55 protein-coding genes (3 of these 55 cut by a window edge) are annotated in these 56902 nt (G+C 52.8%); 25 read left to right on the top strand and 30 right to left on the bottom strand.

The window, feature by feature from the left end; all coding sequences use genetic code 11:
- Positions 1-2, top strand: a 2-nt sliver of a protein-coding gene (locus BLQ17_RS04655) for a type II secretion system protein N (RefSeq protein ID WP_176761087.1). Its footprint begins 661 nt before the window's first position; a 2-nt sliver of its 663-nt coding sequence is all that appears in the window; its start codon lies beyond the left edge, outside the window; only part of the stop codon is in view: it crosses the left edge, with 2 bases visible at positions 1-2.
- A protein-coding gene (gene gspD, locus BLQ17_RS04650) for a type II secretion system secretin GspD (protein ID WP_092220284.1) crosses the window boundary here: on the top strand, positions 1-2293 show its 3' portion. Its footprint begins 2 nt before the window's first position; the window shows 2293 of its 2295 coding nt (coding positions 3-2295); its start codon straddles the left edge of the window (only 1 of its three bases is visible, at position 1); its stop codon occupies positions 2291-2293. Before BLQ17_RS04655 ends, gspD begins: the two co-directional genes overlap by 4 nt.
- A 37-nt stretch (positions 2294-2330) precedes the next feature.
- Complete coding sequence (gene gspE, locus BLQ17_RS04645; protein ID WP_092220281.1) at positions 2331-4013, top strand: type II secretion system ATPase GspE; 1683 nt, start codon at positions 2331-2333, stop codon at positions 4011-4013.
- A 67-nt stretch (positions 4014-4080) separates the two neighbouring features.
- On the opposite strand, the gene BLQ17_RS04640 is transcribed toward gspE, so the two are convergent.
- The gene (locus BLQ17_RS04640) at positions 4081-5280 is read right to left on the bottom strand and encodes a M48 family metallopeptidase (protein WP_092220279.1); all 1200 of its coding nucleotides are present in this window, start codon (positions 5278-5280) and stop codon (positions 4081-4083) included.
- 408 nt (positions 5281-5688) lie between these two features.
- The gene (locus BLQ17_RS04630; RefSeq protein ID WP_092220275.1) at positions 5689-7104 is read right to left on the bottom strand and encodes a pyridoxal phosphate-dependent decarboxylase family protein; all 1416 of its coding nucleotides are present in this window, start codon (positions 7102-7104) and stop codon (positions 5689-5691) included.
- Positions 7105-7627: 523 nt separating this feature from the next.
- Between BLQ17_RS04630 and BLQ17_RS04625 the strand changes: the two genes are divergently transcribed.
- Complete coding sequence (locus BLQ17_RS04625; RefSeq protein WP_092220273.1) at positions 7628-7978, top strand: DsrE family protein; 351 nt, start codon at positions 7628-7630, stop codon at positions 7976-7978.
- 78 nt (positions 7979-8056) lie between these two features.
- Here BLQ17_RS04625 and BLQ17_RS04620 read toward each other — a convergent pair whose 3' ends face one another.
- The 13 genes from BLQ17_RS04620 to BLQ17_RS04555 form a co-directional block, all read right to left on the bottom strand.
- Positions 8057-8530, bottom strand: a complete 474-nt coding sequence (locus BLQ17_RS04620) for an iron-sulfur cluster assembly scaffold protein (RefSeq protein WP_092220270.1) — start codon at positions 8528-8530, stop codon at positions 8057-8059.
- Positions 8531-8577: 47 nt separating this feature from the next.
- A complete protein-coding gene (locus BLQ17_RS04615) occupies positions 8578-8937 on the bottom strand; it encodes a NifB/NifX family molybdenum-iron cluster-binding protein (protein ID WP_092220268.1) in 360 nt (119 codons plus the stop codon).
- A gap of 27 nt (positions 8938-8964) precedes the next feature.
- Positions 8965-9348: a NifB/NifX family molybdenum-iron cluster-binding protein gene (locus BLQ17_RS04610; RefSeq protein ID WP_092220266.1), complete on the bottom strand. Its 384-nt coding sequence runs from the start codon at positions 9346-9348 to the stop codon at positions 8965-8967.
- 22 nt (positions 9349-9370) lie between these two features.
- Positions 9371-10276, bottom strand: coding sequence for an ATP-binding protein (locus BLQ17_RS04605; RefSeq protein WP_092220264.1), 906 nt, complete (start codon positions 10274-10276; stop codon positions 9371-9373).
- Between the two features lies 1 nt (position 10277).
- Positions 10278-11135, bottom strand: coding sequence for a P-loop NTPase (locus BLQ17_RS04600; RefSeq protein ID WP_092220262.1), 858 nt, complete (start codon positions 11133-11135; stop codon positions 10278-10280).
- A gap of 18 nt (positions 11136-11153) precedes the next feature.
- A complete protein-coding gene (locus tag BLQ17_RS04595; protein WP_143005435.1) occupies positions 11154-11534 on the bottom strand; it encodes a response regulator in 381 nt (126 codons plus the stop codon).
- Between the two features lie 82 nt (positions 11535-11616).
- Entirely contained in the window at positions 11617-11940 is a 324-nt protein-coding gene (locus tag BLQ17_RS04590) for a hypothetical protein (protein ID WP_092220258.1), read from the bottom strand.
- A gap of 111 nt (positions 11941-12051) precedes the next feature.
- Positions 12052-12432, bottom strand: coding sequence for a NifB/NifX family molybdenum-iron cluster-binding protein (locus tag BLQ17_RS04585; protein ID WP_092220256.1), 381 nt, complete (start codon positions 12430-12432; stop codon positions 12052-12054).
- Between the two features lie 228 nt (positions 12433-12660).
- On the bottom strand, positions 12661-14046 hold the full coding sequence (locus tag BLQ17_RS04580) for a sigma-54 interaction domain-containing protein (protein ID WP_092220254.1): 1386 nt from the start codon (positions 14044-14046) through the stop codon (positions 12661-12663).
- Entirely contained in the window at positions 14036-14728 is a 693-nt protein-coding gene (locus BLQ17_RS04575; protein ID WP_092220252.1) for an arylesterase, read from the bottom strand. The genes BLQ17_RS04580 and BLQ17_RS04575 overlap by 11 nt, the downstream gene beginning before the upstream one ends.
- A 24-nt stretch (positions 14729-14752) precedes the next feature.
- Complete coding sequence (locus BLQ17_RS04570) at positions 14753-17269, bottom strand: ABC transporter permease (RefSeq protein WP_092220250.1); 2517 nt, start codon at positions 17267-17269, stop codon at positions 14753-14755.
- The gene (locus BLQ17_RS04565; RefSeq protein WP_092220248.1) at positions 17269-17952 is read right to left on the bottom strand and encodes an ABC transporter ATP-binding protein; all 684 of its coding nucleotides are present in this window, start codon (positions 17950-17952) and stop codon (positions 17269-17271) included. The genes BLQ17_RS04570 and BLQ17_RS04565 overlap by 1 nt, the downstream gene beginning before the upstream one ends.
- A gap of 450 nt (positions 17953-18402) precedes the next feature.
- Entirely contained in the window at positions 18403-18801 is a 399-nt protein-coding gene (locus BLQ17_RS04555) for an H-NS histone family protein (RefSeq protein ID WP_092220244.1), read from the bottom strand.
- A 449-nt stretch (positions 18802-19250) separates the two neighbouring features.
- Here BLQ17_RS04555 and BLQ17_RS04550 point away from each other — a divergent pair, with 449 nt between their 5' ends.
- Positions 19251-21062: an ABC transporter ATP-binding protein gene (locus BLQ17_RS04550; protein WP_245694992.1), complete on the top strand. Its 1812-nt coding sequence runs from the start codon at positions 19251-19253 to the stop codon at positions 21060-21062.
- Complete coding sequence (locus BLQ17_RS04545; protein WP_092220241.1) at positions 21059-22891, top strand: ABC transporter ATP-binding protein; 1833 nt, start codon at positions 21059-21061, stop codon at positions 22889-22891. Before BLQ17_RS04550 ends, BLQ17_RS04545 begins: the two co-directional genes overlap by 4 nt.
- A 14-nt stretch (positions 22892-22905) precedes the next feature.
- On the opposite strand, the gene BLQ17_RS04540 is transcribed toward BLQ17_RS04545, so the two are convergent.
- The gene (locus tag BLQ17_RS04540) at positions 22906-23376 is read right to left on the bottom strand and encodes an HAD family hydrolase (protein ID WP_092220239.1); all 471 of its coding nucleotides are present in this window, start codon (positions 23374-23376) and stop codon (positions 22906-22908) included.
- Positions 23377-23414: 38 nt separating this feature from the next.
- Positions 23415-24443: a methyltransferase gene (locus BLQ17_RS04535; protein WP_218121717.1), complete on the bottom strand. Its 1029-nt coding sequence runs from the start codon at positions 24441-24443 to the stop codon at positions 23415-23417.
- Positions 24444-24587: 144 nt separating this feature from the next.
- Between BLQ17_RS04535 and BLQ17_RS04530 the strand changes: the two genes are divergently transcribed.
- From BLQ17_RS04530 to BLQ17_RS04510, 5 genes are all read left to right on the top strand, one after another.
- Positions 24588-24992 carry a HEAT repeat domain-containing protein gene (locus BLQ17_RS04530; RefSeq protein WP_092220237.1) on the top strand — a complete coding sequence of 135 codons (405 nt, stop codon included), beginning with the start codon at positions 24588-24590 and terminating at the stop codon, positions 24990-24992.
- Positions 24989-25300, top strand: a complete 312-nt coding sequence (locus BLQ17_RS04525; RefSeq protein ID WP_092220235.1) for a hypothetical protein — start codon at positions 24989-24991, stop codon at positions 25298-25300. The genes BLQ17_RS04530 and BLQ17_RS04525 overlap by 4 nt, the downstream gene beginning before the upstream one ends.
- A 216-nt stretch (positions 25301-25516) precedes the next feature.
- Entirely contained in the window at positions 25517-25981 is a 465-nt protein-coding gene (locus BLQ17_RS04520) for an Lrp/AsnC family transcriptional regulator (RefSeq protein WP_092220233.1), read from the top strand.
- A gap of 253 nt (positions 25982-26234) precedes the next feature.
- The gene (locus BLQ17_RS04515; RefSeq protein ID WP_092220231.1) at positions 26235-26906 is read left to right on the top strand and encodes a hypothetical protein; all 672 of its coding nucleotides are present in this window, start codon (positions 26235-26237) and stop codon (positions 26904-26906) included.
- A gap of 63 nt (positions 26907-26969) precedes the next feature.
- Positions 26970-27809 carry a 50S ribosomal protein L11 methyltransferase gene (locus BLQ17_RS04510; RefSeq protein WP_092220229.1) on the top strand — a complete coding sequence of 280 codons (840 nt, stop codon included), beginning with the start codon at positions 26970-26972 and terminating at the stop codon, positions 27807-27809.
- 67 nt (positions 27810-27876) lie between these two features.
- Here the strand turns inward: BLQ17_RS04510 and htpX are convergent, their stop codons facing one another.
- Both htpX and BLQ17_RS04500 read right to left on the bottom strand, forming a co-directional pair.
- Positions 27877-28737: a protease HtpX gene (htpX, locus tag BLQ17_RS04505; RefSeq protein WP_092220227.1), complete on the bottom strand. Its 861-nt coding sequence runs from the start codon at positions 28735-28737 to the stop codon at positions 27877-27879.
- A gap of 152 nt (positions 28738-28889) precedes the next feature.
- Entirely contained in the window at positions 28890-29288 is a 399-nt protein-coding gene (locus BLQ17_RS04500) for a GatB/YqeY domain-containing protein (protein WP_092220225.1), read from the bottom strand.
- A 198-nt stretch (positions 29289-29486) separates the two neighbouring features.
- On the opposite strand from BLQ17_RS04500, the gene BLQ17_RS04495 reads away from it, so the two are divergent.
- The 5 genes from BLQ17_RS04495 to BLQ17_RS04475 all read left to right on the top strand — a co-directional run bounded on the left by BLQ17_RS04495 (position 29487) and on the right by BLQ17_RS04475 (position 33785).
- Positions 29487-29885, top strand: coding sequence for a (deoxy)nucleoside triphosphate pyrophosphohydrolase (locus BLQ17_RS04495; RefSeq protein WP_092220223.1), 399 nt, complete (start codon positions 29487-29489; stop codon positions 29883-29885).
- Positions 29886-30079: 194 nt separating this feature from the next.
- Positions 30080-31873 carry a KamA family radical SAM protein gene (locus BLQ17_RS04490; protein WP_092220221.1) on the top strand — a complete coding sequence of 598 codons (1794 nt, stop codon included), beginning with the start codon at positions 30080-30082 and terminating at the stop codon, positions 31871-31873.
- A 20-nt stretch (positions 31874-31893) separates the two neighbouring features.
- Complete coding sequence (locus BLQ17_RS04485; RefSeq protein ID WP_092220219.1) at positions 31894-32556, top strand: alpha/beta hydrolase; 663 nt, start codon at positions 31894-31896, stop codon at positions 32554-32556.
- Between the two features lie 20 nt (positions 32557-32576).
- Positions 32577-32966, top strand: a complete 390-nt coding sequence (locus BLQ17_RS04480; RefSeq protein WP_176761086.1) for a DnaJ family domain-containing protein — start codon at positions 32577-32579, stop codon at positions 32964-32966.
- A 33-nt stretch (positions 32967-32999) separates the two neighbouring features.
- Positions 33000-33785 carry an SIR2 family NAD-dependent protein deacylase gene (locus BLQ17_RS04475; RefSeq protein WP_092220216.1) on the top strand — a complete coding sequence of 262 codons (786 nt, stop codon included), beginning with the start codon at positions 33000-33002 and terminating at the stop codon, positions 33783-33785.
- A gap of 4 nt (positions 33786-33789) precedes the next feature.
- On the opposite strand, the gene BLQ17_RS04470 is transcribed toward BLQ17_RS04475, so the two are convergent.
- Positions 33790-34524, bottom strand: coding sequence for a hypothetical protein (locus BLQ17_RS04470; protein ID WP_092220214.1), 735 nt, complete (start codon positions 34522-34524; stop codon positions 33790-33792).
- 267 nt (positions 34525-34791) lie between these two features.
- Between BLQ17_RS04470 and BLQ17_RS04465 the strand changes: the two genes are divergently transcribed.
- Positions 34792-36402 (top strand): protein adenylyltransferase SelO, encoded by a 1611-nt coding sequence (locus tag BLQ17_RS04465; protein WP_092220212.1) that lies wholly within the window; start codon positions 34792-34794, stop codon positions 36400-36402.
- A gap of 138 nt (positions 36403-36540) precedes the next feature.
- Here the strand turns inward: BLQ17_RS04465 and BLQ17_RS22485 are convergent, their stop codons facing one another.
- Together BLQ17_RS22485 and BLQ17_RS04460 are read right to left on the bottom strand one after the other, a co-directional pair.
- Entirely contained in the window at positions 36541-36699 is a 159-nt protein-coding gene (locus BLQ17_RS22485) for a hypothetical protein (protein ID WP_176761085.1), read from the bottom strand.
- Positions 36700-37086: 387 nt separating this feature from the next.
- Positions 37087-38010: an AEC family transporter gene (locus tag BLQ17_RS04460; protein WP_245694991.1), complete on the bottom strand. Its 924-nt coding sequence runs from the start codon at positions 38008-38010 to the stop codon at positions 37087-37089.
- Between the two features lie 185 nt (positions 38011-38195).
- On the opposite strand from BLQ17_RS04460, the gene BLQ17_RS04455 reads away from it, so the two are divergent.
- A complete protein-coding gene (locus BLQ17_RS04455; protein ID WP_092220210.1) occupies positions 38196-38405 on the top strand; it encodes a SlyX family protein in 210 nt (69 codons plus the stop codon).
- 162 nt (positions 38406-38567) lie between these two features.
- Complete coding sequence (locus BLQ17_RS04450) at positions 38568-39401, top strand: aminotransferase class IV (RefSeq protein WP_092220208.1); 834 nt, start codon at positions 38568-38570, stop codon at positions 39399-39401.
- Positions 39402-39471: 70 nt separating this feature from the next.
- Here BLQ17_RS04450 and BLQ17_RS04445 read toward each other — a convergent pair whose 3' ends face one another.
- The 5 genes from BLQ17_RS04445 to BLQ17_RS04425 all read right to left on the bottom strand — a co-directional run bounded on the left by BLQ17_RS04445 (position 39472) and on the right by BLQ17_RS04425 (position 48090).
- Positions 39472-41778 carry an ATP-dependent helicase gene (locus BLQ17_RS04445; protein WP_092220206.1) on the bottom strand — a complete coding sequence of 769 codons (2307 nt, stop codon included), beginning with the start codon at positions 41776-41778 and terminating at the stop codon, positions 39472-39474.
- 122 nt (positions 41779-41900) lie between these two features.
- Positions 41901-43313, bottom strand: a complete 1413-nt coding sequence (gene lpdA, locus BLQ17_RS04440; RefSeq protein WP_092220204.1) for a dihydrolipoyl dehydrogenase — start codon at positions 43311-43313, stop codon at positions 41901-41903.
- 71 nt (positions 43314-43384) lie between these two features.
- A complete protein-coding gene (locus tag BLQ17_RS04435; RefSeq protein ID WP_176761084.1) occupies positions 43385-44695 on the bottom strand; it encodes a 2-oxo acid dehydrogenase subunit E2 in 1311 nt (436 codons plus the stop codon).
- 151 nt (positions 44696-44846) lie between these two features.
- The gene (aceE, locus tag BLQ17_RS04430; RefSeq protein WP_092220200.1) at positions 44847-47504 is read right to left on the bottom strand and encodes a pyruvate dehydrogenase (acetyl-transferring), homodimeric type; all 2658 of its coding nucleotides are present in this window, start codon (positions 47502-47504) and stop codon (positions 44847-44849) included.
- Between the two features lie 49 nt (positions 47505-47553).
- Positions 47554-48090, bottom strand: coding sequence for a nitroreductase family protein (locus tag BLQ17_RS04425; RefSeq protein ID WP_092220198.1), 537 nt, complete (start codon positions 48088-48090; stop codon positions 47554-47556).
- Between the two features lie 171 nt (positions 48091-48261).
- Between BLQ17_RS04425 and BLQ17_RS04420 the strand changes: the two genes are divergently transcribed.
- The 3 genes from BLQ17_RS04420 (at position 48262) to BLQ17_RS04410 (ending at position 50770) form a co-directional block, all read left to right on the top strand.
- Positions 48262-48900, top strand: a complete 639-nt coding sequence (locus tag BLQ17_RS04420) for a LysE family translocator (protein WP_245694990.1) — start codon at positions 48262-48264, stop codon at positions 48898-48900.
- A 6-nt stretch (positions 48901-48906) separates the two neighbouring features.
- Positions 48907-49842, top strand: coding sequence for a ribosome small subunit-dependent GTPase A (rsgA, locus tag BLQ17_RS04415; RefSeq protein ID WP_092220196.1), 936 nt, complete (start codon positions 48907-48909; stop codon positions 49840-49842).
- Between the two features lie 196 nt (positions 49843-50038).
- Entirely contained in the window at positions 50039-50770 is a 732-nt protein-coding gene (locus BLQ17_RS04410) for a dienelactone hydrolase family protein (RefSeq protein WP_092220194.1), read from the top strand.
- Positions 50771-50859: 89 nt separating this feature from the next.
- Here BLQ17_RS04410 and BLQ17_RS04405 read toward each other — a convergent pair whose 3' ends face one another.
- Together BLQ17_RS04405 and BLQ17_RS04400 are read right to left on the bottom strand one after the other, a co-directional pair.
- Positions 50860-51918, bottom strand: coding sequence for a hypothetical protein (locus BLQ17_RS04405; RefSeq protein WP_092220192.1), 1059 nt, complete (start codon positions 51916-51918; stop codon positions 50860-50862).
- Positions 51918-53696 (bottom strand): c-type cytochrome, encoded by a 1779-nt coding sequence (locus tag BLQ17_RS04400; RefSeq protein ID WP_176761083.1) that lies wholly within the window; start codon positions 53694-53696, stop codon positions 51918-51920. Before BLQ17_RS04400 ends, BLQ17_RS04405 begins: the two co-directional genes overlap by 1 nt.
- Before the next feature lie 224 nt (positions 53697-53920).
- On the opposite strand from BLQ17_RS04400, the gene aroE reads away from it, so the two are divergent.
- Positions 53921-54787, top strand: coding sequence for a shikimate dehydrogenase (gene aroE, locus BLQ17_RS04395; protein ID WP_176761082.1), 867 nt, complete (start codon positions 53921-53923; stop codon positions 54785-54787).
- A gap of 22 nt (positions 54788-54809) precedes the next feature.
- Here aroE and pspF read toward each other — a convergent pair whose 3' ends face one another.
- Positions 54810-55817 (bottom strand): phage shock protein operon transcriptional activator, encoded by a 1008-nt coding sequence (gene pspF, locus BLQ17_RS04390; protein ID WP_245694989.1) that lies wholly within the window; start codon positions 55815-55817, stop codon positions 54810-54812.
- Positions 55818-56018: 201 nt separating this feature from the next.
- On the opposite strand from pspF, the gene pspA reads away from it, so the two are divergent.
- Together pspA and BLQ17_RS04380 are read left to right on the top strand one after the other, a co-directional pair.
- Positions 56019-56696 carry a phage shock protein PspA gene (gene pspA, locus BLQ17_RS04385; RefSeq protein WP_092220186.1) on the top strand — a complete coding sequence of 226 codons (678 nt, stop codon included), beginning with the start codon at positions 56019-56021 and terminating at the stop codon, positions 56694-56696.
- A 30-nt stretch (positions 56697-56726) separates the two neighbouring features.
- A protein-coding gene (locus tag BLQ17_RS04380) for a hypothetical protein (RefSeq protein ID WP_092220183.1) crosses the window boundary here: on the top strand, positions 56727-56902 show its 5' portion. 76 nt of this gene lie beyond the right edge of the window; 176 of the gene's 252 nt are visible here — the first part of the coding sequence; the start codon lies at positions 56727-56729; the stop codon falls past the right edge of the window.

Raw genomic sequence — 56902 nt, 5'->3', positions numbered from 1 at the left:
GACCCCTTTGTCTGACAGGAAGCTCATGTTCAAGCTTATCAGTTTTTTTACCGGACTAGTGCTGTTGACAGGCGCAGCTCTTCTTCCCTCGCCCCTCTGGTCCCAGGAACCCTCTTCGTCCTCAGTTTCAGACAAAAAGGAGGGAAAAGGCGGGAAATACATCACCATCGACTTCGACAATGTCGACATCCACCTTTTTATCAAATACATAAGTGAGTTGACCGGAAAAAACTTTGTCATAGACAAAGCGGTACAAGGCAATGTTTCCATTATTTCACCAACGAAAATAACCGAGGAACAAGCCTACAAGGTTTTTGAATCGGTGCTGGAGGTACACGGTTTCACCACCGTCACCGCCGGCCCCGTGATCAAGATTCTGCCATCGGCGCGGGCACGATCGCAAAACCTCGAGATGGTACAGGGGAAAACGACGCAGGACCCTGACGATAAAGTCGTAACCCAGCTGGTACCACTGAAATACAGTTCCCCTGAGGATCTGAAGAAGATACTCACCCCCCTTGTCTCCCAGACATCGGTTATTATCGCCCATACCCCGTCCGGAATGCTCATCATCACGGAGACCCAGGCAAATATTCACAAACTTCTGGGGATCATTAAAGTCCTTGATGTCGAGTCCCGCGAAGACGAGATCGCGGTCATCCCCCTGCACAACGCTTCCACCGACGCTCTTGCCAAAATATTGAACACCGTATACCAGAGGTCTGCAGCCTCCCAGCGGGCAGCCGCCGGCGGCCAGGACAGTGAAACAGCGAAGATTGTCCCCTACGATAGGGTAAACGCCCTGGTTGTACTGGCCAGTACCGGTGAAATGAGCCGTATCCGCAGCCTGGTGAAGCTGCTTGACACTGAAGTTGCACGTCCCGAGGGCAATATTCACGTCTACTATCTGCAACACGCCACCGCCGTTGAAATGGCAAAAGTACTCAACGCCCTGCCCGAGCAGCAGCCCCAGAAAGGTACCCAGGAAAAACCCAAGACCGCGGCCATATCAACAGATGTGCAGATCATGGCTGACGAGGAGACCAACGCCCTTCTGATAACAGCTTCAAGGGACGAGTATGCGGTTCTGGAATCGGTCATCAAGCAGCTCGATATCCCCAGGCGCATGGTCTACCTCGAAGCACTTATAATGGAGGTCGACGCCGACAAAACCTTCGATGTAGGAGTCCAGTGGGCGGGGGCCGGAGCGTTTGACGACACCACAGGTCAGCTGGTCACTGGGTTCAGCGGCAGCGAGGGCTTCAACCTGCTGGAAGGCATTTCGGTGGAAAACCCCGCGTTGCCGGCGGGATTTTCCATTGGCGTCCTCAAACAGGGGATCCAGATAGGTGATGTCGTCTTTCCCAATATCGCGGCAATCCTGAAAGCATACAAGACCGATTCGGATGTAAACATAATCACCACGCCCCAGGTGCTGACGATGGACAACAAGAAAGCCGAGATTTCCGTCGGCCAGAACGTTCCCTACATTACCAGCCAGAATACCAGCGTTAACAATCAGGACTATACCCAGTACGAATACCGAGACGTTGCGACCAAACTCTCTATCATGCCGCACATCAACCGCGCCGACGCCCTGAGGCTGGAAATAGAAACGGAAGTGACCAGGATTAAAGGCACGGCGGAATCGGGTACCCCAACGACCTTCAAGCGCACCGCCAGCACCACGGTGGTCCTAAACAACAACGATACCGTGGTCATCGGCGGCATTATCGGCAGCGACTATGACGACACCGAGTGGAAAATCCCGCTGCTCGGCGATATCCCGGTGTTGGGGTGGCTGTTTAAAACACACAACATGAACAGCAGGAAGACCAATATGTTTATCTTCATAACCCCGCGGATCATAAAAAATCCCGCCGATTTGATCGCGGCGACCATGGAAAAAGAGGACACCATGGAAGCGCTGCAGCCCGGGGTGAAACAGCATACAAATAAAAAGCCAAATCCAGAGCACACCCTGAACCTTCTTGACCGCGGGTATTACAAGCTGCAGGAAAACAGGATCGACGAGGCGATGGACTATTTTCAGGCTGCCCTTAAGATCGATCCGCACAACCCCTATGCCCTGTTCAATATCGGGGCGGTCTATGAAATAAAGAGCGACCCTGCCAACGCACTGAAAACATATGAACGGATCATCGCGGACGGCGGCAGCGGGAAACAGCCGGGTTTTACACCACAACAGCATGCACCGCTGATCAACCAGGCGCAGGCGGGTGTTAAGCGTGTTTCCGGCATCATGGAACAACAACACAACCAAAGCGAATAGATTCATCTTCGATATACCGGGACGCCCTTTGACGACCATGAAAAAGATTGGAGAAATTTTAGCAGAAGAGACCGGACTGTCGCAGGAGAAGATAGAATCCGCCCTCGCCGAACAACAAGAGACGGGGCAGCTCCTTGGTGAAATCCTGCTCAGAAGAGGTGAAATTGCCGAACAGGACATTTTAAGCGCCCTCGGCAGACAGCTGCAGATGGAAGTCATCCAGGTATTACCGGCAAATTCCCAGGTAACTTTTGCCGACGTAATCCCGATCGGTTTTCTTAAAAAGTTCAAGCTGGTGCCGATCCTCACCGACGAAGATCAGTATATCGCCGTGAACAATCCCCTTGATTTCCAGCCGCTGGACACCCTGCGTTCGACGTTGCAGCTGGAACAAGTCCGCGCGGTCATCGCCCCGGCCCAGCAAATCCTCAACGTCATCAACTACGCCTACGATATGACCCAGACCTCGGCAAGCGAGGTCATGCAGGATATAGACAATGAAGATCCCGAACGGCTCTTCTCTGAGATAGAGGAGGTCGGAGACCTTCTTGACGACACCTCCGACTCCCCGGTGGTCAGGCTGGTGAACCTGATGTTTTCCCAGGCGGCAAGAGACAACGCCTCCGATATTCATATCGAGCCTTACCAGAACAGCCTGAAGATCCGTCAACGGCTGGACGGGATCCTGTACGACATGCTGAGCCCGCCCAAGCACGTGCAGTCCGCCCTTGTCTCGCGGATAAAGATTATGGCCAAACTCAACATCGCCGAAAAGAGACTGCCCCAGGACGGGAGGATCGAACTCAAGGTAGCTAACAACGAGATCGATGTGCGGGTCTCCACCCTGCCGACCGCCTTCGGCGAACGTGTCGTCCTCCGTCTTCTCAAAAAAACCGCTGCCATGATCTCCTTGGGCGAACTCGGAATGTCAAGAGAGAGGCTTGCGCAGTTTACCAAGGAGATTCGTTCGCCAAACGGTATAGTCCTGGTCACCGGCCCCACCGGTTCCGGCAAAACCACAACCCTGTATGCTGCCCTTACGGCTATCAACTCCACCGACATCAACATCATCACCGTCGAAGACCCGATCGAATATCGTATCAGCGGAATCGGCCAGGTACAGGTCAACCCGAAAATTAACCTCACCTTTGCCTCGGGGCTGCGCTCCATTGTACGACAGGACCCGGATGTTATCCTGGTTGGTGAGATACGGGACTCGGAGACCGCCGAAATTGCGATACAGTCGGCTCTGACCGGACACCTGGTCTTTTCAACCCTGCACACCACCGACTCAGCCGGAGCCGTCACCAGGCTGTCGGACATGGGCATCGAGTCTTTTCTGATTGCATCGTCGGTCAACGCTATTGTCGCCCAGAGACTGGTTCGGATAATATGCAGGGACTGCAGGGAAGAGTACGAGCCTGCCGTTGAGTTCCTGGAAAACATAGGCATGGCAGCGCAATTTTCAGGGAAAAAAGTGTTCCGGGGCAAGGGATGTGTCAGGTGTCAGCATACCGGCTACAAGGGCAGGGTGGGAATTTTCGAAACCCTCATAATGGACGATGACCTGAAAAAACTGGTCCTGAAGACGTCAGACGCCAACCAGATAAAGGCTGCAGCGGTGGCAAACGGCATGATCACCCTAAAAGAAGACGGAGTGGCCAAAGTTTTGGACGGCACAACCACCATCGAAGAACTCTACCGGGTGTCAAAAGCGTAGCCGCCACCAGCAACCGTCGCCTGAATGGCCCGGCTGCTGGAAACTGTTCCTGCCAATTTTCGCAGTGTCAGTCCGGGATCACCCGCAATGCCAGGAACTGATCGATAAAATCGGTGGGTATTGCAATGAGTCCTGCGATTTTCTCCAGTATTCCGCGCTCGGCCGCCGAGACAGTTCCGCTTGCTTTGGCGACAAGACACAAATCGCGCAGGACCTGCATGCGCTGGGGGATTGAAGAATAGTTCCTGGCGTTTGCCGCACGTTCATCCAAGGTCTGCTTTACCCGCTCTATATCAAGATTTTTCGAGAACTCGCCAACCCCGAAAAATTTTTCGAATATTGCTATTTCATCACTGCCGATACCGTCACTTGCGTCGGCGACCGCTATGGCACCGGCCCAGAGCAGGCGACGCATATGGATGGACGCTTCAGTCCGCCCCTCTATATAGTTGGGCTCCATCAGTTCCATCAGATCCTGGACCGACACCTCAAGCTCATCCCGGCTCATGCCGTTTTCCCGCACATAGAGGGAGTCGTGGTACAGCTGCAGCGCCTTGACCCGAAGCGGACTGAAAGGATGGGTGGCGAACCAGTCCTCCTTTGGTCCGTATCTGCCCGGCTCACTGTCTTCGAGTTGCATATCCTCGACCTGTTTGAGGAAATCATCCAGGTCGAACCGGATCATTTTGCCGCTCAGCCCGGATGCAAGCTTGAACAGGGCCATGGCAACAGTGTCAAAATCACCGGCACAAAGAGCGCCGGCTCGGTCTGCTGAAATTTCCGCGTAACGGGACCAGGCGAACAGTTCAAGGACCAACCGCGGCTCAGGGGCGGTGCCGCCCTGGAGCAGGTGACCGATGGGAATGTCGTGGTGGCGATAGATATGATGCCCCAGTTCGTGGCCCATGACGAATCGCAGTTCATCCATTGAAAACGACTCGAGAAGGCTCGACGAAAACATGATAAACAGCCGGCCGTCTTCAGGCTTGAAACACATGGCGTTGAACTGCGGGCTGGGAAAAACATAAAGCTCAAGGGGAGTTTTCCCTTCGAGTAGACCAATACATTCATCCGCCACTTTGTGGACTTCCCAGGCCATCTCCCGGCTCAACCGGACCGAGGAAGAAAGCAGCCTGCGCCTGACCCCGGTATAGTTCCCGTCTTCCCGGCTCTCAAGAAACTCGTTGACCCTTCTTACATCGGGATGGTGAAGCAGCCTGTTGAATATTTCCAGATCATTCTGGCAGCGTACGGTCTGTGCATTCATTTTTACTCCGGTACGTTGCGGCAGGACAGCGAAGATTGCCTGCGCTATTTTCACCCTGCTATGGGCAATTAATTTTCTGAGAAAAATCGGTAACCTTCACCCTTTGACCTGCCTGAAAAGGGGCAAAGTTCTGCCGTCATCAATGACCTGATCAAGCCGCCATTGCGCCGGAATATAAACATTGCGATCAAATTTCGAGAAGATATTTCTGTCTTTATTTAAATAAAAGCTGTTGAGTTGCAAAAAATTCCATAACCGGGGTTCGGCGCTCCAAAGTACCCGGACAAGCCGGAATGCCAGAAGCGCCCGTACCATAATCTGGCGGTTGTAACACCCCACAACCATCATAGTTATCCCGGGCGGGAAAATTGCGGCCCCGGCGCTAGTACAAAGGGCGGCGGCCATAGGTTATCCACCGATCTGCCGCTGCAGCTCATCACCTGTTCTGAGCAGCTCGCTAAAGAAAGCGTCAACATCTTCTTTGACCGCCAGCGGATTGGTGATCAGAAGACGCAGCACCAGTTTTCCGTCAATATAGGCAATGCCGACGAGGCTCTTCCCCTGTTTGTAGAGTCTGCTTCTCAGTTCATAGTTGAAGTCATTGTTCCTGGACGCGGCCACCCTGTAGCGAAAGCAAATATTAAAAGAGGTCCGGGGCACCACAAGCTCAAGCCGGGGGTCATCGTGGACCACGGATTCAGCATACCTGCACAGCTCAAGATATTTTTCCACCCGATCCCCCAGCCCCCTGCGACCAAAGAACTTCCAGTCGAGAAACCATTTCAGGCTGTCCACCCGTCTTCCGCACTGCAGGGAGGTGACTCCGAGATCCTCAACCATATTCTCATCCTCGTCCCGGAAGAGGTAACTGCCGTCTCCGGCGCTCAGGGCGGTGCCAAACGCATTGTTCTTGTTATTGATCAGCAGGATATTACACATCAGGGCGGCCCCGAGCATTTTGTGAAAATCGCAGGTAAAAGAATCAGCCTGCTCAAGTCCGGCCAGAAATTTTTTCTTCAGCAAGGGACTCAACACCGCCGCACCGCCCCAGGCACCGTCAACGTGAAGCCAGAATCCATACTTGGAGCGAAGCTGTAGAACAGGCTCGATCGAATCGTATGCCCCCCGAACGGTCGTTCCGGCGGTTGCCGCCACAAAAAACGCCCGGTCTCCGGAAGAATGCACCTTTTCAAGCAATTGTTCCAGCTCTCGCAACTCCATCTCACCGCGGTCATTAAGCGGAACCTTTATCAGCTGGTCTGTTCCCAACCCCAGGATATTAGCCGCCTTGTCCATCGAGTAGTGCGCGTCGGAACCGACAAACCCGAAGATCTTCCGCTGTCCGAACAACCCTTCTCTTTTCACATCCCGCAGCGCATGGTTGCGAGCCACCATCATGGCGATCATATTGGCATTTGACGAGCCGGTGGTCATCTGTCCTTCGGCCCGTTCAAATCCTACAACCTCCGCCATCTGGTTAAACATATACTTTTCAAGCAGGGTCGATACCGGTGCCGATTCATAAGTGCAGGCGGAGGTATTGGTCACGGCGGCAACTATCTCCCCGACAACAGAAGGCAGGTTGGCACCGGTCCACATCCGGTTGACAAAGCCGGGGTGGCTGGTTTTCACCGAATAATCGAGGTATTTGCCGACCCAGTTGAAAATCTCGTCCCAATCCCCCTCCCGACCTGGTCCGTCAAGCTGCAAAATTTCCTTGAGTTCGGCAGGCTCATGGTATTCGACAAATTTACCCTTCCGATACCCCTGCCGATACCGCTCAATCATCTGTAAAAGATTTTCAAAGACACTTTCTTCGTTCATTGATCCTTCACTTTTTTCCCGCAAAAATTAACAATTATCGTTCCGGCGTCCGGCAGCCGAAAACCTGCTGCCCCCCTCCAGGCCGGGCCAGAACGGTTCATTCCGAAAAATTAATATGCCCAACATGTTCGGCCCAGACAGAAAACAGTATAGCCCAAGAGTCATATACTGCCTGAAATTTGATCCACCCTGCCAGGTGTCTTCTGTGCACCGCAGGCGTTGCTGAAAAGTCAGGAAAACCGAGCAAAAAACAGGGGTCAATAATACCACAACAAATCAGTTTGAGATATTAGAACTTTGATGTTGCCCAAAGCGATCGAGTGAAAAGGTAATATCGAAACGGCAACGGGATGGTAGGCAGAGTAGCGCCGGAGTCCTGCAATGTGGTACAAGTAGTTGTATTTTAACTATTTTTCTGTTAAAAGCCTTTATCATCTCCCACTTTTGCAGTAGAATGATTGTTGTCGTGAAACAGTAAAAAATACCTTTCATTCCAGATCACTCAACCGACAGTGAGGCAAATATGGCAAATTTTCTTTTTGTACTGCGATCCAACGATTTTGAAAAAGCAACCCGCTGTTTTCAATTTGCCAAGATTGCCCATTCCAAGGGCCACAGTGTCAACATTTTTCTCATCGACAGCGGCGTGGATTGGGCGATAAAAGGCAAGGACGGTTCCCACAAGACCACCACGGGCGATTGTGTCGCTGACTATCTTCCCTATCTCATCGAAAATGAAGTCCCCACAGGGGTGTGCACCCCTTGCGCAAAAAACAGGAACCTGGATGAGGCGGATTTCAACTCCAACATGGTGCTCGACGGCGGCCCTCATCTCATCGACATGGCCGCAGAGTCGAAAATATTCAATTTTTAGCTACATTAAACAAAAAAATCCGGGAGTATTGAACAATACTCCCGGATTCAAGGGCCGGACATCTGTACCAGCTGCTGTCTACACTTTTTTCAGTTCCCCCTTTTGCTCCCGAACCGCTCTGGCCTGAGCGACAAGGTATCCATTTAAAGCTTCCTGGAGGGTTCTCACCGCGAGATGAGCGCAATGCTCCTCTTGTTCAGGGAAATGACCGATATACGCCAGAACGTCACTTCCCTTCATATCCAATATTTCCCCAAAATCCTTCCCGGTTGCCAGTTCGGCAGCAAAGGAGCCGGCAATGGAACTGGAGCTGCAGCCGTCTGTTACATAACTGACGTCAACCACCCGTTCCCCTGCTATTTTGAGGTACATCTCCATAGTATCACCGCACTCACCCTTGAGTCTTGCATACCCATCGGCTTGTGCCATCGGACCGCAGAATCTTGGATTTCGCCAGCGGTCGAACCCTTTTTTTCCCAAAACGTTGCGAGCCTCCTGAAAAACCTCTCCCTGGATCCTTGAGACCAGGGCGTCAAGCTCATTTTCCTTCATTCCGCCTTCTCCTTGAAACAATCACCAACTGTTACCCTGATAAGACCTTACCAGTGTCCCTCGACATTAGCCCCCTGGCTGTACTGCACCTTGCCCTGCAGAAACTCTTGAACCGCCTGTTCAACCGTTCCCTGAATATCGCTGACGACCTTTATACCTGCCGCCTCAAGGGTTCTGAACGCGTTGGGGCCGCAATACCCGGTCAGCAGCACCTGGACCCCGGCATCGGCAATCATGGTGGCGGCCTGTATTCCAGCGCCTTTAAACGCACGGATATTGGCACTGTTGTCAAGGAGTTCACAGGACATCGTCTCGGTGTCCACCACCAGGATATGCGCTGCCCTGCCGAACCGAGGATCTATCGGTGAAGAGAGCTCGGTTCCTGTCGATGTAACTGCAACTTTCATGATTATTCCCCCTTGATCTGGTTAACACTATCCCTGGTGTGAACCGCCGCACACCTGGTCGTCGGCTATGACCGGCAGAAGTCCCGCTATCATATCTTCCACCACCGGTTTGATATCCCTTCGCTGTCCGTCATAATAGACGTCTATTCCCACCTGCCTGAATCCCATCAGTGGACGCATCCCTATTCCCCCGACAACAAGACTTCTGACATTGTTGTCGGCAAGCAACTTTACCGGCACCATGCAGCCGCCCTGGACGTGTTCCTTGTTCGGCAGTATCGAAACATCAACTATCTTTCCGTCTTCCACGTCGACCAGAGTAAAGACATCGCAATGGCCAAAATGTCCTGCCCGGAATCCTTCAAGTCCTCCGGCTCCTTCTGAAGGAATCGCTATACGTACCGTTGTCATATTTTTCTCCTTTTCTGTGTTATTATTGAATTACTTGTTTCAAATCCCTTATCCCGAGACTGTTCATTACCTGGGAGTCCATGATATTGCACCACACCGACCTAAGGGCTCCGGCAGCTTCTGATTCCGGTGAATGCTCAAAAATGTTCTTGCCTTCAATCATGGCCGCAACAAAAAGGGAATCAAAGGGAACCCGCCCCAATATCTGCATGTTTCTCGACCTTGCGTACCGCTCTATTTTTACGGTCATCGCTTCATTGAGGTCATACTTGTTGATACACACCATCCCGGGCACCTTGAAATGCGCGGCCAGATCCGCAACCCGCTCCATGTCATGAAGCCCGGACACCGTTGGCTCGACAATGATCACCACCGCAGTGGCTCCGCCGAGAGAGGCAATAACGGAGCAGCCAATACCCGGCGGGCCGTCGGTCAGGATCAAGTTACATCCTTTCTCTATTGCCAGCTGCCGCGCTTGCCTGCGGACAAGACTCACCAATTTACCCGAATTTTCCTCGGCAATCCCCAACCTGGCGTGAACCATCGGCCCGAACCTGGTATCGGAAACAAACCACTCTCCGCACTGCTGAACTGGAAACTCTATGGCCTGTTCCGGACACAAATCGACACAGACCCCGCAGCCTTCACATGCAAACCGGTCAATCTCATAGCTTTCACTTATTGCATCAAATCTGCACAATTCCCGGCATCGGCCGCATTCACAGCACATCTCTGGCCGAATTATGGCCAGGCTGCCACCCATAAACGGTGAACTCTGCTCCACCCGGGGGTTAAGCAGCAGATGAAGATCTGCGGCGTCGACATCGGCGTCACAGAACATACATTCCGGGGCAAGAGAAGCGAACGCACCAGTAATACTGGTTTTACCGGTTCCACCCTTGCCGCTCAAAATAACCAGTTCTCTCATATCAGCCGTGCTCCTTGTGCATAACAATCCGCATAATATCGCGATAAAGACCCTTGAACTTGTCCGCCCAGTCCGGATACCGCTCCACGATCGTCCGCCCCTGCGAATAGGACTGAGCAATTTCCCGGTCAAAAGGAATCTGCAGGAGTATTGGAATTTTTTTGTCCTCGGCGTACCGCCTCACCCGGTCATCGCCTATGTCCGCCCTGTTGACCACCAGCCCGGCATCAATGCCAAGCATCCCGACCGCCTCGACAGCCAATCGCAGATCATGGAGACCAAAAGGAGTGGGTTCGGTTACCATCAACACAAAATCACTGTTTTTCATGGCACTGATAACCGGACAGGAGGTACCCGGAGGGGCATCGATTATAGTGATTTCCGACTGATTTTCCCATTTCCGGACCTGCCTTATCAGCGGCGGAGCCATTGCCTCGCCAATCCTCAGACGGCCACTGTGAAAGTGCATTTTTCCGATCCTGCCGCTCTCTATAACCCCAAGGGATCGTGATCCAGCAGAGATTGCATTTTCCGGGCACACTTCCAGACACCCCTCGCAACCGTGACACAGTTCGGGAAAAACAAGCAGCTTCTTTCCAGCAGCCGCAAGTGCACTGAAACGGCAGATATCGGCACACTTTCGGCACAGCGAACAGCGTTCCTCATTAATTTCAGGAACAAACGTAGTTACAGGCTGCTCACCGGTCAGGGCCGGATTTAAAAACAGATGGGCATTCGGCTCCTCTACGTCACAATCGAGAAACGTCACGTCAACGTCAGGAGCAAGGGCAAGGGCAAGACTGGTGGCAACAGTAGTCTTGCCCGTGCCTCCTTTGCCACTTGCAACGCTTATTATCATTTACCATCTCCTCCATTTTCACATTGTCATCAGAACTTCTATCGATTCAAGCAACTCCAGAAGTTTTGCGGCATCCTGCGCGCCCGGCGCAAGCGGCAACTGCATCAGGACCCCCAGTCCTTCTGTCTGGTCATGGAATTTTTCGGCAGAATAACCGCTTACCATAACACAGGCGACCTGCGGATACCGGGCAACAAGGGATTTGACAAAACTCAAGCCGTCTGTGTCACCGAGCTGTTGAGCCACTGCCACGACCGCCACCTCTTTATTTTTTATCAGGTCAAAAAATTCCTTAGCTGCTGCGCAAAACAGCACGCGAACATCTCTATGACGCTCCAATTCTTCTCTAAAATCACCAAACAGCTCCGGTTCCCCGGCTGCCAGCACAACATTTTTCATCTCATCTCCCACAACTCTGCCGTTTAAGCTGAAATTAACCTGGCCGGCCGTACTCAATAAGACTACTGCCACGACCAGCCTGTCATTTCCCGCCTTCCAGATAAGCTATTCGCTCACCAAGGGCTTCAAGCCTTGCTTGTGTATCTTGATACAGCCTCTTCAGCTCTTCCAGATCTTCGGGACCATCTTTATCTTCTCTTTGGAAAATACGCGCCCGCTCCCGGACCATCCTTTTTTGTTGATTGCGGTTTTCACCATAATCTTCGTCTCGGTTTTGTCTCGATTTTTGACCACCCTTCATCCGGCCTGAACCAACCCCTTTTATCGGTAATTCCCCGGTTCTCCGGCACATTCCTCGCATCCTGCCCGACCCTTTTTGAGGATTATTTCTGTTAAAAATAGCCATTATAATTCCTCCTTAGAATTTAGTATTACCGGTAAAACCATGATCATTCGTATCTCAAAACAGCCAACCTGTTTTTCTGCTTACCGGTACAAAAGCAAGATCTTGTTCCGTTCAACTCTCACTGCCGCGGTCCCCCCTTAATTTGCCGCAACATCTTCCTGTTTCGCATCCCGGCATGATAAATCCGTCCAACTCCCCGCCTAAGGCCAACTGGATCAGCAAAGGCTCCACCTCTCCGGCAACAAAAGAGACCACCTCAATCCCGAGCGTTTCAATGCGCTTGAGCCACCGTCTGCAGATTGCCCCGCACACCAACACGTCAACGTTAACCTGACTCGACATCTCCAGGAACCAGTCGACGGGAGAACCCTGGACAATCTGCAGGCTTTCTTCGCGCACCACCCCTTCAGACAATTCAATAACCAGAAGACACCTTGAAGCATCAAACACCGGAGAGATCCTGCTTCCCCACACCGTAATTGCGACATTCATTGCCAGCCTCCCGTTGCACTTTCATTCTAGTGGAAGCAAAGGGTGTGCCAATGGGACGCAGACAAGTGAGCTTATAAATTTATAATTATTTTCAACGAATTAGAGACAAAGACAATTGATTTCCAAACAAGACAGTGTCGCATACAGTAGCGCCATTGCGACACTAAAAGACAGTAACAGGCGCATTCGTGCGCCCCTATATCAGGCCAAAAAACGAATAGAGACAGATCAGAGACGACGGCTGCGTCCATCGGTTGCGGGCAGGCTTATCTTGTATTTTTTTATTTTCCTAAAAAGCGTCGATTTGTGTATGCCCAGCTCTCTTGCAGCCGCCAGCCGGTTAAAATTATTCCTCTTTAAGGCAGCAAAGATGGCCTCTTTTTCCCCTTCGACCAAGGAGGCCTCCATGGTGGTGGCTACAAGAGCGGGCGTTGGGAAAGACACAGTCGGCTTCGACCCCAGTGACGCTGGAAGATGGGCCACATCTATTTCCGGTCCGCGGCAGAGTACAAAGCCGTGTTCAATTATATTTTCAAGCTCCCGGATATTACCCGGATAATCATGGTTGAGCAGCAGCGACATCGCAGCGGGGGTGACTCCTTCCACAGAGCGGTCATGCAACTGATTCATTTTGGCGATAAAACGTTCGGTCAACAATGGAATATCCTCTTTTCTTTCCCGGAGGGGCGGAAGTATAAACCGTATGACATTTATCCGGTAAAAGAGATCTTTGCGAAACGTTCCCTGCTCCACCATCCGTTCCAGGTCACTGTTAGTGGCGGCTATGATCCTGGCATCGGTGTTGAATTTTTCAACACTGCCCAGCGGCTGGTACTCTTTTTCCTCCAGCAACCTCAAAAGCCGTACCTGAAAGGCGCTGCTGGTATCGCCGATCTCATCAAGCAAAATGGTGCCGGATGTCGCCGCAGAAAAAAGCCCCTGCTTGTCTTTATCCGCTCCGGTAAAAGCACCCGCCTTGTAGCCGAACAGTTCCGATTCCAGGAGGGTGTCCGGCAACGCCCCGCAGTTTATGGCCATAAACGGGCCTTTTTTTCTCTTTGACAGACGATGCAGGGCCAGCGACATAAATTCCTTGCCGGTTCCGGTTTCCCCTTCCAACAGCACGGTACTGTCACTTTCGGCAACCTGGGGAAGAATTGCAAAAAGTTTTTTCATGATCGGGCTGCGGCTCACCATCCGGGAAATCTCAAAACTGCCGCTCAATTCCCGGCGCAGTTCTTCCACCAGGGTACGATCCCTAAACGTTTCGACACCCCCCAGGATTTCGCCGCTCTGATCTTTTAACACGGACGTGGACACGCCGATGGGAACTTTTTGCTGCTTGCTGTTTATAATATAGGTTGAACTGGAGACAAAAGACTTTCCTTCCTTCATCGTCCGCTTCAGGGCACAGTCGCCTTCACACATATTTGACCGGAAAACTTCCCAGCAGAAGCGCCCTATGGCTTTTTTCCGCGGAGTTCCCGTAATTTCTTCAGCCGCCCTGTTGAAACTGGTGATCCGCCAATTATGGTCGACGGTAAAAACACCATCTGAAATGGACTCAAGGATGATTTCATTAACCTCATCCGGCAACATCTTTTTATCGCTCATTCGATTTGCTCTTCGCTATTGCCTCAACCACGTAGGGATAAATATTTTCGGTTATTTTCGTATATCCCATGTTGTTTGGATGGATTCCGTCAGCAATGTTCAACTCGGGGTTCATGGCCACCCCCTGAAGGAAAAATGGCATAAAAACCAGGCCGAAATCGTTGGCAATCCTGGGATAGATGGCGTCGAACTCTGAAACATAGCTGCTCCCCAGATTGGTCACCATTTTCATTCCAGCAAGCAGGACAACAACATCGTTGCGGTGCAGGATCTCAATTATCTGGCGGATATTCCCTTCGACAAGCTCTGTTTTTATCCCCCTGAACCCGTCGTTGGCCCCGGTCTCCAGGATGACAATGTCGGGGGCAAGCGACATGATAACCCACTTGATCCGAGCCAGGGTGCCGCTACTGGTTTCACCGCTGACCCCGGCGTTGATGACCCGGCAGTCAAAGCCGGCCCGGTGCAGTCTTTGCTCCAGCAGATAGGGATAGCTATCGGCCTCGGCCACCCCGTACCCCGCAGTCAAACTGTCGCCTAATGCCACAATTCGCGTTATGGCTCCGGACGCCTCCGACTTTTCCGCCAGCAGCACTTTAACAAACCCGCCCTGCTGTTGTGCACCACCCACCTGTACCATGCCGACCATTATAAGCATAATCACATTAAAAATTCTCACCATAACATACCCGCAGAAAAAATCTCATCAGAATGAATTGCGCAGAAAACGCGCCGGCTTTTCCCGTATCACCGACCTTAATGTTGCGGTTCCCACACCCAATACCAGGAGCACAAGAAAGAGCAGCGCGACTGCCGACCGTTCCCAGCAGCTGCTGTAACTGATATCGAGCATGAAATAACAGATCGAAAAACTCGCCGCCTGAGCCACCAGGATTCCACAGCAGCCGCTGCCAAGGGCCAGGATCAGGTTTTCAAGGATAAAGACCTTGCTGACAAACAGAGAATCGCCGCCCAAGACCTTATAATAAACCGCTTCCCGTACCCTTGCCATCCTGGTCGCCAGATAGGAACTGACCAGGATAAGGCTGCCGGCCCCGATCGAGAAAATAGCGAAGAAATCGATAATCCGGACCATTTTTTCTATAATATTGCCAAGTTCAGACGCGGTCTCGCTGACATTCACGGTGATAACATTGGGCAGAGCGTTGACGATGCGGTTCTCAACCTGTCCGATGGTGTCAACCGGCAGGGAAAGCGCCGCAAAAAATGTCTGGGGTGCCTCCTCAAGCTGTTTTTTCTCAAAGACAAAATAGAAAAAAGGATAAAGCATCGATGCGTTGCGGCTCCGTATGGAACTGATCTTTGCCTTGAGCCGAACGCCCTGGACATTAAAGGTCAGGACGTCTCCGGTTTTCATATTCCCCATTGTCGCCACCCTATCGAGTACAGAGACCTGGGCAAGGGGCGAAGAATCCGGCGCTGTCGCTTTATAAAACAACGTTTTTCCTGAAACAAGGATCTCGTCTTGCAGTAGTTTTTCTCTGTAGGTCAGGTTGAATTCGCGCGACAACCTGTCTCCTTTTCTCTTGCGCTCCTCAGACAAATCCACCTCAACACCGTTTATCGCCAGCAGACGGGCGCGGACAACGGGAAAAAGTTCCACCCTTGCACCGATAAGCTCACGAAATTGGCTGCGCTGGTTTTTCTGGATATCGAGACAGAAAAGATTTGGCGAACCGGGAGGATACGAGCTGATATAGGTGTCGTGCATATTTCGCTCGACCAGTTCGATGGTCAACAGCACCGCCAGCGACGCGCCGAAAGCTACCATGATCGTTCTGGTGGAACCGCCGGGCCGGTTCAGGCTTCTGACTGCCTGGCGGTAGGACAGCGGCAGCCGGTGCCCCGCCGGCAGCAGCTTCATCACGATGGTCACCAGAAGCGACATTACGATGATAAGGCATGCCGCTCCAGTCAGGAAATAGAGCCCGGTCTTGAAATCATCCAGCTGCCGCACAAGCGATCCCAGAACCACAGCCGCCCCGCACAGCAGCACCAGAAACGTCTTGTATTTGTTTATAGGGACTCTGCGCTCATGCCTGAAAAGAGTAGCTGGGCGAACGTCAACAACAGCGCGCAGCGGCCCGTAGGTAAACAGTGCCGCCACCAGAAGTCCCAACCAGACGCCCTCGACAATATCCGACAGTGCCATCCGCATACTCAGATTATCCGGCAGCAATCCGGAAAACATGACCGGCAGAACCTGTTTGACCGACAGGGCCAGAACAATTCCGAGCAGGCAGCCGGCAACTGTTAAAAACAGCGTGAACACGAGATAGTGACCGACAACAAATCCGGTGGACGCCCCCATGGAGCGGATCATGGCAAAGGTGTTTTTCTTGCGGCTGAAAAGTGCATTAAGCCCTCTTTCCACACCTATACCGGCAAGCAGCAGGGTAAAGACGGATATAAGCGAGAGAAAAAACAGCAGGTTATCGAGAAACCGTTTCATCCTGGACTGCGCAGTCAGGTAGGTGTCCACTTGTTCCCCACCCTGCTTCGCAGCTTTTTCAAGACTTGTGACCAGCTGTTCGAACCTGCCCTTATCCTGCAGCCGACCGCCGGACAGTTTCAGCAACATCTGATGGTGAACGCGGCTTCCCAGGCCGACCAGTCCCAACCGTTCAAGTTCCGTGGCGGAAACGAAGATACGGGGGGCGAAATTAAAAAACGAAAGCGGTCTCGCCGATTCCCTCTCCACCAGATCGACGACACCAAAGTCACCATTGCCCACGAGAACCCGATCCCCAACCTGTCCCCCCAGCCGCTTGAGAAGACTCTCCTGGACAACCGCGCTGCCGGGTTTCAACCGGGAGCCCATCGGTTTTCTTGAGATAAGCTTCACCTCGCCGTAGAGAGGGTAGTTGGGCTCTACCGCCATCAGGCTGGCAAGAACGGAGGCTCCGCCGTCGGCCCGGCGAACCACGGTGTTAAGTTCCCAGCTCCTGGTTGCCTCGATCCCCGGCTCTTTTGCCAGCTGCGCCAGCTGTTTTGTCAGCTCCGGAGAAAAAGAACGGTGGGACCGGACCCTGATATCACCGCCGAGCAGATTTTTTGCATCACTGAGTAGCGAAGTGTCGATATCACGCCTGAAACTGTCAATCGCAACAATGGTTACCAGGGAGAGAGCTACACAAAGGATATATACTGCCGCCTGACCGCGGCTGTTGATAATTTCGCGATAGATATACCGCAAATGCATCACCGCCCCCCCCCGTCGACAATCCGGCCGTCGTGCAGCCGGATAACCCTGCCGGCTTTATCCGCTAGGGAGTGGCTGTGGGTCGCCACCACCAGGGTAGTCTTCCTGTCACGGTGCAGCTCATCAAGCAGTTTGATCACAGCAGCAGAGTTATCCGAGTCGAGATTTCCGGTCGGTTCATCGGCGTAGATTATTGCCGGATTATTTATCAGCGCCCGGCAGATCGCCACCCGCTGCTGCTCCCCCCCCGACAGCTGGAAGGGAAAATTGACAGCCCGTTGAGAGAGTCCCACCCGCTCAAGCAGTTTCATCGCTTTATCACGGGCGTTGCCATCTTTTTTCAACTCTGCCGGGAACATGATATTTTCCAGGGCGTTTAAAGACGGTATAAGATGAAAAGCCTGAAAGACGAATCCGATTTTCCGGTTGCGGATGGGGGCGAGCTGATCCTCGGACAGGATGCCGATATTTTGTCCCTGAAAAACGACAGAGCCCCCGGTTGGCTGTTCCAGGCCTGAAAGGATAGACAAAAGTGTCGATTTCCCACTACCGCTTTTTCCGGCGATAACGACAAACTCTCCTGACAAGACGCTGAGGTTCAGGTTTTTCAGCACCTGAACTTTCCGGTCTGCCTGGACAAACTCTTTGGAAAGATTTTCTACCCGAAGGATATAATCGTCCATGGCTTCTCATTTATTGCAGGTGACGGATAGCTGGACCTGAACTTTCCAACAATTCAGGTAAGGACACTCCTCTATAGTAACCACTCCCTGGAAAAGATCGACACCTGTTTTCCAGGGCCCAATCCATTATACGATCTTGTCCCATGTCCGCAGCAAAACCGAGAAAAAATATACTGCAGATGAAATATATTGCTTTTCAGGCGAAAAATAATGAATTGCGGGCAAGGTCGCAAAGGATAAAAAGTATGAGGTGTTGTCAATAATGGAAAGTAAAAACAGTACCGCCGGCATTAACAGCTGCCGGCGGTTCATTAAACCGACACTTGAGTGTAACATCGACCAGTACCGATTTAAATCAAACGCACCGGAACCAACAGCACGATTGTGGTATCGACATTTACTCTTCAGGAGTTGGATCAGTTCCGGTCCTTTATTTGAATAGACAGAGAACTAATCTTCTATAAGGAAGGTATCCATAGATTCGCCTTCCTCCAGGCGAGCTTTAAATATGTTAGGCATACGCCCTTGACCGGTCCATGTTATTCTCTCCCCGGATTCATTCCAGATCTCATACTTGGGCTTTCGCGGGGTACGCTTTCTGATATTGCCCGCTTCCGCCTCCTGCAGCTCGCTCAGACCGATCCCGTCAGCCTCCAGCATTTCTTTATATTTATTGATTTTGGCAATTCTTTCGGCGTTTTTCTTTTCTTCTTCCGCCTCCTCTTCAAGACGGTCCTCCATTATTTTATCAAGCTTATTTTTAATCTCTTCAAGCTGCTCAATACCTAAATCTTTCACGGCACTTTTAAACCGACGAGCATGGGTGATTATTCTTATAAATTCACTCATTATAATTTGCTCCCTTTCTTTTAAGTGTTAATAAAATAACAGTCATTACTTTTATATTAGTCAAAAAATTCCGGATGTCTATATTTTTTTTGTTTAAAAAATTTACCAAAAATTGACTTGTCCCTTTCTACGCCTAAAAACTCTGATCAAAATGGTGCAAAAAAATAAATGACACTTTATTTTACAACTTGTTGGCAGTTGAAAATTGATTTTATCCAGGTATAAAAAACGAAAAAAATAATCCAGACACCTAGGCTTGATAGTCACTTTAAAGATCTTCCCCGACCACAATCATGGAATATAGCGAGGGGCGGACAACAAAATATCTCCCTTAAGAAGTACGGCCCTATCTCCGTGTCCGGCTAATCACCACTGTTTTTTCCAGTGACATTCTCAGCACCGCAAATTACTATCTTGTCTATAAAGACTTAAAATGCAGGGAAGATACTTTGAAGAACAGACCTTCTATTAAAATACCGTTTACTCAACCCCACCGGATAACGTTCAGCGAGATAAAGGCACTGCTCTTTCCGACCTTCAGGAAACACCGCCGGCGCCTGGTGATCGGCTTCACTGCGCTCATCGTGGTCGATTTCTTCCAACTGACCATACCCCGGATCATCAAGCACGGAGTCGACGGCCTTGCAACCGGGACTGTTTCCTCGGCCGGTCTGCTGCGCCTGGGCGTGTTCATCCTTTTCATTGCTGCCTGTGTCGTGGGTTTGCGGTTCTTGTGGCGCTATCTCATTATCGGTTTTTCCAGGATGCTTGAAAGGGCCGTGAGAAACCGTATCTTCTCCCATATCACCGGAATGGATGCGCCTTTTTTCGAACAGCGCACCACTGGTGAACTGATGGCCCACCAGAGCAATGACTTGGCTGCGGTACAGATGGCGTGCGGAATGGGAATGGTTGCTGCAGTCGACGCCCTGGTCATGTCGATTACGGCAATAGGATTCATGATCGCCATAAATCCGCTGCTGACCTTTTTCGCTCTGCTGCCCATGCCGGCGCTGGCGCTGGCCACCAGGATTCTCTCCGGCAAGCTGCATGGGCGTTTTGCAACCGTGCAGCAACAATTTTCCGAACTCACCGAATTTTCCCGCTCTACCCTGATTTCCATTGGCTTGATTAAAGCGTACACCATGGAGAATTTCCAGACGTCGGTGTTTGGCACCCTGGGCCGTAAATATGTCAAAAGCAACCTCAGGGTGGCGCGAATACAGGGATTAATATCTCCGCTGGCGACTCTGGTCGGCAGTATCGGGATGCTTGCCGTACTCTATTTCGGGGGCCGGCTGGTGGTGCAAGAGGTCATCAGCATCGGGGAGTTTGTCGCTTTTATCTCATACCTTTACATGCTTATCTGGCCGATGATGGCCATAGGGTGGGTAGCCAACCTGGTGCAGCGGGGCCTCACTTCTCTGAGCCGGATCAACAACCTGATCACCAGCAGGCCGACCCTTCCCGATCCGGAACTCCCCGAGGGAATCGAGCCTTTTTCCCGGCCCGGTTTTGCCATGAAGAATCTGCATTTTTCCTACTCTCTGGCCACCGCTCCGGCTCTTTCCGGAGTAACTCTCACGCTTTCTCCGGGAATCCACGGGGTCACCGGACGGACCGGATCGGGCAAATCGACTCTTTGTAAGATTCTCACCCGCCTCTATCCGGTGGAGAACAACACCCTCTTTTTTGGCGGCAGCGATGTCAACGGGCTGCCCCTGGAATTCATGCGGTCACATATCGCCTACGTGAGCCAGGAACCGATACTTTTCTCCGACACCATAGCCGGCAACCTGGCCTTTGGCCGTCCGGAAGCGTCCAGAAAGGAGATAGAAAGAGCGGCCGAGAGCGCGGCGGTACACAAAGATATCATGCAACTGCCCCATGGCTACGAAACCGTTATCGGAGAGCGCGGGGTTAAACTGTCAGGAGGGCAGAAGCAGAGGCTGGCACTTGCCAGGGCACTGCTGTGCGACCGGCCGGTCCTGATACTCGATGATGGTCTGTCGGCGGTCGACGTTGCCACGGAACACAAGATTTTCCAAAACCTCAAACGTCATTTTTCCGGCAAGACCGTGATCATCGTATCCAACCGCATCAAACTGCTGTCAATGACTGACAGGATTATAATTCTTGCCGAGGGAAAAATAGAAACAGAAGGAGACCATGAAAAACTCCTCGATACCAACACCCTGTACCAGTCCATGTATGTCAAGCAGATGAAGGGGGAAGAGCTTCGCGGGGGTGATGACGCATGAGGAATTACGGATACAGCGAGGAAGGAGACCAGAGTTCGATAGGTGACTGGCATCTCTGGCAGAAAGTGCTGCGATTCACGGCCGCCTACAAATTCACCCTGGCCCTGGCAATACTCATATCGCTGGTTATCACCGCCGGAACCCTGACCCTGCCCTATCTTGTTCAGGTCGCAATCGACACCTGCATCGTTGCCCCGGACGTTGCTTCCCAGGTGCGCTTTTCCGGCCTGACCAAAATCTCCATCCTCTACGGTATACTCATTATCGGTGTCTTTTTTTCCCACTTTTTCCAGGTGCAACTACTGGAATGGATCGGTCAGTCGGTTATGCACAATGTCCGCCAGCGGCTGTTTAGCCACCTGCTCCATCTCGATCTCGCATTCTTCAACACCAACGCGACCGGCAGACTGGTCACCCGCCTCACCAACGACATCCAGAACATGAACGAAATGTTCACCTCGGTTATAATTACCCTGTTCAACGATCTTCTGCGCATCGTCGGTATTCTGGTCCTGCTGTTCTGGATGAACAGCAGCCTGGCCCTGCTCATGTCCATCTTCATCCCCCTGGCACTGATCATTACCGTGCTGTTTGCGCGGCTGGCCCGGGAAAAATTTCGGGCCATACGCAGTCAGCTGGCAAAGATTAACAGTTTCCTTGCCGAAATGCTGTCTGGAATGGCAATTTTGCAGCTGTTCGGCCAACAGCAAAGAGCTGAGACGAATTTTTTCGACCTCAGTCGGGAATATCTCAACAGAACCCTTGCCCAGATAAAACTGTTCGGCATCTTTATGCCGTTATCCGAACTCATGAGTTCGACGGCTATAGCGTTTATTCTGTGGTACGGAGGAAATGAGATTCTCAGGGACCGCCTTACCCTTGGAGAGCTGGTGGCGTTCATCTCCTATATGAGGCTTTTCTTTCAGCCGCTACGGGAACTTTCCCAGAAATACTCCGTGGTCCAGTCGGCGATGGCTTCAGCCGAACGGATCTTCCAGCTGCTCGAGATAAAAAGCACGATCGTTGAGCCACCCTCCCCGGTTATTCTCCCAAAAAAGACAAGCGCGGGCCTCACCTTCACCAACATACGGTTCAGTTACAATCACGACGATATCGTTTTAGACGACGTATCGCTTACCCTCTGTCCGGGACAGACGGTTGCCCTTGTCGGCACAACGGGGTCGGGTAAAACCACCCTGGTCAACCTGCTGCTGAGATTTTACGAGCCGCAACAGGGGAAAATAGAGATCGACGGAATAGACATCCGTAACATTGCCCTGCAAAATCTCCGCTCAATCGTCGGCGTCATCCTCCAGGATGTGCTGATCCTCCAGGATACGCTTCTGGCCAATATTGTGATGGAAACAGACGTCGGCCGCGACAAGGTCGAGCGGATACTGATGCAGACGGGAATGGACCGGTTTGTCAACAAGCTCCCCGCAGGGCTCGACACCCAGATAGGAGAAGGAGGAGTGGAGCTGTCGACCGGTGAAAAGCAGCTCCTCGCTTTTGCCCGGGTCCTGTGCCGGGACCCGGCCATACTCGTTCTCGATGAAGCCACGGCCGCCATCGACACCGAATCGGAAAACATTCTAGAACAGGCAATCGGTGACAGTTTCAGGAACAGGACATCCCTGGTGATCGCCCACCGGCTGTCGACCATCAGAAGAGCCGACCATATCGTTGTCATGTCCCGGGGGAAAATAGTGGAACAGGGAAGTCACGACGAACTGCTGGCAAGAGATGGATACTACGCATCGCTGATCGCCATGGACCACCAGCAGGCCATCGACACCGGCGACAGCAGGCCGTACCCGGCGACCCGCTGACGGCAGAGCGACGACTATTTTCTCAGGGTAGCCCGGAGCCTGTCCGGTTTAATGACCAGGTCAAAAACGTCCAGGATATCGGTGCACACAATATCTGCCGAGAAAACTGACGAACAGCAGGCCCCTTCCCTCTGAACAAGGGCGACCCCAAGTTCTGCTGTTTCAAGCATCAGCCTGTCGTTGCTGCCATTGCCCACGGCCATAACCGTCTGCTGACCGAGCTCCTGAACATAATGCTGTTTCTGGCGTTCCTGGTCTTTTTCGCCGATGATATGAAGAGTCACGTCATTGTTGGCCAAAGCGGCGGCAACGGTGCCATGGGTATCCGCCGTTACCACGTGCACCTGAAGACGTTCGGCCAGGATGGCAAGTTTTTCCTCCACACCGTCGAGCAGTAGTCCATCCTCGGCCATGGTGCCGTTGTAGTCGAGCACAAGATGGGCCAGGCGGATGACGCCTACCCCAGGAACAGTAATCTGTATCATGATTTTTCCCCAAAAACCGCATAATCAACGCGGTATAGTTATTTCTTTATGGCCGTGATAACCGATGACTCGTTTGGCACATCGATCCTGTGTTGTTTGACCTGGCTGAATCCGCAACGGTGCAAAAGCGATGTGACCTCGGCACTGGAATAGGAGCGCCCCCCGTCGGTACCGACCAGCATGTTCAAGGCAAAGAGTGCCGGGAATTCAGGTCCGTCTTTTTCTGCGTTGAGAAAAAAATCATGGACCATCAGCAAACCGCCTGGGTCGAGCAGCTGCGCTGCCTTTATAATAAATTTTTCACATTGCTCAAGAGTGTTGGAGTGAAGGATATGAGACATCCATACCGCATCGTAAGAGTCGTCCCCCAGGGGATCGACGGTAAAATCCCCGCCGACAAACCGGATTCGTTCCCCCAGCTGATACCGGTCAACGGTTTTCCGGGCAAAAGGTTCCGTGGTCGGCCGGTCGAAAATGACCGCTTTCAGGCCAGGATTTTTCAGGCAGAACTGAATTGCATAAGTCCCTGGACCGCCCCCCAGGTCAAGGAGATGTTTTCTGTCTTTCAGCGGAAATTTTTCGGCAATCTTCGGTGCCAGGTTAGAGGCGAGGTTGAACATGCCCAGCAGGAAACTCTCCCGCTCCGCCTGCTCTCCATAGCTTCTGCGCGCAACCTTTTTGCCGGTCGTCACAGCCTTGTCAAGCTGTACCCAGCCGTCCATTATATGGTGGTGATGTTTTATAATATGCCCCTGGTACGAGGGGCTCTCTCTCACCAGAAACGTTTTTGAAAATTCACTGTTGCAATACCTTCCCCCGACTTTGTCGATCAGCTTGAGGGCGGCGAGTGCGTCCAGAAGCAAAGAGGTGGCCCGGGGGTCCGTCCCCGCGTTGCAGGCAACTTCATCGGCGGTGCTGTCGGTATCGCCAAGGCAGGAGAACAGGTCCAGCCTCACGGCGGCCTGCACCACACACCCTTTCCAGTAGCCGCTTGATATATCGAGCAATTTACCAACACTCCACCCTGTTTCCATGACGATCCTCCCCCGCATTTGTTGCCAGAACATGAAAAAACGCACCTGCCGGCATCGATTTTACCGGTACATTATCCTTATTTTTCTTGCCTTTAAACGAAAATAGCAGCACTTTGATGTGGTGTCAGTATAAAGCGAACCCCATTCTGTTTACCAGAACAAACAATTGCCAATAAAATGAAACCTGACAGAGCCGAAGTAAGTGATAAAGAGTTAAAAAGAGTCATTGCCGACTTTCTCGACATGGGGCACGTTGAGAACATCGTGGCGATGTTTCTCCGCGAACCCCGCTACTATGCCTGGACCGGCGAAATCCTTCATGACGAACGGCTCAGCGTCCGCCTTGGGGTGATGGTTCTCTTTGAAGAACTGCAGCTGGTTGACCCGGAAAACCTGCACCTGGCCATCGCCTCGCTGGCTGAAGTTGTCCGCCACGGTCAACCCCTTTACCGGGGAGAGGCCGTATCCCTGTTAGGGGTGATCAACACATGCGATGCCCGGTATATTATCGAGCGGGCACTGGACGACGAAGATGTCCACGTAAGAGAGATGGCAAAACTCACCCTTGCGGATATGATATGAGCAGCAACAGAAGCGAAAAAGGCAGGGGACGGCTGAAATGGCCATGGTGGCTCAGTGTTGTCGCCGCCGCAATCAGCTATGCCGGCCTTAAGTATGGTGTGCAAAAACTTCATCGGGGCCACCCGGATCTCGACGGTCTTGTCACAATTTTTCCCGAACTTGCTCCTATTGTTGCTATTTTATTTCTGCTCCTCGGAGCCAAGCAGCTCTACGACGACGCTCCCCCGCCTGGCGCCGGAAGTGGCGGGGAAAATGGCGAGACCGGTCCCGAATCCTGCAGGGAGGATAACAACGAAAAACCTGAATAAACCTGGAGTTGGTGTAATCTTTCTGATCACAAATCCAGCTATCGTCCGGGTGCTCTGCAGCACCGCGGCCTACACCGGATACGGGAAAAAGTCTGGTGAAAGGAATTTAGGAGTAATCCTCTTTTATTTTTACCAGAAATTAGCTATTATTGACCGGTTGACCTGCGTCCGGAAATCCGGCTGCGCATCTCGGTTCAACCTGATAACAACGCAACCATGCTTGACGATACTGATAAAAAAATTCTTTCGATCCTCCAACGCGACGGGCGAATTACCAACTCTCGCCTGGCCCAGCAGATCGGGCTGTCGCCGCCGGCGGTCCTGGAGAGAGTCCGGCGTCTTGAGGCATCGGGGGTGATAGAGAGGTACATCGCACTCCTTAACCGGGAAAAAGCCGGATACAACGTCCAGACCATTGTCATGGTTTGCCTGAGCCATCACCAGATATCTTCTTTGCAGAAGGTGAAGGAGAGGCTGACGCAGATGGAAGAGGTGCTCGAGTGCCACCAGCTGACCGGGGACGTCGACTTTCTGCTGAAAGTGGCGGTAAAGGATATGGCCGGCTATACCGATTTTGTCAATAACAAGCTTTCCGGCATTCCCGGTATCCAGAATGTGAAGACGTCGTTTATCCTTGATACCCTTAAAAACAGCACCTCACTCAAACTGCTTGATGACTGATCGCTGAATTTTACGTGTCCCTGTGGGATGTGTCACATGCAAACCAGCACAGGGACATGCAGCGGCGATCTGTCACAGCCTGAAAACATAATACAATCCGATCCAGGACTTGCTTGTCATCTCTTACCTGAGCTTGTAGCGACGGAACATGGCGACATTTCCGGGTGATAATTTATCCGTTTCGGAGTATATCGACACTTTTTTCTTTTTGCGTACCATCAACGGTTCAAAACTCAAAGCGGACTGAACAGATATGAAAACCAGAGAAGATCTAGTAACACAGGCGCTGGCACTTGTCGCTTCCGGCAACAGGACGCTTGATACCCAGTCAGCATCCACTCATTCGAGCCCGGTTGTAAAGGAGGAGCTATTCCATGAATTCAGGATAGGTTCTCTCTCCTACCTCAGCCGTGTTTTCGGAGCCAACAGCACCTACTACCAGAGCTTTAAATCGGAGGTAACCCACGCCACCGCAAGTCGTACCAGGAGGGGTGTCGGCATCCTTTCAGCCGCCCGGAAAGAACTGGAAGGCAACTGGCTGGAGACGACCAGGGGGGCGATAAGCAAAGACATTCTGACCTCCATCCTCAAACTCGCCAGAACCCACTTCGACCAGGGGTGTCTCCACGCCGCGGTCATTTTGGCCGGCGGGGTCATCAACGAGCTGTTGCAGCAGCTGTGTCTTGCCCAGAATATCAGGCTGTACAATGAAATCCAGGGTAAAGCAGTTGCCAAAAAGCCGCTGCAGCTCTGTGGTGAAGCGTACAAGAAAAAAATTATCGACCGGCAGCAGAACAAGCAGCTGATCTCCTGGATCGAGCTCTGCAACAGCGTCGCAGGCAACCCAGGCGAACCGGCAGCAGAAGGACAAGTCAAGCAGATGCTCAGCGGAACCCAGAGTTTTTTGGCACAGTCCACCCTGTAGCGGTGTAGCGGACCACCTGAACCAATTCATGGCAAAACACTTGCTCAGCCCTTAGTGCAACCAATGACCACAGAGCTTCCCCTACTCAGACCGGACACCCAGCTCTATATCTACTATATAGAAGGTGTAATCCCAGCCAATTACCCGATAGTTACTGACAATTTTGCTGGAAACTGGGTCGAGGACAATTTCAGTTTTCTCTTTTTTACCCAACCATCGCCGGACCAGGTTGCCCAAATAGTGGACGACTGCGGGGGGCTGAAACTTATCGACGAATATGAGATGAGCTATGCCGAATGGCAGGGTGGTACCGTCGAACCGGTTAAAATCGGGCGGTTCATTATCAACCCCACATGGATCAAGGCGTCCCCCGCAGAAAACGAGATTTCCCTCACCCTTGACTCGGGGGTCGTGTTCGGCAACGGCAACCACGCCACGACCCAGACGTGTCTTGAAGCCATCGATATCGCATGTTCCGGAAAAAAAGTGACAAGCATGCTCGATCTGGGGACAGGCACCGGAATCCTCGCTGTTGCGGCTGCCAATCTCGGCTGCCAACATATAGTCGCTGTTGACTTCAACTATCTCGCGGCCCAGACGGCGCTAAGAAACGTCAGGCTCAACGGCCTGGAAGATCGCGTAATCGTCGTCAACGGCCGGGCGGAAGAACATATCGCCGGCCCCACCGACCTGCTGGTCGCCAACATCCATTACGACGTGATGAAAAAAATCGTTGCAAGCGACGGTTTTCTCAAGCAAAAATGGTTCGTTCTTTCCGGATTGCTGACAACCCAGGCGGAAAAGATCGTCGACCAACTTCGCAACCTACCGGTGCTGATCCTCAAAAGATGGAATCAGGATCAGGTGTGGCACACCATCCTGGGCATCACCCGGAACGGTTGACCAAACGGGCGGCAGATGTGTCAATAGACCTGGTCTGCCGCCGAAGATTGAGTGTACAACAAGCCGTTTAGAGTTCTTCCAGGGCTCTGATTCTCGCTTCAAGGGGCGGATGGCTTCTCAACAACTCGGCAATCCCCCCTTTTTTAGACCTGATACCGAATGCCGCGACCTGATCGGGCAGACGTGACGGTTCATGGTGGGCCTGCAGACGCCTCAGGGCACCGATCATTTTCGTTTTGGAGGTAAGAAAAGCGGCCCCTTTATCCGCGGTAAATTCCCTTTTTCTTGAAAACCACATCACGATAAAGGACGCCAGCAGGCCAAAGGTCATTTCAAGGACGATAACCACGGCCATGTAGCCGAAAAATCCAAGTCCTTCCCCCTCCTCGTCGCTGAGGAAATTATTTATGATACCCGCAGCGATTCTCGACAAGAAGATGACAAAGGTGTTGAGCACTCCCTGAATAAGAGACAGGGTCACCATATCGCCGCATGCAACGTGCGTCATTTCATGGGCCAGCACCGCTTCAACCTCGTCTTTCGACATGTTCTCAAGCAACCCGGTCGACACGGCTACCAAAGCGTCGTGCTTCTTCATGCCGGTGGCAAACGCGTTCATATCCGGCGAGTGATAGACTGCAACTTCAGGCATACCTATCTCCGCCTCCTTGGCCATCCTTTCAACAGTGCTGTACAGCCACTGTTCGGTGCTGTTTGCAGGCTGTTCTATAACCCTTGCCCCGGTCGATTTCTTGGCTATCCATTTCGACATGGCAAGTGAAATAAAGGAGCCTCCCATGCCAAACAGAGCGGCCATCACCAGCAATCCCGACGTGGAGCGGCTGTCCACACCGAGAACAGACATCACCACCCCGAGAAGAACAAGTATTGCCAGGTTGGTCGCGACAAACAAAACTATCCGTAACACTTAAGCCTCCATCATTTTTAATGACGTTATAACAGTGCGTCCCGCCTATCGGAGCCACACGTCCTTTTCACCTGAATTGTAGTATAACCATCCTTTTTTACAGCGCAAATCGGACGATTACATCTTTATGCGATTATCCTCGCAACCGTATGTCAGTCAAACTCCTGCAGCACTTTTTTGACGACATTGCCGTCAGCGGCGGCTCCGAAATGATTCATGATGGGCTTCATCGCCTGCATACGATTGGCCAACGCGCTGAAATCGATATTTTCCTTAATCCAGCTGCGAATTTCCTCTTCACTCGCCTGGCTGGGCAGGTACTGTTCCATTATCTGCAGAAAGGAGGAATCCTCCTCGCCTTTGGCATTGAGAAGCTCTCTTTCCGACTTGATCAGTTTTTTTATAATCGCGATCACCTGGTCATCACTGAGCTCTTTTTCTACCTGCCGCCCGAATTCTCCCATGAGGATCCTTATCGCCCCGGTCCGGTCACTGTCCTTGGCCTTCATCGCGTTTTTCAAATCGACGCGCAGCTGTTCCTGTAGTGTCATCTTTTCTCCAGATTATGTTATTGGATAAGTAGCGTTACCAGCAAAAATCGTATTACTATATACCCAGACAAGATACCATTTCCGGCTGACCCAACACAATATTTTCCGGCAGGTATCCGGTAAAATTCATTTTTCACGTCAGCGGCGTTTATGCCACCTGCAGTGTAATAACAGCGGAGCAGCAACCTGATTCCCCAGATGATTACGGTTACAGCAGCAATTATACAGAATAACGGCAAAGTCCTTGCGGCCAGACGAGGACCGGGCAGACATATGGCAGGCTACTGGGAATTTCCCGGAGGAAAGCTTGAGCAAAACGAACTTCCAAGAGAATGTCTCAAAAGAGAACTGCGGGAAGAGCTCGGCATCTCGTGCAGAATTGACAATTTTTTCTGCGAATCGATATACCAGTACGACCAGGTCGTAATCAGGCTGCTTGCTTTTCTCGTCACCAGCAACACCAGGGTTTGTTCACTCAACGATCACGACAAGCTGCTCTGGCTGTTGCCACACCAGCTCAAGCGGCTCCGCTGGGCTCCGGCTGACATCCCGATAATGGAAAAGCTGTTGAGGATGCATGGGGAGCCCCCCCTTTAAAATCGCTGGGGAAATCCGCTCAGAACATTGTTTCTTCAATAGGTATGAAAAAAACACGAATTGTGTTATACTTATTCTGCACGTAAGGTCCAGGGTCATCTTCGGAGGCTTATTCGCCTCCATCTTCCCTCTTTATAGTTTCTTAGCACTGAGTATTCCAAAAGTGTTATTTCATTTTAAACAGGTGATTACCAATGCAGAAAAATCGCTTACAAAAGCTACGTCAGATTATTGCCCTTTCACCGGAGATCGAGGAAATTTTTCTCTCTCCCCTTTTGCTCGACGAAAAGAGAATGCAGCTGCGCGTCTATCTTTCAAACATGCTGCTGGCCGTTTTCAGCGAGACGGACAAAATCCCCCCGCTCGAATGGATAGTCTGCCGCGACGCCACCTGGGTGATGCGTAATATTCTCACCGCGCGCAGTGAGGAATTGTCCGGTTTTTCTGTGTTGAAATATGTAGACGCCCTGCTCAACAACAGCTCCGAAAAGCAGCCGCCGCTCACCGCCGATTTTCTCGCCGAACTCGAGCACCTGCTCAAAGGAATCCAGGGAATCTCCAACATATACAAGGAAAAAGCACCTGCTTTTCTGCGCCACAGTGGTCGAAAAGCTGCCAAGATGCGTTCCACTGACCTCTCCAGGATGGCGAGACAAACACAAAAATATCTCAACAGATACCCGACCGGAATCGATGACGATCTGGTGCGCATTCACAGCAACAACAAACAAAGACTGTTCGAGTACTTCAATATTTCCGAACTCGAGTGGCACGACTGGCACTGGCACACCAAAAACATTATCAGGGATGCGGCCACCATGTCAGAGCTCGTCGAACTCAGCGACGAGGAGAAACGAGCCATAGAGAGAGCCAGATACAACAAGATACCTTTTGGTATTACGCCGTATTACCTCTCGCTCATGTCCCATGAAAAAGGAAGCGAGTGGGACGCTGCCATAAGGGCACAGGTTATTCCGCCGATCGATTATGTCGACCAGATGATCCAGCATAAATCAAACTCGTCCTGCTCCATGGACTTCATGATCGAGCACGACACCTCACCCATAGACGGCATTACCAGGCGCTATCCCAACATCGTCATCCTGAAGCCGATTCTCACCTGTCCGCAGATCTGTGTCTACTGTCAACGCAACTGGGAGATAGAGGATGTCTATTCGCAAAACGCGGCGCTCAGCCGGGACAAGCTGGAAAAAGCGCTCCAGTGGATCGAAGACACCCCGGAAATCAACGAAGTGCTGATCACCGGAGGAGACCCGATGCTGCTCCCGGACGACAGGATCGAAGAAATACTGAGCCGGCTGGCCGGTATTGATCATGTCATCAGAATCCGTATCGGTACCCGGACTTTCGTGACCCTTCCGCAAAGGATAACCGACTCCCTGGTCCGTACCATCACCCGCTTCCACGTTCCGGGAAGACGGGAGATCGTCATGGTAACCCATTTTGAGCATCCGACTGAGATAACGCCCGACGCGATGACCGCGGTGCAGAAATTCAGGCTATTCGGAGTGGAAGTGCTTAACCAGCTGGTCTACACTTTTTACAACTCTCGAAAATTCGAAGCTGCCGCACTTCGCCAGAAGCTGCGGTTGATAGGGGTAACGCCATATTACACTTTCAACACCAAGGGCAAGGAAGAAACCGACCGCTACAGGGTTCCCATAGCCAGATTGCTGCAGGAACAGCAGGAGGAGGCGAGACTGCTCCCGGGTACGGTCCGCACCGACGAAATTGTTTTCAACGTACCCCGGCTTGGGAAAAATTATCTCAGAGGGGCGGAAAACAGAGATGTAATCGCTATTTTACCCGACGGCAGAAGGGTTTATGAATTCCACCCATGGGAAAAAAAGCTTGCCCTGGTCGACACCTATGTTTATACCGATGTGTCGATATACCAGTACCTGAAGCGGTTGAGGCAAGCCGGTGAACAGGTCAAGGATTACGAAACCATCTGGTACTACTATTAATTCTACACCAGGAAAAAAACATGGCCTTCCTTCCGGCTGTCGAAACCACGACTACAACCGAGCCAGACAGCGCAGTTATCTGGCTCCACGGCCTGGGAGCCGACGGTAATGATTTCGCCCCCATAGTGCCTGAATTAAGACTGCCTTCCGGGCTCGGGGTGCGATTTATTTTTCCCCATGCCCCATCGATACCGGTCACCATAAACGGCGGTTTTGTGATGCCGGCCTGGTATGACATTGTGGAAATGGATATCGACAGGAAAATCGATCTGGACGGACTGCTCGCATCAGCAGCCCTGGTCAGAGCTTTTGTCGACAGGGAACAGGACAGGGGGATCGATACCCGGCGTATCATCGTCGCCGGCTTCTCCCAGGGGGGAGCGGTCGCCTATCAGGTGGCTCTGAGCTATCCCAAACCACTTGGCGGACTGCTTGCCATGTCCACCTATTTTGCCACCGGCAGCACCGTTACTCCTACCAGCTGCAACCAAGATATACCGGTTATGGTACACCACGGCAGTTACGACAGCGTGGTTCCGGAACAACTGGGACAACAGGCAGCAAGCAGTTTAAAATCCCGCGGATATACAGTACACTATCGGACATATCCCATGGAGCACGGTGTATGTCCGGAACAGATCGGGGACATATCCCACTGGCTGCAGCAACTGCTAAACAACTGATACGTGTTACAGGTGTCCCTATGGAATCCATAGCCTTTATCGCCGAACAAAAAATCGTCCAGGCAATGAAAGAGAGAGATCTTACCGCGTCAAAGTGGAAGAACAAGCCGCTGCCGCTCGATGATGACCGCCTTGTTCCCGACGACCTGAAAATGGCATACAAGCTGCTGAAAAACTCCGGCTACCTGCCTCCTGAAATCGAAGAGCGAAAAGAGGTGCAGAAACTGGAAGACCTTATCGCCGCAACAGAAGACGAACATGAAAGGGTGAGGCAGATGAAGAAACTGAACGTGCTGCTGATGAAAGTCGAGGCACGGCGTTCATTCACCTCGAATATAGCAAGCCAGCAGGACTATTACCAAAAGGTTGTCGAACGCATCAGCGTCAAGTCAAAAGTCCCCGGGAAGTGATCCGGAAGTCCTGAAAAACTCGCGGTCAATATTATGCGCACAATTATCTCCGGCAAAGACGGTGAATATCTGGCCAGGGCGGTTACCCTGCTGCAACAGGCATCCTGTCCCCTGGCTCTAACCGGAGCGGGTATTTCGGTCAACAGCGATATCGCCGACTTCCGCAGCCCAGGCGGGGTCTGGACCCGCTTTTCTCCCGATGAATACGCTACCCTTGAGGTATTTCGGCAAAATCCGCAAAAAGCGTGGCGGCTCTATCGGGAAATGGGAAGGGGGCTGATCGGCAAAAAACCGAACAAGGCGCACCGCACCCTGGCCCGGCTGGAACGGGCAAACCTCATAAAAGCAGTCATTACCCAGAACGTCGACAATCTTCATCAGGTGGCCGGCAGCTCCAGGGTGTTCGAGATCCACGGCGACCACCAGCACCTGCAATGTCTGCAATGCGGCGATATTGTCGAGGTTGAACAGCAACACTACCAGGCGGACACCGTCCCCCATTGCCCCCACTGCAATTTTCCCTATAAGCCAAATGTAGTGCTGTTTGGCGAGGATGTTCGTCACCTGAACACCATCACCAACATCATCCATCAATGCGACCTTCTGCTGGTCATCGGTACCTCGGCCCGGGTTTATCCCGCCGCCGCCCTGCCGGAGACGGTGAAACAGCGCGGCGGCAAAATCTTTGAATTCAACCTTGAACAGACACTGGGCTCTGACAGCAGAGGGGCAGGAAGAAGTATTACCGACTTTTTCTTCAAGGGGGATCTCGCAACGACCCTGCCAACATTTGGCGAAGCCGCGCTCAACCAGAGGTAACGCTCTAAAACCGGTCGATTTTTCCACCAGGCTCGGGTTGTTTTGCATCCAGGGTGGTCTTTAACAGAAAACAACCGACCGGGATATAGGAAGCGAGCGCCAGACCGGCGATATTGGGAAAGATCACCTCGGTTTCCGGCGAATATATGAGCAGATAAGCCACCAGCAGCGGCAGTTTATCGAACTGGAAAAAGGTAAAAAAAGCGAGCACGAAACGCCTCATAAGATCCGGTTTGTCCTCCGTGCCACCCCTTGAGGCGAGATAGAACAAAACGCAGGAAGCCGTAACCCCGGCCAGATAGAAACAGGTCCCCCCCAGTACTTCCGCCGTAAGGGCCGAAGCGGCCATTTCGATCCTTTTTTCATCACTGGGAAACCAGTAGACGGACGAGAGGAAAAGAGTCGCCAGATAACAGCCTATCCCCCACAGGAAATACTTGAAGTGGCAAGCCGAAACAGCCTGCCTGTCGGGTTTTCTCCCCTTGTAGAAAAACAGTATCACGACCATCGCCAGGAGTATCGCCGCAACTGTGAAATAGGGCCAGGCCTCAACTCTTTCATAGACCGGGAATATGCGACGGTCGGATTCGACAGGCAGCGCAAACAGCAGCCCCAGAAAAAAGGAACTGAAGGCGCCGAATCCTATCAGCAGGCCGGTCATCAGACTGGCCAGGCCGGTCAGGTAGCTCATCCCCGCAACCAGCGAGGCAAATCCACCAATGAATATTCGAATAATCATCCAGACTCAGTGATAATAGTGGGTATGCGGCAACGTCTGCTGTTCTTGGTTACACTAGAAGTATTAACCCATATTTCATGAAGTTACACCACCTTTGTTGAGCAAATTCCAGGAACGTCCACAACCGTCCTTCCCTTTTTCCATTAACCAACTGACAATTCAACAGATTTTCAACACAGAGAAGGTTTCAACCCCACTCTTGCCACCACATTGTGGCATGATTAAAGTGGTGAGCAGGAGAATACCGACAATTTTTCAAGAGATAATATGAGTACGACAACAGCTAACACTCCCCTGACATCGCTGAATTTTGACAACAGCTTCACAGCCAGGTTGCCGGCAGACCCGGAACTTGACAATTACCCCAGGCAGGTATACCACGCATGCTACTCACGGGTTAAACCGGCGCCTGCGGATAAGCCCAGGCTGGTTGCCTACAGCAGCGAGGTGGCCAAGTTGATAGGGCTTGATCCGGACGAGTGTTGCTCCGCCCTTTTCAGAGACGTGTTCGTCGGCAACACTGTTCTTGACGCAATGGAGCCTTTTGCAATGTGCTACGGTGGACACCAGTTCGGCAACTGGGCGGGACAGCTGGGTGACGGCAGAGCGATCAATCTTGGTGAGGTAGTCACCGGCGACGGCACCAGATGGATGCTGCAGCTCAAAGGTGCCGGCCTCACTCCCTACAGCAGGCGGGCGGACGGCCTGGCCGTGCTGCGCTCGTCCATCAGGGAATTTCTCTGTAGTGAGGCGATGCATCACCTGAAGATACCGACCACCAGGGGACTGAGCCTGATTACCACCGGAGAGTTGGTGACCAGAGATATGTTCTACGACGGACACCCCAGGAAGGAACAGGGTGCGGTGGTGTGCCGGGTCTCCCCTTCGTTTACAAGATTCGGCAATTTTGAGATACACACCGCCAGAAACGATATAGCGTTGCTCAAGCAGCTGGTCGACTACACGATAGAGACCGATTTTCCCCACCTCGGCCCTCCTTCGGTGGACACATACCTTGCGTGGTTTGCAGAAATCTGCGAAACCACCGCCGCCATGATCGTTGACTGGATGCGGGTCGGTTTTGTTCACGGGGTGATGAACACCGACAACATGTCGATCCTCGGGCTGACAATCGATTACGGTCCCTACGGCTGGCTCGAAGGATATGAGCCCGACTGGACACCCAACACCACCGACAGTTACGGCCGCAGGTACAGCTATAAGAACCAGCCACATATCGGGCAATGGAACCTGGCCCAGCTGGCCAACGCCATCTATCCGCTGATAGGCGAAGTGAAACCGCTTGAGGATATCCTGGCCATCTACAGCAAACGTTTTCTGGCCGGATGGAATTCGATGATGGCTGCCAAACTTGGGCTGTCCGGCTTCGTATACCGGACTGACGACCAGTTGCTGAGCGAGCTGCTGGACATCCTGCAGCGGGTCGAAACCGATATGACAATTTTTTTCAGGAATCTTGCGAAAATCCCTGAACATTTTTCCGGCAACAGCGGGACGGACCCACTTGCCCCTCTCATGGACGCATACTATTTTCCCGATCGGCTCGACATGGATTACAGGGCACTGATCACTGCATGGCTTGAAAAATACGTAGGCAGACTGGACCGGGACAGCCTTGACCCGGTCGCGCGCAAAGCGAAGATGAACAGCGTCAACCCCAAGTACGTCCTGCGAAACTATCTGGCGCAGATGGCAATCGACAGGGCTGAAGTAGACGATCCGTCGATGATAGAAGAGTTGCTTGAGCTTTTAAAGCATCCCTATGAGGAGCAGCCGTCAAAGGAAAAATATGCGGTCAAAAGACCGGAATGGGCTCGACATAAGCCCGGATGCTCCATGCTTTCATGCAGTTCATAAAAAAAAGTGGCCCTGCTGTTTGATACTCCCTGTCGACCCCACAGAGTGAGACCTGACCATAAGGGGCAGAAAAAAAAGGTCGCCGTAAAATATTCTACGGCGACCGTTTATCTCTGAGCTTATGTGCAGCGGACAGCGCTAGTTCCAGATCACATTTTTGTCAAGATACTCACGCTGCTGTTTGAGGGTAAACGCCTGAGCTTGAGGCCTGGTCCAGTTCCTTCTGTTCAAAGCGCAGACAAACTGCCTTCCGTCTCTTACCTTCACAAGGATAAAAGCTTCGTATGTGCCTCTCATGGTGTACTCCTCCTTGTTGTCTGTAACTCTTTTTAGCCTTCTTACGGTTTCCGTCCGTTTGTCGACAGTCCCCGAAGACCGATTAAAAATCACGCTAACACCGGAGTAACGTCCGTTTCTTCCCCATCTTTTTTTACTTCTGTCGAAAAACCGAGAGCTCAGGTTTTTCATTTTCCTATTATACGCATTCCTACGCGGTAGGACCAGCATAAAGCGCAAAGTAATCGACAACATCGCCCGTTTTGTCGACCGGGAATTGGTTTTTCCCTCGGTTCTTTTCCACCGCTGTCATGAGCCATGGCCGCCCCCCTGCGGATTTCACCGGTCCGGTCCTCACCGTTAGCACCATAACGGGAGAGCAGGTCTTTTACATGATGGCCCGCATGGTCACATCAACAGGACCAGCGACAAAGAGGCGAAAGAGAACAGCGTGGAAACAACGATTGCCGCCGAGGCGAGTTCGGTATCGGAACACATCTGAGAAGAAAGTACATAGATTGCTGTTGAGGTCGGCAGGGCGAAAAATATCATCCCCACTTTAAAAGGCAGGCCGACTACCCCGAGCAGGATAAACATAAGGTACCCAGTTGCCGGGAGGATCACCAGCTTACAAGCTGAGGCCACCAGCGACAGCTTCAGATGCGCGCGGCTTCCGGAAAAAGTCAAGCTGCCGCCGATGGAGATAAGAGCCAGCGGCAGGGCGGGCATGCCGATAAGAGCAAAGGCGTTATCCAGGAAAACCGGAAAATTCCCCACCAGGCTTGCGTATGTCAGGCCGGCACAACAGGCCAGGATCAATGGATTGGAGACGATAGCCCTGATGGTCATAGTCCACCGTTTGCCCGGTTCATATTCCTTTTCCGAAAACCAGAGCAGCAGCGAGACGGCAAAGAAGTTAACAACCGGAATGGAAAAACTTATGGCAAGTCCGAAATACCGCAGCCCTTCCACCCCCAGGCTGTTGAGCACCACCGCCACGCCAATATAGGTGTTGAACCGGTAACAGCTCTGGGAAAACGATCCGGCCTGGAACGGCGAAATACGTAAAGCCCAGATTGCCAGGGTTGAAAGAACAAATATGGTGACAACCGTCAAAAGACACGCCAGGCAAAATGCCCAGTCGATACCCGCATCAAACGATGTTCCGCCTATCTTCCAGAACAGCATCACCGGGAAAAAGAAATAATAGATGAGCCGGTCAACGGTCTGCAGAAAAAACTCGTTGGTGAGGCCGCGAAGTCTCAATAATTTTCCGACGACCAGCAGGATAAATACCGGAAAAAGGGACTCAAGTACTATCAAAACATTCACCTGAACCAAAGGAAAAACCGCACCCGGCAGACCATTCCCCGGTGCTGGTTGATAATATACCCGGCGGGAATTTGCCGCTTGCTTTAACAAGAATTCCTTGACTATACTTAAATATGAACAAGGGCACGATAAAAAAACAAGGTCTTCCACGAACACCAAGAAAATAGAGACAAAAGGGGGAAGATATGGACACTGAAATAGGCAGACGACTACAGATTCTTGAGGAAAAGTTTGAATACCAGGACCAGACCATCGAGGCCCTGAACAATGTCATCATTGACCACCAGCAGCAGATCACAAAACTTGAAGAGAAGATAGTTCAACTGCAGACATTGCTGCAGAGGTTCCAGGCCGAAAACGAATACCCAAACGACAAGAAACCTCAACGTTACTGAACCGTTCTGCAACAACCGACCGGTTCATCACGGCACCATCTCCCCCCGGTAAAAAGGGATACAAAATCTCTTCGCTCTGGTCTTGTGGGCCAGACTATCAGCACAGAACGTCTCAGCCGGATATAATTTCTTCTGTCGAAGGTGTTACTCTATGGAGACCAGATGGATATTTTTTTTATAAACAACAAATTCGTCAGCAAGGAGGATGCTGTTATTTCGGTAAACGACCTCTCGCTGCTGCGCGGCTACGGAGTTTTCGATTTTCTGCGGACCTACAACGGCTGCCCGTTCTACCTCAAGGAACATCTCAAAAGATTTGCAACATCAGCAAGGCTTATCGGTCTTTTCCTGCCGCTGCCCGAAGATAGAATAGGAGATTTTGTCAGGGAGGCGATCGACAGGAGCGACCATCCGGAGAAAAACGTCCGGCTCCTTCTCACCGGAGGGGTGAGCGACAACGGCATCACCCCCGGAGATAATCCGCAACTGATCATTCTCGTGACAGCGGTTGAAACTCCCCCCGGCCATTGGCTCGACAAGGGGGTCAAGGTGATTACCAGCCATGTTGAGAGGTTCATGCCGCCCGCCAAGACCATCAATTACATTCCGGCAATCATCAGCCTCAACAGCGCCGCCCGGCAGGGTGCCATCGAAGCGATATACGTTGATAAAGACGGCTATATGCTGGAGGGAACCACGTCAAATTTCTTTGCGTTTAAAAACAATACCCTCATCACTCCCCCCGGCGACCGTATCCTTGCCGGAATAACCAGAAACGTTGTCCTGGAGTTGGCGAAAAGCCGGTTTGAACTGGTTGAGCGCAGGGTGCACAAAGACGAAATCGCCCTCTTTGACGAATCCTTCATCACCTCCTCGACCAAGGAAGTCGTGCCGGTAACAACAATAGATGAGGTGACTCTCGGCGATTCGCCAGGGCCCCGCACAACAAGGGTGCTCTCTTTGTTCCATGAATTCACCTCATCATATGGCAAATAGCGCCCATATTTCAAGAGGCTATCCAGGTCCTGGCCAACCTGCACGAGATGTTGCTGTCCAGGACGATCCCTCACCCCCGGAGCCTGGCGTACGATGCAAGAAGAATCATCTCGCCGTGGTTGTCAAAGTCTACCAGAAGACGCCCCTGCCGCCTGTCCCGCACCGCAACAACCCTGCCGCAGCCAAACTTCGGGTGAACAACACTCATACCCTCGTGAATCTGCTCTGTTCGCAGGATCTCCATCTCCTTTAGCTCCCCCCGCTCACCGGCACTACCTTCCCTCTGCTTGTCTGCAGACTCCACCAGCCGGATCGATGAACCGACAGCGGCAAGATATGTTCTTGCAATACCGATATCAGTTGCGGCGACGGTCCTGGTGTCGCTTTCCCGTTGCTGCTCCAGGTACCTGCCGAGAAGAACGGACAGTCCCGGATTCGCCTCAAACAGAAACCTGCTGGCCCGGCTCGGCTCGCGAACCAATGCGCCATGGGCAGCGATGCTTTTTTTCAGTGAAACATCTGCGGGGTGAATAAGAACCAGCCTCTCGACAGCCCGGGTCATGCCAACGTAAAACAGCCTCCTCTCGTCCTCCATGTCTGTTGCAGCATCCTTTTCTCGAAAAAATGGAAAGACTCCCTCCTCCAGCCCGGGAAGGATGACAAGCGGCCACTCAAGCCCCTTGGCCCGATGCACGGAAGTTATCAGGATCCCCTGTCGATCCTCTTTGACCCGCCCGCATTTGAATTCATCGATGGTGTCGACGACTCCCTGGACAGACAACCCGCGTTTGCCTGCAAAATCGATTAAAGCCTCACAGGTCCGGACCCGGTTTTCCGCCGCTGCCGCCCTACCGGAAAATGAATGATAAAAATCATAAAGATCGAGTCGTTTGACTATTTTTTTCAGAAAATCAGCACCATTTTCCCCGGGATCGACACCCAGCAGCCATTGCCACGTCTCCGCGGCTCTGGCAAATCTTTTCCTGATAAAAGGCGGATAGTCGCCGTTTTTCCAGCCAAGGATGACGGCAGGAACCGACCCGGAATCGTTGGCGCAATGAAGTGCCACCGATTCGGCCAGAGTTTCGATCTCTTTTTTTTTGATCCCTAGGTGGGGCTGGCAGAACATCGCCGTCAAGATCCTCCTTCTCTGGTCAAGCGGTTCGTTTTGCAACGTATCCAGGGCAAGCTTCAGGTACCCGGTGAGCCCCAGGATCTCCTCACAATCAAAGATATTCGCGCCCCCTTCGAGGGTATAGGGGATGGATGCTTCAAGCAGGGCTAACTCTACGGGTACCGTCTGGGCGAAAAGACGCACCAGAATAGCGGCTTCTCCAAGCGAGCGCCCCTTTTCCATCCATGTCCTGAGAACCGCCACCAGTCGATCGGTGGCTCCCTGCTCAAGGCAGCAGAGTTCGGTCGGCCCCTTCAGCGGATGGGATATGCACTGTTTGCCGTCGCGCTTTATGTTGTTGGCGATGAGATGGTTGGCGGCCAGTGAAAGCCGGTGGCCGTAACGAAAGGTGTAGGACAGGCGATACTCGGCGGGGTTTGCAAAATCGGCAGCGAATCTGGTTGTCATATACTCCGGCCGGGCGCCTCGCCATTCGTAGATGCATTGATCGACATCCCCTACCGCCATGACCCTGGCTCTTTCTCCGGCAACAATTCTCAGGAGATGCTGCTGGGTTTCGTTAATGTCCTGGTATTCGTCGACTATTATATGATCGACCCGATCGGCCACCCAACGGATCAAGTCAGCATCACCTCGCAGAGCCATCAGGGGATCGTAGATCAGATCGGCGAAAAAACGAAGACGCTGTTTTTGCCGCATCTGCTCGAAAAGTAAAAAAGCCGCCGGGAAAAAATCGAGCCTTTTGGGAAGATCGAGCCGGCTGAAGACGGTGTGCGGCGTTTCAACACAGGACTTGACCCGGTCAATAAATGTCAAGAACTCCTCGACATCCTCGGAGGTAAGGATCCCCCCCTCCCCTTGCTGCTGCCGACAGACTTCGTTTGCCACGCTGCGTGCAAGACGCTCGGCTACATATTCTTCGGTTACCAGCCGACAGCCGGCAAGACTGCCTCGCCGGGTAAAACTGTTGACAAGGCGCAGGCCAAGAGAATGAAACGTGCGGATCTCAGGGAGTTTTCTGTCAACTGCGGCAAGGCGACTGCGCATTGTTTGCTCAAACGATTGTCTGGCTGAGCGATTGAACATCAGGACCAGGATATTTTCGGCGGCGATTCCCCGTTCAAGCAGGCGACCTATCCGCTCGACCATGGTGGTCGTCTTTCCCGAACCGGCGACGGCACTGACACGTGCATGACCGCCCCGGTGGTTTATAATACGCAACTGCTCGCTGGTTAAATTCATCTGTTACAACTGCACCCTCAAAGAGGAACAGCACCCGACTGCCCCTCTTTTAGCAATATAAAATCCGGGCCGGCTGCGGCCCTGTAGTGTTTACCCGGGATCTGACCCGGACATGCTGGCTGCTATTTCTTTTTCGGCGGCAACAGATCGGTAATGGATCCGTCGACGATTTCTGCGGCAAAAGCAAATGTTTCGGCAAGGGTTGGATGAGCATGGACGGTGAGGCTTATATCTTCCGCGGTGGCGCCCATCTCCAGGGCCAGGACGGCTTCATGGATAAGCTCACCCGCATTTTTGCCGCAGATCCCGGCCCCGAGTATCCGTCCGCTCTCCTTGTCAAACAGAACCTTGCACACCCCGGCCGAAACCCCCGCGCTGAGCGCTCGGCCGCTGGCTCCCCAGGGGAACTTGCCCTTGTCATAATCTATTTTTTTACCCTTTGCCTCTTTTTCAGTCATCCCCATCCAGGCGATTTCCGGATTGGTATAGGCCACAGACGGGATGGTCATCGGGCAGAAAACAGAGACATGGCCGGCGATGACCTCGGCGGCCACCTTCCCTTCATGGACGGCCTTGTGGGCCAGCATCGGCTCCCCAACCACATCGCCGATGGCGTAAAAATGGGCGACGCTGGTCCGCTGCTTGTCGTTTACCGTCACAAACCCTCTTTCATCGAGCTGCAACCCGACCTTGTCAAACCCCATCTCCGCACTGTTCGGTCGTCTTCCCACAGCCACCAGCACCGCATCGAACTCGCCGGTTCCAGACTCTTTTTTACCCTCGAAAGTAACTGCAACGGAGTTCTCTCCGGGAACCATCCCTGTTACCCTGGTAGCGGTGAGAATCTTGTACCTGTTTTTCAGTTTCATGAACAGGGGCTGAACCAGGTCCTTGTCCGCCGGAGGGATAAGCTGGTCAAGCATCTCTATGATCGTTATCTCGGACCCCAGGGCGCTGTATATCTGCGCCATCTCAAGGCCGATTATGCCGCCGCCGATAATGAGCAAGCGCTTCGGGATCTCGTTTATCTCAAGAGCCCTGGTGGAATCCCAGATCCGCGGGTCATCAGCCACTCCGGGAAGGGAAAAAGGCCGGGAACCGGTGGCTATGATAATATCCTTGAACTGTATCCTGTGCTCGCCGTCCTTACCGGTGACGACCACTGTCGATCTGTCCTCGACAACTCCCCGCCCGTTCAGCCGGGTAATCTTTCTCTTGCTGCAAAGAGTATCCAGCCCTGAAGTGAGCTGGTCGATAACCGTATTTTTCCGGGCCAAAAGCGCGTCGACATTTATCTGCGGAGCCCCGAACGTAACCCCGTATTCACCAAGCTCAGCCGCCTCCTCGATCACCTCCGCCGCGTGGAGCAGGGTCTTTGAAGGGATACAACCGACGTTGAGACAGACCCCCCCGAGCCGCTCGCGCTGCTCGACCAGGCAGACAGAGAGGCCAAGATCGGCCGCCCTGAATGCCGCTGTATATCCTCCCGGGCCACCCCCCAGGACAACTACGTCAAATCCGCTTTGCTCATTCATATCGAAGCTCCTTGTGTGGGTTTGAAACAGCAGAGTAAATCTTTGCCATCAGACGTCTTCTTCAGACGGAATTATAGCAGCGTTCGCTTCAGGTCCTCAACATTCATCTTGATCGATATGCAGAACCTTGCCGCCTCGGCACCGTCAATTACCCGGTGATCATAGGAGACGGAAAACGGCAGCATACGACGGGGAACGAATCGTTGCCCATCCCAGACCGGTTTCATATACGTTCTGGAAATACCGAGAATTGCTACCTGCGGCATAGAAATGATCGGGGTAAACCCGGTCCCGCCGATCCCCCCAAGACTTGAGATGGTGAACGTCGCCCCCTGCATATCGTTTATCGCAAGCTTTTGCTCCCTGGCTCCGCCACTTACCCGGATTAATTCTTCGGCAATCTCATAAATCCCCCTGGTGTCGACGCGCTTGATAACCGGAACCACCAGTCCGTCCGGCGTATCAACGGCGATACCGATGTTCCAGTACCGTTTTAGCACAATCTTATCACTCTCGGGAAGCAGGGAACTGTTAAACAGGGGAAACTGCTTAAGGGAGGCGGCGACAGCCTTGATCACGAAAGCGAGCAGACTTAACCGAACGTTCTCCCCTGATAGCGACTCGTTCTGCTGTTGCCGGAATTTTTCGAGATCGGTGACATCGGCTTCCTCAAAATGGGTCACGTGGGGAATCTCTGTCCAGCTCTTTTCAAGACGGGAACCGCCAATCTTCTGAATACGGCTCAGCGCAACCTCTTCGACCTCGCCGAACCCGGCGAATTCATCGATGAAACGGGGGGGGCGCTGCCTCTTATTTTCAGCTGCCCCCCCCTCGCCAGCAACCGCCTGGAGAACATCTTCCTTCACTATACGTCCACCGGGTCCGGTGCCGTGTACCTGATCAAGCTCAACCCCTTTTCTCCTGGCAAGGGCCCTTACCGAAGGAGTCGCATGAACCCCCCTTTTGGCCACGCTTTCACCACCGGCCTCGCCAGTTGCCGGCAAACCAGCTGCGCCCCCTGTACCTTGCCCTCTGCCACTTTCCCCGGATTCATCCGCCATCGTTTTTTCCGGAACCGGGTCCGCCGTTGTTACCTTATCGGCACTCTTTTCTTTTTCATTTTCTCCCTCAGCAGTACCGTTTCCAGCAACTCGTATTGCGACCACCGCCCGGCCGCTTTTTACAACTTCGTCCTCTTCGACCAGCACCTCTTCAACCACTCCTGAAAACGGCGAGGGCAGATCCATCACCGCCTTCTCGCTCTCAAGCGTCAACAGAGAATCATCTTCTTTTACTGTAGTTCCGGGGGACACAAAGATTTCCACAACAGTAATCTGCTGCACCCCGCCAAAATCGGGAATGAGAACGTGTTCAACGCCCATCCGCATCTCTCCTTTTTGTAAGGCTTGTCTTTTCCCAGCTACCCCTACCCGGCCGAGATCAGCAGCCGTTTTTCAAATTGTTTCTCGACCGACCGGACATGCAAGAAGACCTCAACCACCAGTCTCGTTGTCCACTGCCACCTGCATGCGTTCAGCTCTGCAGCGGATGGGGGGTTGCCGTGTCAATTCCAAATGTCGCCAGCGCTTTTTCCACAACCGCTTGATCAAGCTGATTCAGCTGCACCAGGTTGTCCAGTGCTGCAATTACAATATGAAACCGGTCTACCATAAAAAACCGGCGTAGTTTCTCTCTTGAATCACTCCTGCCGTACCCGTCGGTTCCCAGAACGGTAGCCGGCCTGTCGATGAACCGCCGTATCTGTTCCCCGTAGGCCTGCACGTAGTCGGTACAGATTACTACAGGTCCCGGATGATCTTCCAGCTGGTGCGCCACATACGGTTTTTTGCGCGGTCTTCCGGGATGATTGCGGTTCCAGGTCTCTTTTATGATCCCCTCCCGGTGCAGCTGATTGATCCCCAGCACAGACCAGACATCGGCCGCTATGGAGAAATCGTCCTCAAGTATTGACGCAGCGGCGATGACTTCCCTGAAGATCGCCCCCGATCCCATCAACTGCACCCGCTTCCCGTTCTCTGATCCCCGGCGAAACAGGTACATGCCGCGGTCGATCCCATCTTCAACTCCGGGAGGCATCTCCGGATGCGGGTAGTTTTCGTTGAGCAGGGTGATATAGTAGAAGACGTCTTCACCCCGAACAAACATACGTTCAATACCTTTCTGCACCAGGAGCGCAACCTCATAGCCGAAGGTCGGATCGTAGGCGAGGCACGAGGGGTAAGCCGAGGCGAAAAGCAACCCCTGGCCGTCCTGATGCTGCAGCCCCTCGCCGTTGAGAGTGGTGCGTCCGGCGGTTGCTCCGAGCAGAAACCCCCGCGCCCTGCCGTCTCCGGCGGCCCACAACTGGTCTCCGATGCGCTGAAAACCGAACATTGAGTAAAAGATGTAGAAAGGAATCATCGCCACCCCGTAGTTGGCATGCGCCGTTGCCGCCGCCAGCCATGACGAAACCGCGCCGGCCTCGGTGATTCCCTCCTCCAGGATCTGCCCCTCGGGATCCTCCTTATACCAGGAAATGGTCTCCGAGTCCTGCGGTTCGTAGAGCTGTCCCAGGGGAGCATAGATGCCAAGCTGCCGGAACAGCCCTTCCATCCCGAAGGTCCTGGCCTCATCGGGGATAATCGGAACTATATGGTTGCCCATCTCCTTATCCCTGACCAGGCTGCCGAGCAGCCGCACAAAAGCCATGGTGGTCGACAGCTCTCTTTTGTTCGAAGAACCCAGCAACCCCTTAAACGCTGCAGCCGACGGAGCCTTGAGGGATTTTGCACTCACCTGCCGGCAGGGCACCGGTCCGCCGAGGGCTTCGCGGGTTTTGCGGATAAACTCAGCTTCGGGACTGCCCGGTTCGGGCCTGATAAACGGCAGATCAGCCAACGACTCATCGCCCAGTGGAACATGAAACCGGTCCCGGAATACCTTGAGCGAATCCAGGTCCATTTTTTTGACGTTATGGGCCACCATAACCGACTCTCCCGCCTGCCCCATACCAAAACCCTTTATGGTTTTTGCCAGGATCACTGTCGGTTTCCCCCTGTATTTCAGTGCCGCATCGTAGGCACCATAGATTTTTCGCGGGTCGTGCCCGCCGCGGGTCATCTGCCACAGCTCACGGTCGCTCAAATCGTCCACCAGGGCCATCAACCGCGGATCGTCACCGAATATCTTTTCCCTCAGATAGGCGGGTCCGCGGGCACGGATGGTCTGGAAATCACCGTCCACCATGGAACCGAACTTACTGATCAACAGCCCCTGGGTATCGCGCTCAAGAATCACGTCCCACTCGGACCCCCAGATCACCTTAATCACATGCCACCCGGCCCCGCGGAACCGCCCTTCCAGCTCCTGTATGATCTTACCGTTGCCCCGCACGGGTCCATCCAACCGCTGCAGGTTACAGTTTACCACAAATATCAGGTTATCCAGCTGTTCCCTCGCCGCAATGGACAGCGCCCCGAGAGCCTCCGGCTCATCGGTCTCGCCGTCGCCCATGAACACCCAGACTTTTCTGTCGCCGCAGGCAGCCAGGCCCCGACTGTCCATGTATCTCATGAACCTGGCCTGGTAGATGGCTGCCATCGGACCGAGTCCCATGGAAACGGTGGGGAACTGCCAGAAATCCTCCATCAGCCACGGATGGGGATACGACGACACTCCCCGTCCGTCAACCTCCTGACGGAAATTTTCCAGGTGTTCATCGTCTAGGCGTCCTTCCACATAAGCCCTGGCGTAGATCCCGGGGGAGGAGTGCCCCTGGAAATAGATCATGTCGGCGCCGTATTCGGCTCCTGGCCCCCTAAAAAACCAGTTGAAGCCGACCTCGTACATTGCCGATACCGAGGTGTACGTCGCAATGTGCCCGCCGAGCCCTTTGCCGCCTCTGTTCGCTCTGGCCACCATGGCCATGGCGTTCCAGCGCACATAGGCGGCGACGTTTCGGGCGACAAGAGAATCCGCCGGCATCTTCGCCTCGTTTTCCGGCAGGATGGTGTTCGAGTAAGGGGTCAGAATCCCTGGCGAGGTGGAGATCCCGAGAGCCCTGGCCCGATCTGTGAGCCGGCGCAGGAGGTAATCCACTTTTTCTTTACCTTCATTAACCGCCACCCCCTCAAGAGATGCCAGCCAATCCCCGGTTTCCTCGGGGTCCGGATCCTTATAATATGAATTCATAGCCACCTCCCGATCTTTATTTCAGCAAGTACCGGCCCGTTTCCTGTGATCAGTCCTTTTTGTTCCCGTATTTTTCATAACTGACATGATCGAAAAGCAGGGTTGAGTAATCCCGTCCTGGTTTCTCCTCTTTCGGGTAGCCGATTGCCACGATCGCCAGCACCCTCATGTCATCATCCAGCGACAGTTGACTTTTCACGAACTGCTCTGCGCTCAACTGGCCGTCGTGCTCACGTTTTCTGATCTGAATCCAGCAGCTGCCAAGCCCGAGATCGGCGGCCGCCAGGTGAATGTTGAGTGCGGCGATGGCGCAATCCTCCACCCACACATCGGACTTTGACTCACGGGCACAAACCGCTACGGCCAGCGGGGCGTTTTTTAAAAAACCGGCGCCATGCGGTTTGGCTTCTGCAAGTCTTTTTATCGTCTCCGGATTCTCAACGACCACAAACTCCCAGGGGCACAAATCCCTTGAAGAGGGCGACCTGAGCATCGCCTCGACAATAAGATCAACCTGTTCCCCGGGTACCGGTTTTTCCTCGAACTGCCTTATACTCCGTCTTTTTCTTAACAAATCAACAAACATATTTTCTCCTTTTTGATGGATTAACTGCAACTAACAGTGTAACATTGATAGGTTTTCAAGTAACATTATATATTTTAACGTAATTGAAAAGCGGCCGGGTATGCAAATGAATCGGACGCTTGACCGACTAATTTAATCACAACAGCGTACTTCCGCCGGAATTTTATCATCATGATGGATCCGCACACACTTCTCACCTGTCTGCTGGCTGTCACCCTGGTCACCCTCTCCCCGGGCGTCGACACCATGCTCGTCATCAGAAACAGCGGCAGGGGAGGATGGCTCGACGGCGCGGTCAGTTCTTTAGGAATCTGCAGCGGGCTTTTTGTCCACGCAACACTTTCCGCCTGCGGAATCTCCGTGCTGCTGCTCCACACGGCGTGGGCCTTTACCGCACTGAAATTTTGCGGCGCTGGTTATCTCGTGTGGCTGGGCCTGAACAATCTAAGAGACGGTTTTGCCAACCGACAATCGTTTTTCGATACAACCTCCGCTTCCGGGACAGCATCTTTTTCCTGGTACCGCTCCCTGCGGGAGGGATTTCTCTCCAACGTTCTCAATCCCAAACCCGTTATCTTCTATATGGCTTTTCTTCCCCAATTCATTGATCCGGCACATTCCGCCCTTGTCCAGTCCCTGATTGTGGCAACTCTTCATTTCAGCGTCGGCATGATCTACCAGTGTCTGCTGGCGGCAACCATCGACAAAGCCAGGGTCTGGCTTGACAGCCCGAAGGTCAACCGGGCCTTTAACGCCATGACCGGATCGATACTGCTATTTCTTGGTATGCGGCTGATAATAAGGGAATAGTGGGCGATGCACAACCGAGACAAAAACAACCTGAAAAGAAAAGGAGTGATCGTTGCCCATTACGGAGTGGCGGTCGAAGTTTTATTCAACGACACCGGCGAACGGTCGACGGTGCGGGTAAAACGCAACTCCGGCCATGTGGTTGGAGACAACGTTGAAGTAAAAGGAGAACTGCTCAATCGGCAGAGAAGATTCTCTGAACTTTCCAGGATGGATACCAGGGGCGGCATCCATGTCGTCGGCGCAAACCTTGACGTGCTCTGCATCGTCATCACCTGCGAACCTCTTCCGCCTCCCGGTTTTACCGACCGGGCCATTGTCGCCTCACGGGCGGCGGGATTGACGCCGATCCTGGTGGTTAACAAATCGGACCTCACCTGTTTCATGGAATATTTTCAAGATATCAAGCGGTCATACAGCGGTTCGGTGACGATTTTTTCCGTAAGTGCTGAAACCGGCAGCAACCTTGACCAGCTCAAAGAGTTTTTCAAAGAGGGACACCGGGGGGTTTTCGTCGGACCGACCGGAGTAGGAAAAAGCTCGATCTTAAACAGGCTGATCCCGCACCTGAATCTTTCCACCGGAGAGATCAGTGAAACCAAAAAAAGAGGCAGGCACACCACCACCGTTTCCACCCTGCACCTGCTCGAGGGCGGTGGCGAACTCGTGGACTCCCCGGGGTTTAACGATTTCGGCCTGGTCGACACCTCAATCAACGAGCTTGCCGCCTTTTTTCCGGGCTTTGAAAAAAAAGTTGCGAATTCCTGCAGGTTCAGAGACTGCAGGCACCGTGACGAACCTGGCTGCGCCGTCACCGACCTGCTGGAACAAAAACAGATCAGTGAAGAGCGATACGCAACCTACCTGAACCTGCTCACCGAGCTGGAGATGATCGACAGCGACCCGAAATACCGTGAACGGAGAAATCGAAGGAAAAAGTAGCCCGGCGCTGCATCAGTGATATCTGTGTTTTTCCTCTTTCCTGGAACCCCCACCGCCCGTAGCCGCCTGATTGATTTTATTTTCACCGTACCTATTTTTTAGAGAATCACCCGGAAAGTCCCCCGGAAATGAGGCTGATCGGCGCCGAGAAGACTCAATCGGGCAGTCCGCATTTTCTTCAAATAGGAGAGACGCCATGAAATACATCATATCCTTTCTTCTCACCCTGACCGCCGCAACCTGCCTGGCGGGACAGTCGGTATCCTACACCGTCGGCACCATGACCTATGAAGGCTACATGGAACAAGCCGGGGAAAACGCACCGCTGGTTCTATTGCTGCACGACTGGGACGGACTTACCGATTATGAAGTAAAACGAGCCGGAATGCTTGCTAAACATGGCTACAACGTGTTTGCAGCCGATCTCTTTGGTGCCGGGGTCCGTCCGGTCACGGTTGAAAAGAAACGGCAGCTCACCAAAGAGCTGTACCAGGACCGCGAAAAAATGCGAACACTGATAAACGGGGCAATGGTGGCCGCCGGTGACGAGGGGCTCTACCGCGACAACAATGCGGTGGCAATCGGCTACTGTTTCGGTGGGGCGGCGGTTCTCGAATATGCACGATCCGGAGCCGACCTGAAAGGGTTTGTCACTTTTCACGGAACCCTTGCCACGCCACCCGGGCAAAACTATGAGAAGGCAAAAGGCAGCTACCTTATCCTGCATGGCACAGCCGATCAGAGCGTCACCATGGAACAGTTTGCGGAACTGGCAGACCAGCTGGAACAAAACGACCTTGACCACGAGATGATAAGTTACGGAGGAGCCCCGCATGCTTTCACTGTTTTCGGGTCGGAAAGATACCATAAAGACGCCGACCGGAAGTCATGGCAGAGGCTGCTGCAGTTTCTCTCTGAAACCCTGTAGCCAGCACTGTTTTCGCAGCCGGGCTCAGCCCACCACCGCTCCCGGCACAGCTGCAGCTGCCGGCGAGCGTGGCCCGGCACCTGCAATAGTCAGGACATCGCCTCCCACGCCTCTTTCAAGAGCCACCAGATGCAGGCGAGACCGATTGCGAGAATGACCAGAAAAAACAGCAGCGGCGAATATTGTTGTACCATCTGGAGCTGGGCCGGGTGAAAGAAATTTTCCAGATAACTTGCACGCAACCAGCTTCTGACCAGTGTCATGTCGACGACAAGCGCTACCGCCAGGCCCAGCGTAAACCAGAATTTTCCGGCAAAGGCCAAAGAGAGGGCGGCCAACCCCAGGATGATACCGATCCCCAGAGTGCAGGTCGCGCCGATACTGGCCCCCATAAAGAAATTGGCCTGCGGTTCGGGCAATGAGAACAGGTACCAGGTCCCGATGGAGATGTTGACAACCGTTGCCAGTGCAAAGATTCTAAGGCCGAGTTTTTCACTGTGAGCGGCCAGCTCCTCATTGTCGACCTTTCTTATTTTTCCCAACAACCCCACAAAGATACCGCCGATTGCCACAGCACCCGTCATCATATGCAGATACCGGGGCCAGAATTCGGTTTCCCTCCAGCTGAGCAACGTCCCGCCGCGGTGGCTGAAATATTCACTGAATCTTTCCGGCAGGGTCATCAGCAACATATTGTTGGAAAACATAAACCCGATCGACAGCAGCAGAATCAAGACGACCAGTCCGATAAGAGGACCAAAAGAGCCAAGAGATGCAAACCTGAAGTCATAGAAATACGCGCCGTAATAGCCGATAATGAGAACCGGAACAACCAGAATCCAGTAGCTTCCCATCAGGATCGAGCTGGAATAGGCATACTGGCCGTAGAGAACCTGGAGAAACAGGAGTGGCGCCACCCCGAAATTGACGACAAAGGCGATGACCAGAGGAAGGGCAACGGCGATACGGTGCGCCATCTGGTGCCGCACCCTGCCGCCGAGCAGGTGCTGGGCCACACCGATTGCGAGTCCACCGACCATGGCGTTCATGGCCAGGATATGAAGGGGAAAAGTCAACAGCAAAAGAAACTGGAACCAACCCCAGGCTACAGGTATTGTATCCGGCTGTGGAATAAAAAGAGAATCCATCACTGACCTCCCTGGTTCAGACTTTCCAGATAATTTGCCAGAGCCCGCTGCTCCTTGTCCGTACCTGAAAAAGGTTGCATCTCATCGGAGATCTCGTCCAAGGTTTTGAGCATCCGGACCAGTTCTTCACCACCCTGTCCCTCTACAGCTGACATGAGCTCTTCCTGCTGGTGACAGATCATGCAGTTATTCTCAAAAAGCATGCGGCCCGTATCATCGCCGGCCCCTGGTGGTGCCTGCTCCCCCCCGTCTCCCGGTTGCGCCAGAAAACCGGCAAGCAGCCGGCGCTGCGCTTCGGAGCCGCCAAACGGCACCATCTCGTCTGAAATTTCATCAAGGGAACCAAGAAGCGTTTCGATCTCCCCCTGCCCAAGCCCCTCCATCGCTGCTTTCAGGTCCGCGTGCTCATGGCACGAAGAACAGTTTTCCTCAAAAAGCACGGGGCCGGTTTGCTGTGCTTTTCCCGAATCCGTTTCCCGGCTAAGCTCGAAATCCCTGCCGTGGATTCCTCCAGTGATATAGGCCGCCAGCGCCTCTTGTTCCATTTTTGTGCCGACAAAGGGCGGCATAAAATATCTTACCTCGTGGATGCGCCCTATATAGCTGTTGAGCGCCCGAAAACTCATCTTTTCGGTCAGCCCGGCAATGTCATTGCTGCCGCCATCCCTGGTGTGGCAGGCATAGCACTGATTGATATAGAGTTCTTCACCGACCCTGAGGACGTTGTCCCGGGTCAGCTCATTATTTTCCACAAAAAGTGCCGAGCGAAGAAACCCATCCCTGTTGATGTTTTCAGCTTCGTCTGCCATGATCCCGTTGGAAAACATGACCGAGTTGATAACGTAGGGCCGCCTTGCGGCCTCCCTTATCCATTCAAAGCTTCCCATCACCGCCAGCGCCGAAACAAGGGCGAGCAAGGCCGCCGGCCGCAGGTTTTTTTTCGGCCGGGCGACACCGGTTCCCAACATGACAAAAGCAAGGACCAGGGCACCAGCAACCCCCCAGGGAAGCACCATGGCAATGGTCGGCGACTTGCCGGCGACAAGAGCGTACGCCGGTTCCGGCAAGACCGACAGGTACCACAACCCGGACGGGATTGCCAGGACCAGGGAGGCCAGGCCCCATTTCGCCGAAAACGCTGTCATCTCCGTGCTCACATCCTCATCCTGATAAAACGCCGCGGAAAAATAACCGTAGCATGCGGCGATCAGTATTGCGAGAAATGTACGGAAGAACAGGGAAGGCCAGAAGCTCGGGTTAAAAAAACCGACCCAGAAATTCATGTTAACCGCCCACTCGCCGGGGGTCAGCATCACCCCGATGATGCCGTTGATCAAGAACAGGGACAGCCAGGCGGCGATAAAATAGAGCCAGCCGACAAGCTGGTGGGTGGCCGGATCCATGCGGCCGAACATGTAGTAGTAGACAAAGGCGGCGGCGATCTCCACCACAAAAAAGACCCACTCCGCAGCCCAGCCAAACACAAAATTGTGGATCAAAAGCGAGGTCGCCGCAGGATTTACCAGAGCGATAATAAACCAGATCCCCACCCCCGTAATCGATCCGAAGACCATGGTGATGAGCAGGAAGAACCGCGCGTGTTTCGCGGTGAAATCAAGAATGGCCCGACTGTTTTCCTTGAGTCCCTTCCTCTCCGAGTAGATCAGATACAACCCTCCCCCTACGGCGAAATGAGAAACAAAAACATGCAAAACAGCGATCAGGGCTATCAACAATCCGCCACCGGTTTGCGGCAGATACCATACCGGGTAATTCATGCGTCCTCCTTCACTGAGTTTAGCGAAATCAATTCGAAAAAGAGATTACGATATCTGAGGATCATTTACAATTACCATATTGTGACACTTTACACTAATATGGACTGCACTCCCGTACAACCGGTCTGTTCAATGAGGTTGCCGCGGTCATGCGGACATGGTACATTCACTGTCCTGCTGATCAATCCACTACGACGCCCTTTTCATTTCAAACAAGAGAACCAATGAATCCACCAACAGTTACCACCAGACTCGTCGCCCTTCTCGGAACCCCTCTGGGACATTCGGTCTCGCCGCCAATGCACAACCGGGTTTACCAGATGCTCGGAATGGATTACTGCTATCTTCCGATCGAGGTATCGGAGGAGGATCTCGGGGCCGTGTTCACCGGGCTCAGCAAAATGAACGTGGCGGGCTGCAACGTGACAATTCCCCACAAAGTCAATGTGATGAAGTATCTCGACGAGCTGGACCCCGTGGCGGAGAATATCGGTGCGGTCAACACGATCTGTTTTACGGCAGGCAGGGCCAAAGGATACAATACCGACGGTCTGGGATTCATCACATCCCTTGAAGAGGAAAGCCGTACCCAGGTGGAAAACCGCCGGTTCTTCGTTGTGGGAGCTGGTGGTGCGGCAAAAGCGATCTGCATGACCCTTGCCCATCGGCGGGCCGCAAAAATATACATATGCAACCGCACCCTGGAAAAAGCTGCCGCCCTGGCTGACAGAATAAACAGCAGGGTCACCAACTGTTCAGAACCTGTCCTTTACTCCCCGACCGCACAGAAAAAAGCCATAGCTGAAAGTGATGTGATCATCAACTGCACCAGCCTCGGCATGTATCCCGACGTGAGTTCCCTGCCGCTCGATCCGTCGTTTATCACCTCCCGCCATGTTGTTGCCGACATCGTCTACAACCCGCGCCTCACCAGGCTGCTGAAAGAAGCCGAAAAAAGAGGTGCCGGGATCCTTCCGGGGCTTGGCATGCTGGTCTATCAGGGAGCCGCAGCGTTCAAGCTGTTCACCGGCGTTGATCCGCTGGTGGATGAAATGTACGCGGAAGCCAGCAAGATGATGGATAAAAAATGATGAATAGCAGCAAATAACACCTTTACGGGAAAAGTCTGTCGCCGTATTTTCGCAACTTTCCCCGGAACTGATCGTAACTGAGTCCCAGCGCGGAGGCGGCTTTTTTCCGGTTGTACCTGGCTCTTTCAAGACTCTTCCTGATAAGGTCGAGCTCGAATTCTGCCACGGCCTCAGCCAGAGATCCGGCAAAAGGGCCGTTGGTTGTTGCGGCGACACTGTCATCCTCTGCCGGGTTGCCGTTTTCCTCCAGTTGTTCGGCCTGGGGATAGGGATTTGCAAAAGGATCAAAAACAACCTCGTCGATGACGTCGCCCGCCGCCCTGTATACCGCCCGCTCCACGACATTTTTTAATTCACGGATATTTCCCGGCCAGCGATAACCGGTTAGCGCCTGTACGGCCGGCGTACTGAAGACCACCTCTCCGGTCAATCCGAGTTCAAACGACATCCGCGCCGCAAAATGGTTGGCCAGAACCATTATATCCTCTTTTCTGTGTCTGAGCGGCGGCAGAAAAATTACCTCAAAAGAGAGGCGGTCCAGAAGATCTCTTTTAAACCTGCCCCGGGATACGAGAGCAGGGAGATCTTCGTTGGTGGCCCCGACGATCCTGACATCGACCTCGATGCCATGCGAGCTGCCGACCCGCTCGAAAAAACTGTATTCAACCACTCTCAGGATCTTTTCCTGCACAATCAGCGGGATCGAACCGATTTCATCAAGAAACAGGGTACCGCCGTGCGCCATCTCAAAACGTCCGGTTTTCTGCTTTTCAGCACCGGTGAAGGCTCCCTTGTCATGGCCGAACAGCTCCGACTCGATGAGGGTCGGCGCGAGCGTGGCGCAATTGAGGGTTACAAAAGGTTTCTGCCACCTGTTAGACAGATAATGCAGACGGCGGGCCGCCAGCTCTTTTCCGGTCCCGCGTTCGCCAAGAAGCAGAACTGAACGGTCAACCGGGGCGACCCTGGATAATTTTTCCTGAAAATCAAGAAACGATTCCGACTGCCCCAACGCTTCCCCGTCATTCATATCGCACTCCAATCCCATAATTTGGGCATATCATCCGTTTTTCGGTCAAAAACACCTCTATCTCTATAAAAACTACACCAGCCTCTTGATGAAGTCAAGAACGTAACCAGCTGAAATTATATTATTTTCAACAACTCCTAACATATGGCACACTTTATGTATATATTTCCCCAAACAATAACAACAGACCAGGAGGATACCATGGGAATTTTTACGCGGTTCAGAGACATAGTAAGCGCCAATATCAACTCGATGCTGGACAAGGCCGAAGATCCTGAAAAGATGATCAAGCTCATGATTCATGAGATGGAGGACACCCTGATCGAACTCAAATCTTCCTGCGCAGGCGTCATAGCCGGCAGGAAAAAACTTGAGAGACGATTCGACCAGCTGAACTCCAAAATCGCGCTCTGGGCAGAGCGGGCCGCGCTCGCAGTGCGCAAGGGACGCGACGATCTGGCACGGGAAGCGCTCTTTGAAAAAAGAAAATTTACCGAAGCCGCTGACGGCCTGGAAAACGAAATAGCCGAATACAACGGCCTGGTACAGAGGTATCAGGAAGACATAGAAGAGCTTGAGAACAAACTCACCGGCGCAAAAGAAAAAAAACGGCTTCTGATCCAGCGCCAGAAAAGGGCCGTCGGCAAGAAAAGAGCCCAGGAGGAAATCCGCCGTTCAAACAGTGGTGACACCATGGCCCGCTTCGACAGGCTCGAAAGCAGGATTGAGCAGATGGAAGCGGAGGCGGACCTTGTCAACATGGCAGGAAAATCTGACCCGAGAGACGAATTCGCCACGCTCAAGGACGATGATGAAATAGAAAGCGAACTTGCCAAACTCAAGAAGGCTCAATACAGTAACGACATTGATGACAAATAATATCAATTACATCTTCCGGAGAATTCCTGCATGCTTAATATCATTATAGTCTCGATAGTTTTCGGCTCGATCATCGCCCTGGCCGCCCTTATCTGCGGCACGATACTGATCATTATCAAGGCACGCAGCAGACACAGCTCCTCCAGCGCAGGCGACAGGGAAGAAGCGGAAATCATCCAGGAAATCTACAAAGGACTCGATCGGCT

Source organism: Desulforhopalus singaporensis, from assembly GCF_900104445.1.
GTDB lineage: Bacteria > Desulfobacterota > Desulfobulbia > Desulfobulbales > Desulfocapsaceae > Desulforhopalus_A > Desulforhopalus_A singaporensis.
The sequence above is the reverse complement of the archived record's forward strand: the minus strand, read 5'-3'. Positions and strand labels throughout refer to the sequence as shown.

Bases quoted from the DNA above. Each gene is read 5' to 3' on its own strand.
- gspE (WP_092220281.1), top strand. From the start codon at position 2,331: ATGAAAAAGATTGGAGAAATTTTAGCAGAAGAGACCGGACTGTCGCAG.
- BLQ17_RS04640 (WP_092220279.1), bottom strand. From the start codon at position 5,280: ATGAATGCACAGACCGTACGCTGCCAGAATGATCTGGAAATATTCAAC.
- BLQ17_RS04630 (WP_092220275.1), bottom strand. From the start codon at position 7,104: ATGAACGAAGAAAGTGTCTTTGAAAATCTTTTACAGATGATTGAGCGG.
- BLQ17_RS04625 (WP_092220273.1), top strand. From the start codon at position 7,628: ATGGCAAATTTTCTTTTTGTACTGCGATCCAACGATTTTGAAAAAGCA.
- BLQ17_RS04620 (WP_092220270.1), bottom strand. From the start codon at position 8,530: ATGAAGGAAAATGAGCTTGACGCCCTGGTCTCAAGGATCCAGGGAGAG.
- BLQ17_RS04615 (WP_092220268.1), bottom strand. From the start codon at position 8,937: ATGAAAGTTGCAGTTACATCGACAGGAACCGAGCTCTCTTCACCGATA.
- BLQ17_RS04610 (WP_092220266.1), bottom strand. From the start codon at position 9,348: ATGACAACGGTACGTATAGCGATTCCTTCAGAAGGAGCCGGAGGACTT.
- BLQ17_RS04605 (WP_092220264.1), bottom strand. From the start codon at position 10,276: ATGAGAGAACTGGTTATTTTGAGCGGCAAGGGTGGAACCGGTAAAACC.
- BLQ17_RS04600 (WP_092220262.1), bottom strand. From the start codon at position 11,135: ATGATAATAAGCGTTGCAAGTGGCAAAGGAGGCACGGGCAAGACTACT.
- BLQ17_RS04595 (WP_143005435.1), bottom strand. From the start codon at position 11,534: ATGAAAAATGTTGTGCTGGCAGCCGGGGAACCGGAGCTGTTTGGTGAT.
- BLQ17_RS04590 (WP_092220258.1), bottom strand. From the start codon at position 11,940: ATGGCTATTTTTAACAGAAATAATCCTCAAAAAGGGTCGGGCAGGATG.
- BLQ17_RS04585 (WP_092220256.1), bottom strand. From the start codon at position 12,432: ATGAATGTCGCAATTACGGTGTGGGGAAGCAGGATCTCTCCGGTGTTT.
- BLQ17_RS04580 (WP_092220254.1), bottom strand. From the start codon at position 14,046: ATGAGCGATAAAAAGATGTTGCCGGATGAGGTTAATGAAATCATCCTT.
- BLQ17_RS04575 (WP_092220252.1), bottom strand. From the start codon at position 14,728: ATGGTGAGAATTTTTAATGTGATTATGCTTATAATGGTCGGCATGGTA.
- BLQ17_RS04570 (WP_092220250.1), bottom strand. From the start codon at position 17,269: ATGCATTTGCGGTATATCTATCGCGAAATTATCAACAGCCGCGGTCAG.
- BLQ17_RS04565 (WP_092220248.1), bottom strand. From the start codon at position 17,952: ATGGACGATTATATCCTTCGGGTAGAAAATCTTTCCAAAGAGTTTGTC.
- BLQ17_RS04555 (WP_092220244.1), bottom strand. From the start codon at position 18,801: ATGAGTGAATTTATAAGAATAATCACCCATGCTCGTCGGTTTAAAAGT.
- BLQ17_RS04545 (WP_092220241.1), top strand. From the start codon at position 21,059: ATGAGGAATTACGGATACAGCGAGGAAGGAGACCAGAGTTCGATAGGT.
- BLQ17_RS04540 (WP_092220239.1), bottom strand. From the start codon at position 23,376: ATGATACAGATTACTGTTCCTGGGGTAGGCGTCATCCGCCTGGCCCAT.
- BLQ17_RS04535 (WP_218121717.1), bottom strand. From the start codon at position 24,443: ATGTTCTGGCAACAAATGCGGGGGAGGATCGTCATGGAAACAGGGTGG.
- BLQ17_RS04530 (WP_092220237.1), top strand. From the start codon at position 24,588: ATGAAACCTGACAGAGCCGAAGTAAGTGATAAAGAGTTAAAAAGAGTC.
- BLQ17_RS04525 (WP_092220235.1), top strand. From the start codon at position 24,989: ATGAGCAGCAACAGAAGCGAAAAAGGCAGGGGACGGCTGAAATGGCCA.
- BLQ17_RS04520 (WP_092220233.1), top strand. From the start codon at position 25,517: ATGCTTGACGATACTGATAAAAAAATTCTTTCGATCCTCCAACGCGAC.
- BLQ17_RS04515 (WP_092220231.1), top strand. From the start codon at position 26,235: ATGAAAACCAGAGAAGATCTAGTAACACAGGCGCTGGCACTTGTCGCT.
- BLQ17_RS04510 (WP_092220229.1), top strand. From the start codon at position 26,970: ATGACCACAGAGCTTCCCCTACTCAGACCGGACACCCAGCTCTATATC.
- BLQ17_RS04500 (WP_092220225.1), bottom strand. From the start codon at position 29,288: ATGACACTACAGGAACAGCTGCGCGTCGATTTGAAAAACGCGATGAAG.
- BLQ17_RS04495 (WP_092220223.1), top strand. From the start codon at position 29,487: ATGATTACGGTTACAGCAGCAATTATACAGAATAACGGCAAAGTCCTT.
- BLQ17_RS04490 (WP_092220221.1), top strand. From the start codon at position 30,080: ATGCAGAAAAATCGCTTACAAAAGCTACGTCAGATTATTGCCCTTTCA.
- BLQ17_RS04485 (WP_092220219.1), top strand. From the start codon at position 31,894: ATGGCCTTCCTTCCGGCTGTCGAAACCACGACTACAACCGAGCCAGAC.
- BLQ17_RS04480 (WP_176761086.1), top strand. From the start codon at position 32,577: ATGGAATCCATAGCCTTTATCGCCGAACAAAAAATCGTCCAGGCAATG.
- BLQ17_RS04475 (WP_092220216.1), top strand. From the start codon at position 33,000: ATGCGCACAATTATCTCCGGCAAAGACGGTGAATATCTGGCCAGGGCG.
- BLQ17_RS04470 (WP_092220214.1), bottom strand. From the start codon at position 34,524: ATGATTATTCGAATATTCATTGGTGGATTTGCCTCGCTGGTTGCGGGG.
- BLQ17_RS04465 (WP_092220212.1), top strand. From the start codon at position 34,792: ATGAGTACGACAACAGCTAACACTCCCCTGACATCGCTGAATTTTGAC.
- BLQ17_RS22485 (WP_176761085.1), bottom strand. From the start codon at position 36,699: ATGAGAGGCACATACGAAGCTTTTATCCTTGTGAAGGTAAGAGACGGA.
- BLQ17_RS04455 (WP_092220210.1), top strand. From the start codon at position 38,196: ATGGACACTGAAATAGGCAGACGACTACAGATTCTTGAGGAAAAGTTT.
- BLQ17_RS04450 (WP_092220208.1), top strand. From the start codon at position 38,568: ATGGATATTTTTTTTATAAACAACAAATTCGTCAGCAAGGAGGATGCT.
- BLQ17_RS04445 (WP_092220206.1), bottom strand. From the start codon at position 41,778: ATGAATTTAACCAGCGAGCAGTTGCGTATTATAAACCACCGGGGCGGT.
- lpdA (WP_092220204.1), bottom strand. From the start codon at position 43,313: ATGAATGAGCAAAGCGGATTTGACGTAGTTGTCCTGGGGGGTGGCCCG.
- BLQ17_RS04435 (WP_176761084.1), bottom strand. From the start codon at position 44,695: ATGGGCGTTGAACACGTTCTCATTCCCGATTTTGGCGGGGTGCAGCAG.
- aceE (WP_092220200.1), bottom strand. From the start codon at position 47,504: ATGAATTCATATTATAAGGATCCGGACCCCGAGGAAACCGGGGATTGG.
- BLQ17_RS04425 (WP_092220198.1), bottom strand. From the start codon at position 48,090: ATGTTTGTTGATTTGTTAAGAAAAAGACGGAGTATAAGGCAGTTCGAG.
- BLQ17_RS04420 (WP_245694990.1), top strand. From the start codon at position 48,262: ATGATGGATCCGCACACACTTCTCACCTGTCTGCTGGCTGTCACCCTG.
- rsgA (WP_092220196.1), top strand. From the start codon at position 48,907: ATGCACAACCGAGACAAAAACAACCTGAAAAGAAAAGGAGTGATCGTT.
- BLQ17_RS04410 (WP_092220194.1), top strand. From the start codon at position 50,039: ATGAAATACATCATATCCTTTCTTCTCACCCTGACCGCCGCAACCTGC.
- BLQ17_RS04405 (WP_092220192.1), bottom strand. From the start codon at position 51,918: ATGGATTCTCTTTTTATTCCACAGCCGGATACAATACCTGTAGCCTGG.
- BLQ17_RS04400 (WP_176761083.1), bottom strand. From the start codon at position 53,696: ATGAATTACCCGGTATGGTATCTGCCGCAAACCGGTGGCGGATTGTTG.
- aroE (WP_176761082.1), top strand. From the start codon at position 53,921: ATGAATCCACCAACAGTTACCACCAGACTCGTCGCCCTTCTCGGAACC.
- pspF (WP_245694989.1), bottom strand. From the start codon at position 55,817: ATGAATGACGGGGAAGCGTTGGGGCAGTCGGAATCGTTTCTTGATTTT.
- pspA (WP_092220186.1), top strand. From the start codon at position 56,019: ATGGGAATTTTTACGCGGTTCAGAGACATAGTAAGCGCCAATATCAAC.